Raw genomic sequence first — 57,671 nt, 5'->3', positions numbered from 1 at the left:
GGCTCGGCGGAAGCTGGACGAGTAAAGGGCCGAGATGATCGCCGAGCGGCGCGATCTGGTCGGCGAAGGCGACCAGCAGCGCCGCGCAATCGAGCAGCCGCGCGCCGTGCGTGATCGTCTTGGGCAGCTTCAGTGCGAAGCGGAAATCGGCCGGAACGCTCGCCGCCCAGCGCGCGTAGGTCGACGCGCGATGTGGCCGGTAGAAACTGCTGTTGATCTCGACTGCGCTCAGCTGCGCGGCATAACGCTCGAGTCCGCTGCCTTCGGCGGGGAAACGATCTCGCGCTGCGGCCGGAATCGACCAACCTGCCGTGCCGATCCGCAATGTCGCTGCACTCACCATGAGAGTCCGTCCGCAATAACTTGCATCATGCTGCAATAAAAAGAAAGTTCCTGTCCCGACGGGAACGAGCAAGCAAAGCCGTGGGTTGCGTGTCTCTAAGGAGGATTACGCACTTGACTCAAGGTAACGCCAGCTCGAACCCGTCGTCCTCAACCTTGCTGATCTGCTTCTCGCACCTGCGATGGGACTTCGTCTTCCAGCGCCCGCAGCACCTGATGACGCGGCTGGCGCGCAACATGGACGTGCTGTTCTGGGAAGAGCCGATCGAGGATGCAGCCGGCGAGGCATGGGTCGATCTGCACGAGGGCGCGCCGGGCGTGACGGTCGCGGTGCCACATCTACCGTGGGGGCTGGAGCCGGGCGACCGCGCCGATGCGCTCCGCCGCTTGCTCGAGTCCCGCACGGCACGCTCGGACGCGAGCATCATCCGCTGGTATTATACGCCGATGATGCTGTCGTTCTCGCGACATATCGATGCGAAGTGCACCGTCTATGATTGCATGGACGAACTCGCCAATTTCCGCTTCGCTCCACCCGAACTGATCCCGCTCGAACAGGAATTGTTCGCCGCCGCCGATCTCGTCTTCACCGGCGGCTACAGCCTCTACGAAGCCAAGCGCGCAAGCCATGCGTCGGTCCACCCGTTCCCGTCGAGCGTCGATGTTGCGCATTTCGCGCGCGCTCGCGAGGTTATGCCGGACGCGACCGATCAGGCCGGGCTGCCCCGGCCGCGTTTCGGCTTCTATGGCGTCATAGACGAGCGTATGAATCTCGGCCTGATTGCCACGCTCGCTGACGCGCGGCCGGATTGGTCGTTCGTCATGCTCGGGCCGGTGGTGAAGGTCGATCCGGCGGAACTGCCGCAACGCCCCAACATCGCTTATCTCGGCGGCAAATCCTATGACGAATTGCCCGGCTACGCCGCCGGCTGGGACGTCGCGCTGATGCCGTTCGCGATCAACGAAGCGACGCGTTTCATCAGCCCGACCAAGACGCCCGAATATCTCGCCGCCGGGCTGCCCGTCGTCTCGACGCCGATCAGGGATGTCATTCGCCATTATGGCGCGATGCCGGGCGTGTTCGTCGCGGATGGTGCGGAGGCGTTTGTCGCAGCGTGCGATCAGGCGCTCGCGCTGCGTCGCTCGGGGGACGCGTGGCGCGCCGAGGCCGATGCTCTGCTCGCCGAGCAGAGCTGGGATCAGGTCGCGGCGCGGATGCTGCGGCTGATCCTCGACATCGCCGAGCCGCGCCGCCCGGTGCTGCAAGCGCTGCCGACGACGCACTACGATTATCTCGTCGTCGGCGCGGGGTTCGCTGGCGCGGTGATGGCCGAACGGCTCGCCGCCGGGTCGGGCAAGCGCGTGCTGGTGATCGACAAGCGCCCGCATGTCGCGGGCAACGCCTATGACCATCACGATGCCGCCGGCATGATGATCCACCAATATGGTCCGCACATCTTCCACACCAACAGCGCCGAGATCGTCGAGTATCTCTCGCGCTTTACGGAGTGGCGGCCCTACGAGCATCGCGTGCTTGCGCAGGTCGGCGACAAGCAGGTGCCGATCCCGATCAACCGCACGACGCTCAACAGCCTGTACGGCCTGTCGCTCAAGGACGACGCGGATACCGCCGCCTTCCTTGCTGCGCGCGCCGAGCCGGTGGCTATGGTGCGCAGTTCGGAGGATGTGGTGGTATCGGCGGTTGGGCGCGAGCTCTACGAGACCTTCTTTCGGGGCTATACGCGCAAGCAATGGGGAATCGACCCGTCCGAGCTCGACAAGAGCGTCACCGCACGCGTGCCGACCCGCACCTCGACCGACGACCGCTACTTCACTGATACGCATCAGGTGATGCCGCGCGACGGTTATACCGCGATGTTCGAGAAGATGCTCGATCACCCCAATATTGATCTCGCGCTGGGTGTCGATTTCGCCGAGGCGAAGGCGCGGTTCGTCTATGACCGGATCGTTTACACCGGGCCGATCGACGAATATTTCGGGTTCCGCTTCGGCAAACTGCCGTACCGCTCGCTTGAATTTCGTCATGTCATCGAGGAGCGCGAATGGGCGCAGTCGGTTGCGGTGGTGAACTATCCAGACGAAGCCGTGCCGCACACGCGCATCACCGAATACAAGCACCTCACCGGCCAGACTGCGCCGCACACTAGCCTGACCTACGAATATCCAAGCGACGAAGGCGATCCTTATTACCCGATCCCGCGCGCGGAGAATCAGGCGCTCTACAAACGCTATGAGGCACTGGCGGCGGTGACGCCCGAGGTGCTGTTCGTCGGCCGGCTCGCGACCTACCGGTACTACAATATGGACCAGGTTGTCGGACAGGCACTGGCCACATATCGCCGGCATGTGGCAGAGCAGGCGATCGGCGAGGCCACATACGCGGCGGTGTCAGCCGAGTGAGCGCGCGTGCCACGTTGCCCTGGATTCAGGTCGCTCCCGATGCGCCCTACTTCATCGACGACGCGGGCGCGCCGTGGCATCCGATCGGCCAGAATGATGCGATCACCTGGCCCGAGCTGGCGCCGCTGTTCCGCAAGCGCGACATGGCGGTGGTCGAGCGGCATCTGCTCATGCTCAGGGATCATGGCGTCACCTGTCTGCGGCTGATGCTCGAATATGCGCAGGTGCGACACCGCTATATCGAGCGTCCGGCCGGGCGTTTCGTGCCGGCGATGGTGCAATATTGGGACGATCTGTTCGCGCTGTGCGAGCGCGTGGGAATGCGCATCCTGCTGACCCCGCTCGACACGTTCTGGACGTGGATCAAGTGGCAGCATCATCCGTGGAACATCGCCAATGGCGGCCCGCTCGACAGCTTCTCGCGCGCACTGCTCGCGCCCGAAGCGCGCGCGGCGCTCAAGGCGCGGCTCGATTTCGCGGTGCGCCGCTGGGGTGGATCGGGCGCGTTGTTCGCATGGGATTTGTGGAACGAGATTCACCCCGCCAATGCCGAGGACAGCGCGGATTGCTTCGACGAGGTGATCCACGATCTCTCGGTCCACGTCCGCGGGCTGGAGGAAGAGCTTTACGGGCGGTCGCACCCGCAGACCGTGTCGGTGTACGGGCCGGAACTGCGCTGGAAGCCGCACCTCAACATGCACGATCCGATCTTCCGCCACCCCGACTTGGATTTCGCGACGATCCACATATACAAGGAGCGCTCGATTGACGACCCGCGCGACACGGTCGCGCCCGCGCTCGCGATGGGAGAGATCGTCCGCGACTGTGTGGCGGAGACCCCGGCTGGGCGGCCCTTCCTCGATACCGAACATGGCCCGATCCACAGCTTCAAGGACCGGCGCATCACCTTGCCGGAGCCGTTCGACGACGAGTATTTCCGCCACATGGCCTGGGCGCATCTCGCGTCGGGCGGGGTCGGCGGCGGCATGCGCTGGCCCAACCGGTCCCCGCATGTGCTGACTCCGGGAATGCGCGTCGCGCAGCGCGGCATGGCGGCGTTCCTGCCGCTTATCGACTGGACGCGGTTCCGGCGATCGAACTGGAACCACAGCGTGAAGGCGCCGGGTTTCCACGCGTTCGCGTGCGGTGACGGCGAACAGGCGATCATCTGGCTGCTCAGGAGGGGGGGCTGCGGCGTAGACGGGCGCATCCGCGCCGATCTCGCCCCACGTCCTGCTGACGTTCGGGTACCGGATATGACGGCCGCATGCGAGGTGATCGAATTCGATACCGCGCGTGGCGAAACGGTCAGAATGCGGATGGTTCCAGCGGATGCGGAAGGGGCCCGTTTCACGTCTGCGCCGATCCACGCCGACCGTGCTTTCGTGTTGCGGCAGGCTGCCGGCTAGATCGCCGTTGCCACAAATCGGCCGTCTTTTGTTCATCTTAACGCAAGAAACCGTTGCAGAAATGTGACAAATTTCGGGGTTGCCGATTAATCGCCGTTGCAGTGCAACAACCAGCGTCGAACCTTGTTTGAGTGGACCTCGGGATACCGGACGCCTTGGCGGACAGCCCGACCTGTCAGATTAATAAGGTCATACAGATGCTGAAACTTAAACTCGCCGCCGCCGCTCTGGCCGTCTTCGCAGCCGCTCCCGCGTTCGCGCAGGATGCATCGTCGACGGCTGCGACCGAAACCGCTCCGACCGCGCCCGATGGCAGCAAGGCCTTCGGGATCGAGCCGTATGTCGGCGTGATGGGCGGCTGGGAACAGTTCGACAACGAGCCGAACCATGGTATTCCGCAGGCGCTGAACGCCAACGGGTCGCTGCGGAACAACTATCGTCTCGCCGGCGCGCTGGTGCAGGGCGTCGCAGGCATCAACGTGCCGCTGGGCCCGGTGTTCGTCGGCGTCGAAGGTAACGTCGCCAAGGGCGTCTCCGGCAACATCAACTGGGAATATGGTGCGGCTGGCCGGTTCGGCGTTCGCGCTGGCGACAGCGGCCTGTTCTACGGCAAGGTCGGCTATCAGTGGATCGATTTCGACCATTATGCGACCTACGTGAGCGGCAATCCCAACGACAAGAGCCATAGCGGCATGACCTACGGCATCGGCACCGAGGTCGGCCCGAAGGACATCGGCCTGAAGGGCATCACCGGCAATGCGGGCTTCCGCATCCGCGCCGAAGTGAACACCTTCGGCGATTTCCACAGCTTCCGTCCGATGCTGGGCGTCATTACGCACTTCTAAGCCTCCCGGTCTTAGACTGCCGTGAAGGGCGGGGAATGGCGACATTCCCCGCCCTTTTCGTGAGCAGACGCTAGAGGCCGATCTTGTCGAGCGCCGCCGCCAGCTCTTCGTCGATCGCCGCGCTGTCCTTGGGCGTAAGCCGGTTGAGCGCGGTCTGGATGCGCTTCTGCGCGACTTGCAGCGCCTTGTGCCTCACATTGCGGATCGTGTTGGTCCGCCCCGATCGGCTTTCGCCGAGAAGGGCCGCCCATTTCGCCTCTTCCGCCGCCAGAATCGCCAGGGCGAGGCGCAGGCCGTCGCGCTGGCCATGTGCGTAATCGTCGGACATCGGCACCTCCAAAAATGCGCGCTGTCATACCGCGTACCGGATCGGCCGTTCGCAGACCACCGTGCGAGGCGTGGGTTACGGCTGGGCTTGGCGTTTCGCAGACTGTAGGGGGCGGCATGACATTCCGCTTCCTCGTGCCGCTGCTGTCCGTGCTGCTGGCGATCGCTCCCGCCGCCGCGCAGGATGTCGATCCGATCCTCGTCGCCACGCGTGCCCTGGATCAGGACGGGCGCGAGTTCGATGCAGTCGATGCCGCCTTCAACGGACATACCGACGCGACCGAGGCGGAATCGCTTCAGGATCGCGCGGATGCGGTGAAGCAGGATAGTGCGCTGCAAGTCGCCACCTTGTCGGCCCAGCTCCAGCTCATCGACGCGCGGGTCGCGCAGCTCGGCCCGGTCACGCCCGGGGTTGTCGAGACCCCGGATATCCAGGCGCAGCGCAAATTGCTCGCGCGCCAGCGTTCGGTTGTCGATTCGGCGATCAAACGCGGCAAGTTGCTCGGCACCGAGGCGGATCAGCTTTCCACCGAGATCAACCGGAGTCGGGCCGAAGCCTTTTCCGAGCGCATGTCGGTGCAGGTCGCCTCTCCGCTGACGCCGGCGTTCTGGGGTTCGCTGTTCCGCTCGCTGCCGCGCGACGGGCGCCGAGTGTCCGCATTCATCGCTGCGGAGACGGACGCGGTCGAAAGCGGCGTGATGCGCGGCGGGCTACTGGCGGGGCTGCTCGGCCTCATCGTCGCGATCGTGCTGATCTGGCCAGTGCGGGTCGTGCTTAGGGCGGCGGGGCGGCGCCACGTGATCGCGCGGGTGCCCGGCAACCGCATCCGCCGGTCGAGCCTCGCGCTGTGGCTCACGCTGGTCGGCACGCTGGTGCCGTGGCTGGCCTCGGTCGCGCTGGTCAGCGGTTTGCGTGCCGGCGGCATGATCGCGCCGACCTGGGACAAGCTGGCATCGAATTTCGAGCAGAGCAGCTTCGTCGCAGCCCTGATCGCGGCGCTCGGCGGCGCGCTGCTCCAGCGCCGCCAGCCCTCGTGGCGGCTGATCGATATCACCGACGAGACTGCCAACCGGCTGCGCCCGTGGACCTTCGCGGCGGCCGCCGTGACGATGCTCAGCTTTCTGCTCACTGCGGCGCGCAGCGGCATTGGCGCGAGCGGCCCGGTGCAGGCCGTGACCGAAGTGTCCGCCGCTGTCCTCTATATCGTGCTCGTGCTCGGTGTCCTGCTGACCGGGGCACGCATGCGCGCGGTTACGGCACGGGCGACGGAAGAGGAGCGCGGCGATCAGTCGATCGTCGCCTTCCTCTCGCTCGCCACCTGGGTGGTGCTGGCGGTATCGGTGGTATCGCTCGCTACCGGCTATGTCGCGTTCGGCTACTTCCTCGCCCGGTTTACGGTCTGGATCGCGGTGGTCGCGGCCGCATTGTACCTGTTGCTGGTCGGCATCGACGACATCTGCTCGACCGTGTTTCGTCGCGACGGCAAACTCGCCGACGCCGTTCATCACGGCTTCGGCGTGCGCCGCAGCCTGATCGACCAGTTCGGCGTGGCCTTGTCCGCGCTGCTCCGCCTGTTGCTGATCCTGCTGGCGATGGGCCTCGTGCTGTTTCCGTTCGGGTCGGACATTCCGACGCTGTTCGGCCAGATCAGCCGGATCGCGCAAGGCATCACGATTGGCCAGGTGACGATCTCGCCGGGCGCGATCCTGCGGGCGCTGGCGGTGCTTGCGGTCGGGATGTTCGTGATACGCGGTATCCAGACATGGCTGACCACGCGCTACCTGCCCGCCACCGAACTCGACGCCGGCGCGCGCAACTCGATCGCGATGGTCGCGCGCTATATCGGGCTGATCCTCGTGGTGTTGTGGTCGCTGGCGTCGCTCGGCATCGGTGTCGAGCGGATCGCGCTGCTGCTCTCGGCGCTGTCGGTCGGCATCGGTTTCGGCTTGCAGGCGATTACGCAGAATTTCGTCTCGGGGCTGATCCTGCTCGCCGAGCGGCCGGTCAAGATCGGCGACTGGGTGCGGATCGGCGATCAGGAGGGCGACGTGAAACGGATCAGCGTGCGCGCCACCGAAATCCAGATCGCCGACCGCTCGACGCTGATCGTGCCGAATTCGGAGCTGATCACCAAGTCGATCGTCAACAAGACGCTGTCCGATCCGATCGGGCGCATCCAGTTGCAATTCTCCGTGCCGATGGGCACCGACATCGCACAGGTCCGCGCGATGCTGATGGCGATCTACGACGCGCAGGTCGCGGTGCTGGATGATCCCAAGCCGGTGCTGTTCATCGACTCGCTTCTCGATGGCCGGATCAATTTCAACAGCTTCGCGTATGTGAATTCGCCGCGCGCGGTCTATCCGACCCGCAGCGACATCTGGTTCGAACTGCTGACGAAGCTGCCCGGGGCCGGTATCGAGCTGGGCACCACGCCGCAGCAGGTGCAGTGGATCGGCGCGCAGCCGACCGGTGCGCAGGGCGTCGTCGGCGGCGAAGGCGGGGCGGGCGCCGCGTAAGCGTCGTCCCCACTTCATCGTTGGCACGCGGCGCGGATTGGCGCACATCCGTGCTCATGCCAAAGGGCGACGGAGCGGAGAGATAGATGCGGATGGGACCGTTGGCGCTGATCGCCGTCTTGTTCGTTGGTTTCGGTTCGGCCCGAGCCGATGACATCCACATCGCGCCGCCCTATCGGGATGCGCCCGAGATGGCGGCTCACCCGGGGCAGCCCAAGGGAACGCTGCATAGCTTCATCATGACGTCGCGCGAAAGCCGGATCTATCCCGGCATCCGTCAGCTCGACAATGAGACCACGCGGAGGCGTGACCCATCCGGCAACCGCCTCGCAGCGCCGGGGCAGCTACAGTCCGAGCCCGCGCCATACCGGCGCGAGGTGTTCGTTTATATTCCCGCCGGCTATCGGCCGCGTACGAAGGCGCCGCTGCTGGTGGTGCAGGACGGGCGCGACTATACCGCGCGCGTCGCGGCCGCGCTCGACAGCCTGATCGCGCAGCGCCGCGTGCCGGCGATGGTGGCGGTGATGATCCAGTCCGGCGGTGGCGACGCACAAGGCTCCGAGCGCGGGCTGGAATATGACACCGTCTCGGACCGGTATGCGCGCTTCGTCCAGACCGAGGTGTTGCCGCGCGTCGAGCAACTCTACGAGCTCCGCTTCACCGACGATCCCAAAGGCCGTGCGGCGATGGGCGGCAGTTCAGGCGCGGCGGCCGCTTTCACGATGGCGTGGTTTCATCCCGAATGGTTCGGCAACGTGTTGTCCTATTCGGGAACGTTCGTGAATCAGGCATCGCCTGCCGATCCCGCGACACCGCACGGCGCTTGGGACTATCACGACCAGCTCATCGCCGCGACACCGGCAAAACCGATCCGCATCTGGATGGAGGTGGGCGAGCGCGACCTCCATTGGCAAGACCCGGAAACCACCTACCACAATTGGCCGATGGCCAATGATCGCATGGCGGCGGCGCTCCGGGCCAAACATTATGACTATCGCTACGTGACCGCCGCTGGGGCGGGGCATGTCGATGGCGATGTCATCGCACAGACCTTGCCCGGCGCGCTCGAATGGCTGTGGCGCGATTACCCGCGCTGAGGATCACGCGCCACCGCCACGTCGATCGCGGCGGGTGCGACCTTCGCCACGACGGGCGTGCAGGCCAGCACTTCGCCGTCGATCGAAATGCGCTGCGGCGGCTGGGTGGTGATGCGGAAACACTTGCCACGAAAATCCCGGCTGCACGCATCCCGATCCCGCAGCTTGAAGAATTTGGCGAACCAATCCTGCGCCAGCGCCAGCTTGCTCGTCCCCACAACAGCCTGAATCAACAGGTCGCGCGACACGACGCCGCCCGTGTCCGAAAGCTCCACGCCGCCGTGGTGCGTGCCGTTGAGGATACGCACCTCGGTCGCCCACAGCCGATGCGTCTGCGATCCGTCGTCCAGTTCGAGCCGGAACGCCTTGAAACTCACCGCCGATTTGAGCGCCCAGGCAAGATAGCCGGCACGCCCGGCGTACTTCTTGAGTGTATCGGGCACCGTCTCGCCGATCATCGTCGGCAGGCCGATCGATGCGCCGTTCACGAAATAGTCCTGGTCGATCATGCCGAGATCGACACGCTTTCTGCGGCCGTTTGCGAGCACGTGTACCGCCGCTTCGAGGTCGAGCGGCAAGTCGAGCGACCGCGCAAAGCTGTTCGCAGTGCCGAGCGGCAGGATGCCGAACACACAGTCCTTGCCGACCAGTTCGTCGACCACGCCCGCCAGCGTCCCGTCACCGCCACCGACGATCGCCATCGGCGTGCCCTCCGCCACCGCCGCACGGGCGACGGCGGCGAGGTCCTTCGGATTGTCGACGGCGTGTGCCGCGAGGAGAGTGATGCCCGCCGCCGCCAGCTTGGTACGCGCGGCATCGTAGAGATCCTGCCCTTTGCGCGAATGCGTGTTGACGATCAGTGTGGCCTCGCGCGGCAGCGGTTTTGTTTCCATGCTGCAACAACTCACCAGCGGCTGGCGGGGTCCGTTATGAACCGCGCTCAGTGCGCCGCCGGGCCATGCACGTCGATGCCCGTCTCCGAACGTAACCGCTGCGCGGGGTATGCCGCCCGATCGATCGCCGCACGCGGCGAGCGGTCGAGCGTCGAAATCAGCCAGATCGCGAAGAAGCCGGCCGGCACCGAAAACAGCGCAGGCGAACTGTACGGGAAGATCGCGTGCTCGAACCCGAATACCGCGACCCAGATCACCGGCGACACCACCGTCAACCCGAACGCACTCAACAGCCCGATCGCGCCACCCCATGCCGCGCCCTTGGTGGTGCAGCCTTTCCACAGCAGCGACATCACCAGCACCGGGAAATTGCCCGACGCCGCCAGCGCGAAGGCGAGGCTGACCATGAAGGCAACGTTCTGCTTCTGGAACACCACGCCGAGAATGATCGCGGCGATACCGAGCAGCACGGTCGTGATCCGCGACACGCGCAGTTCTTTGGCCGGCTCGGCATCGCCCTTGCGGATCACGCTCGCGTAGATGTCGTGCGAGATCGCCGAGGCGGCGGAGAGCGTCAGTCCGGCGACCACGGCGAGGATCGTCGCGAACGCGACCGCCGAGATGAAGCCGAGGAACAGATTGCCGCCGATCGCATGCGCGAGGTGCATCACCGCCATGTTGTTGCCGCCGAGCAGAGCGCCCGCGCCATCGACATAGGCGGGGTTGAACGAGATCAGCACGATCGCGCCGAAACCGAGGATGAAGGTCAGCGCATAGAAATAGCCGATCCACACCGTCGCCCACAGGATCGACTTGCGCGCCTCACGCGCATCGGGAACGGTGAAGAAACGCATCAGGATATGCGGTAGCCCGGCGGTGCCGAGCATCAGCGCGAAGCCGAACGACAGCGCCGAGATCGGGTCTTTGATGAACCCGCCCGGCCCCATGATCGCGCGGCCCTTCGCGGCTGCATCGGCGGGCGACAGGCCGGTTTCGAGCGCCAGCTTCGTCTTAACCGTGACCGCGCGCGCGAACAGCGCCTCGAACGAGAAGCCGACGTGCGACATCACGCCGAAGACGAGGAAGGAGGCGCCGCACAGCAACATCACCGCCTTGATGATCTGCACCCACGAGGTCGCGCGCATGCCCCCGAACAGCACGTAGACCATCATCAGCCCGCCTACGACGATGATCGCGTAGAGATAGGGCAGGCCGAACAGCAACTGGATCAATTGTCCCGCGCCGACCATCTGCGCGATCAGGTAGAAGGACACGACCAGCAAGGTGCTCACCGCCGAGAAGCTGCGAACCGGCCCCTGCAAAAAGCGGTAGGACGCGACATCGGCGAAGGTGAAGCGACCGAGATTGCGGAGTTTCTCGGCGACGAGGAACAGCACGATCGGCCAGCCGACGAGGAAGCCGATCGCGTAGATCAGCCCGTCGAACCCGTCGTTGAAGATCTGCGAGGTGATGCCGAGGAACGACGCGGCCGAGCAATAATCGCCCGCCATCGCCAGCCCGTTCTGGAAGCCGGTGATGCCGCCGCCAGTGTAGAAATCTGACACGGTGCGCGTCCGCCGCGCGGCGGCGGCGGTGACCCAGAGCGTGATCCCGACGAAGCCGAGGAACATCAGGATCGCGGTCCAGTTGGTTGATCGCGCCGCGATGGTGCCTGAGATTGCGGCCTCCGCACCGGTAGCCCAGCCGAGCAGCGCGAGCAGCAGTGCGGATCGTGTCAGGCGGGTCGTCACGCGACGCTTTCCAGCAGCGCGGCGAGGCGCGCGTCGTACGCGCCGTTGGCGCGCCAGACGTACACCGCGCAGATCGCGACTGTCCCGGCCAGCATCGCCGCGCCGAGCACGACCGCGATGCTGGTGCTCCCGCCCACGATCGGCTGCGCCATCAACGGCTTGTCGAATGCGATCAGCGAGATGAAGCTGGTGTAGACGATCACGGTGATCGCGGTCAGCGTCCAGGAGAAGCGCTGGCGATCGCGCACCAGCGCGATGTAGCGCGGGTCGGATGCGAGCCGCGCTTCGCGGGCGATGTCGTGTGGGGGAGATGGCACCATGCCCCATCATCGACGAGCTTGCGGGCGATGGCAACGCCCGCCGACGAGCCGACAGAGTGGCATTGCGCTAAGCGTCTGAAATCTGTGGCGTCGACGTCGTCGCTGAGGCAAACTCGCTGCATAGGACAGGCGGGCGGGTGCCGCAGACCGCCGCATGGAGAGATCGATCGATGAAGCCGCGCTTTCCTACCTTGCTGATCGGCCTCGTCGGCACCTCGGCATGGGCCGCGCCGATCGTGAATGTCGCGCAAGGCAGGCTGGAGGGCGCCACGGTGCGGGGCGTGTCCGTGTTCAAGGCGATCCCCTATGCAGCGCCGCCGGTCAACGACCTGCGCTGGCGCGCTCCGCGACCGCCGCAAGGGTGGAAGGGGGTGCTGCCGGCGACCGCGTTCGGCCCCGTGTGCCCGCAGGCGCGGGTGACATGGGCCGGGCACGATCTCGACCGCACGAGCGAGGACTGCCTGACGTTGAACGTGTGGACTCCGCGCGTGACGCGCGGCGCCCGCCTGCCGGTGCTGGTGTGGTTTCACGGCGGCGCCTATACCGCCGGGGCCGGATCACAGCGGACCTATGAGGGCACCACGCTGGCGCGGCACGGTGCGGTGATCGTCACCATCAACTATCGGCTCGGCGTGCTCGGCTATCTCGCGCATCCGGCTCTGAGCAAGGAGTCGCCGCTCGGCACATCGGGCAATTACGGCCTGCTCGATCAGATCGCGGCGCTGCGCTGGGTGCGCGCGAACATCGCGAAGTTCGGTGGCGATCCGGCCAATGTAACGGTGTCGGGCCAGTCGGCCGGGGGCGGCTCGGCGATGCTGGTGACGGTCTCGCCGCTGGCGCGCGGCCTGTTCCAGAAGGCGATCTTCGAAAGCGGTGTGGCGCTCGGCCTCCCTGGCTCGGGGGATGGGGCTGGCTTGAAGCAGGCCGAGAATGCGGGCGTGGCCTATGCGCAGCGGCTTAACGCGGACACGATCGCGCAGCTTCGCGCTTTGCCGGCGGCGGCGGTGGTCGGAGCGGCCGCGCCGCGCATCATCACCGCGCCGATCCGCGACGGCAAGATCGTGCCAACGGACATCACCGCCGCCTATCGGGCTCGGCGCGACGCCGGCGTGCCGGTCCTGCTCGGCTGGAACAGCAACGAAGCGGCGCGCTTCCTCGATCATGCCACGCTCGCCAGCTATGCCGCAGATATCCGGCAAACGTTTCCGATCATCGCGCCGGACCTGTTGCGCCTGTACCCGGCGAGCAGCGACGCGACCGTGACGCGCGCGGCACTGGATCTGATCAGCGACACCGATTTCGGCTGGCGCGGCTGGAGCATCGCCGAAGCGCGCGCGACCAAGGGGTCGGCGCCGCTGTTCGTGTACCAGTTCGACAATCCCCCACCCCGCCGGGACGGATCGCGCGGCGTCGGCGCGGTGCATTCCGACGAACTCGATTATGTCTGGGGCAATCACGATCCCGCCCGGCGCTGGCCGGCAGCGGACGTGGCATTGGCCGAAACGATGCAGCGTTACTGGATCACCTTCGCGCGGACGGGCAACCCGAACGGCGCTGGACTGGCGCGATGGGAGCCTTATGCGAGCGGACGTAGCGCGCTGTGGTTGCGCGCGGCCGGCGTGACAAATGCGCCGCCATTGCGCGCTGCGACGCTACGCGCGCTCGATCATGTGCTCCACAACGAAGATACCCCGCGCAAGTGACAGCCGACGATCGGGCGTATGCGCGTCAGCGCACACGCCCGGCGCGGTTTTCCAGCACCAGATTGGACAGCGTCGCGGTCTCGGCGACGCCCGGTAGGTGCGAGGCGAAGCCGATCCCGACGTAAAACGGCGCGGTCACGTGCAGTGTGATCGGTGCGCCATATTGGTGCATCGGCTCGCCTTGCTCGCTCACCCAAAGCGTGAACTGGTCGCCCTTCTTCTCGATGCCGATGCGCTTGGCGTGCAGCGTCACCAAGCTGTCGGGGGACTTGCCACCGGGCAATCCGCCGCGGCTGCCGATGCGATATTCCATGTCGCTGATCCGCTTGCCCGGCTCGGGGCGCTGGGCGAGGTGGATCATGCCGTCGCCATGCAGCGCGACGAACGCTTCCTTGGCATCGTCCGCCAGCGATTGCCGGATCACCAGCAGCGCCTTGTGATCACCGAACCCGCCGGACGGATAGGCGATGTCGGCGGCCATCGAGACATCGCCCGACATTTTCCTGAAGAGGAATCGGAACTCGTCGCGCGTGTACCACACGTTGTAGCCGGCCGAGCGGATCGTATAAGTGCCGTTCGCGAAGCTCGCGGCGCCCGGCGCGACCGCTGCGCCCACATCGGCTTGCGCCTCGAACACGCCGATCGGAATGGTCTCGACCCGGCTTTCGCGGTGGAATCCGGGTGGTGGCCCGACCTGAGTGTGCGTGGTCGATTGCGGATAGGCCCATTCGGGCGCGATCGGCGCGCCCGGCGGGCTGTTCTGAAGCGAACTCCCCGGCACATCGGCGTGCTCCTGCGCGGAAACCGGAGCGGTGAGGGCGGCGAGGGCGATCAGCCCGACGCGGGTCGCGATGCTCACTTCTCCGGGTCCGCGGCGACGAAGGGCGAGCAACACGGTTTGCCAATGGCGTGCAATTCCATGATTTCAGCCCGTGTCCCGTCGGGATCGAGCAGGTTGAGCTGCCATTTGGCATCGCGGCCGATCTTGGGCGCCTGTTGCTGGCCTTCCAGGCGTTCGCCGTTCCACAGCAAGGTATAGGCCACGCGGATGTCGGGTACGCCGAGCGCAAAGTGGTTGAGCACCCCGAGGTTCGCCGCGCTCATGTCGGCGGGGATGCCGGTGGTGTCGGGGGTGCCGATCACCATATATTCGATCCAGTCGCGACCATCGGGAAGCTGGAGCGAGATCCAGGTCGGATGATCGTCGCGCATCCCGCCTTCCCAATAGGGTTTGAAGCCGAGGATATCCTTGTAGAATCGGTCCTCGGCGCCGCGATTGTGGATGACGAAGCCGGCATGCATGACATGGCTCGACAGCGGGTTGGCCGGCACGGTTGGCGGCGTGACCGGCGGCTGCACGAACTGGACCGGCGTCCCCTCGGGATCGACCACGGTGAACCAGCGGCTGCCGTCCGGCGCACCGGTAACCCGCGCGGGAACCTTGACGCCCTTTACCGCCAGATAGGTGCGCATGCCCTCCGCATCGGGCGTGTTGAACGCGATGTGCGCGAGCCGGCTGATCGAGCGATAGCCCGGCGGCAGCGGAAGCACCTCCACGAACTGGGTCGGCGCGAAATGATAGCGCGCGCCCGCCGGATCTTCCGGATCGGCGAACTTCACCGCGCCGAGATCATGGACGTAGAAACGCTCGCTCTTCGCGGGATCGCTAGTATAGACGGCGATATGCGACACGCTGGCGAGCGGCGGACGCGCCGGGGGCTGTGCCATGACAGACGCTGGCAATGCGAGCGCTACCAACTCGACGCACCAGCCGATCTTTGCCGCCATTTTCGCCATCTCCTGATGTCTGCTTTAGTTAGCGTTCCCGTACCGCGTTCTGGCGCTGCTGTCTCGTGAATAGGCGCTTCGGAAAGCGGTCCGCCCTTGGTGATGGGGCGCACAAATGGCCCTTCCAGGCTCGCCAAAAACTGATCCAGATAAAGTTTCTGCTGGATACTTCCCCGATGAACGGAGTTGGGCGCTGACCAGCAGGGATAGAAGATCATGACGGCGACAGATTTTCCCCGAATCGCTCTCGCCGGCACGCCCGATGCGGATCGAAAGCGCGCCACCGGAGCGCTTCAGGCACTCAATTTCTTCATGGCGGACATGCAGGCCGGGATCGGCCCGTTCCTCGGCGTGTTCCTCCAGCAGCGCGGCTGGGCGACCGGGCCGATCGGCACGGTGATGACGATCGGCGGCGTGGCCGGCATGGTGATGACCGTCCCGGCGGGCGCGTTCATCGATCATACCGAGAAGAAGCGCTGGGTCGTCGTCATCACGGGCATTTGCACGGTGCTGGCGTCGTTCCTGATCCTGTGGTCGCATTCCTGGGCGGTGGTGACGGTGAGCCAGGTGGCGACGGCGATCGCCGGGGCGGCGATAGGCCCCGCCGTCACCGGCATGACGCTGGGTGTGGTCCGGCAGAAGGGTTTCAACGCGCAGAACGGCCGCAACCAGGCCTGGAACCACGCCGGCAACATGGTCGGCGCGGGGTTGTCCGGCTGGCTCGGCTGGAAGTATGGGATGCCGGCGATCTTCTACCTCGCCGCGGCTTTCGGCGTGCTCGCGATCATCACCGTCGTGTCGATCCCGGAGCGGGCGATCGACCACCGCGCCGCGCGTGGATTGGAGAAGGAACAGGATGCTGACGATGCGGATGGTGGCCACGCCGAGGGCTTCAAGACGCTTCTCAGGAACAAGCCGATGCTGATCCTCGCCGCCGCGCTGGCCTGCTTCCATCTTGGCAACGGCGCGATGCTACCGCTCTACGGCATGGCAGTCGTCGGTGCGGGCAAGGGCAACGCGGCGATGTTCACCGCAACGACGGTGGTGGTCGCGCAGGCGGTGATGATCGTCGCAAGCCTCGTCGCGATGAAGGTCGCCGCCGGGCGCGGCTATTGGCTGGTGCTGCTGATCTCGTTCGCGGCGCTGCCGCTGCGCGGGTTCCTGGCCGGATCGTTCATCGAACATTGGGGCGTGTGGCCGGTGCAGGCGCTCGACGGGATCGGGGCAGGGCTGCAAAGCGTCGCCGTGCCCGGCCTCGTTGCCTGTCTGCTCGACGGCACGGGCCGCGTGAACGTCGGGCAGGGCGCGGTGATGACCGTGCAGGGTGTGGGCGCGAGCCTGTCGCCTGCGATCGGCGGCTGGTTGGCGCAGCTTCTCGGCTATCACGTCGCGTTCTTCGTTCTCGGCAGCTTCGCGTTCGCAAGTCTGGCTTTGTGGCTCGGCTTCGCGGGCACGTTGCGCCCCGCCTGCTCCGGCACGCGCGCGGAGCACGCGCGATGAGCGTTCGCGACACGAACGGTCACTGCTGCTGATGCTGGGAACATACGCCACCTGGGCGATCGCCGGGTTTTCCACCGCCGGGGTGATCGCCCGCCCGATGCGCTGGCCCGAGTGGATCTGGGCGGTGGCGGGGGCGCTGCTGCTGATCCTGCTCGGGCTGATGCCGCTCGCCGCCGCCGGTGGCGCCATCGCCAAGGGCCTTGATGTCTATCTGTTCCTGATCGGCATGATGCTGCTCAGCGAGGCCGCGCGCGAACATGGCGTGTTTGACTGGGTGGCGGCGACGGCGGTCAACCATGCCCGGCGCTCGCGCGCGCGGCTGTTCGCTTTGGTCTATGCGACCGGCATTGTCGTTACGACGTTCATGTCGAACGATGCGACGGCGGTGGTGCTGACCCCCGCCGTATTCGCCGCCGCCCGAAAAGCGAAGGCGGACCCGCTGCCGCTGTTGTTCGCCTGCGCGCTGATCGCGAACGCCGCGAGCTTCGTATTGCCGATATCCAACCCCGCCAATCTCGTCCTCTACGGCGGGCACATGCCGCCGCTCGGGCAATGGCTGCGATCGTTCGCGCTGCCGTCGCTCGCGTCGATCGCGGTGACGTTCGTGGTGCTGCGTCTGATCGAGCGCAAACGGCTTGCGGGCGACTGCGAGAGCGACGTGGCGCGACCGGCGCTGTCGACCGGCGGGAAAGTGGCGGCAGTCGGCATTCTGCTGACGGCGGCGCTGCTCGTGACGATCTCCGCGCTGGATCGGCAACTCGGCTTGCCCACCGCGCTTGCGGGCCTCGCCACGGCGGCGGGCGTGTCGGCGCTCGCCCGCCGATCGCCGATGATCCTCGCGCGCGGCGTGTCGTGGGGCGTGCTGCCGTTGGTCGCCGGGCTGTTCGTGCTGGTCGAGGCGCTCGATCGCACCGGCGTGATTGGGCTGGTCGCGAATGCGCTGCGCAATGCAGCGGGTGAGCCGCGCGGGGTGGCGGCGGCATCGGGCACGATCCTGGCGTTCGTCTCGAACCTGATGAACAACCTGCCGGCCGGGCTGATCGCCAGCACGGCGGTGGCGCAAGCGCATCCCCCGCGCCTCGTCACCGATGCTCTGCTGATCGGCGTCGATCTCGGTCCCAATCTTTCGGTAACGGGGTCGCTCGCGACGATCCTGTGGCTTCAGGCGATCCGGCGCGAGGGTGAGGACGTCGGGTTCCTCGCCTTCCTCAAGATCGGCGCGGTGGCGATGCCGCTGGCGCTGGTCGCGGCGCTTGGCGCGCGGCTGGCGCTCGGCTGAGGGACCGGGATGCGCCTGCCCGATCAGCCGGCGCCCCAGAGGCGCGCCGGCACCATGATCTTGCCATCGTCATACAGGCTCTCCGCGAGCGGATCGTCGGCGACGAACCAGGGGCCATCGAGATCAACGATGTCGCAAAGCTGGGCGAGGATGAAGGCGGGTGCGGCCGAGAGCGTCGCTCCGGCCATGTTGCCGACCATCACCTTGAGGCCGAGCTGCCGCGCGCGCGTCACCATCATCAGCGCCTCGGTCAGCCCGCCGCATTTATCGAGCTTGATGTTGAGTACCTGAAAGAGATGGTGGCGCGCCTCAAGTTCGGTCAAATCGAGAATGCTCTCGTCAGCTGCGACGGGAACGGGTGAGCGCCAGCCGTCGAGCAGCGCTTCGGCGCCGCGCGGCACGGGCTGTTCGAGCAGAGATACGGTTTCCGCGACGAGCATCGCCGCGAGCGCATCGAGATCACCCGCACCATAGCCCTGGTTGGCGTCCACGCCCAGCCAGACGTCCGGCCGCGCCTTGCGCACCGAGCGAACGCGCTCGGAATCCGCAGCGAGATCGCCATCGAGCTTGAGTTTGAGTGCCGTCAAGGTCGGAAAGCCGGACAGGCGGCGCAGGATTTCGGCGGGATCGTCCGCCGGCAGTGTGAAGGTGGTGATACGGGGTTGCGGCGTCTCGATGCCGGCAAGCTGCCACACGGGAACGCCGGCGCGAAGCGACTCGAGCTCCCACAGCGCACAGTCGAGTGCGTTACGGGCGCCGCCCGGCGGCAGTAGCGTGCGTAGCGCCTCGCGATCGACCCCGGCTTCCACCGCCGCCCGGCACCGTTCGAGCTCGCGTTCGATATGATCGGGATCGTCGCCCAGATAATAGACGCCCGCCGCTTCGCCGCGCCCGGTAAATGTGCCGTCCGAAACCGTCGCGATCACCGCCGGCATCGATTCGAACAGGTAGCCAGAGATCCGGAATGGCTCGCGAAACATCATGGCGTCGCGGCGATGGGTAAGGGCGAGGGCGGGGGTGGGGGCGCTGGTCATGCGCGCTACATCCCACGGAAGGAGCTGTGTTTCAATATAAGAAACAGCGTTTCAATGGTCGGCGGGATTCTCCGCCGTGTCGGAAGATGCGCTTTGCCGTGCGAGCGAGGCGAAGCGCTGCATGCCCGGTCCAGCACAGACCGACAGCACTTGGCATGGCGAATCGCCGACGCGCACGTAGCAATGCGCCATTCCGCTATCGAAATAGACCGAATCGCCCGCGTTCAGCCTGAGCGGAGCGTAAAGGTCCGAGTGCAATTCCATCGTGCCCGAGAGGACGTAGAGATATTCCTCGCCCGAGTGCCGAACGAGGCCGCCGATCTCCTCGACGCTGCGCGCCTTCACGTCGATGATGATCGGCACCATCATCTTGTCGAGCAAATCGCCCGCCGGGTAGAGATGGGCATAGCGATCGGTGGTGGCGCCCTGGCGGTCCCCGGCGCGCGAAACGCTGCGGCGGCCGAGCGCGGCAGGCGGTTTCTCCTCGGGAACGGCAGTGGCGATCAGGCTGGCGATATCGACTTCCAACCCCTGCGCGAGCCGGACGAGCTTGTCGTAGGTCATTGCCATCTTGCCGTTTTCGAGCTTCGACAGAGTCGAAAACGGCATGTCGAGACGCGCCGCGAGCGCCCTCAGCGTCAATCCTTGTTCAAGACGCGCGGCGCGCAGCACACGGCCGGGATGCGGAATGGGGGCAGGTTTCGTCATCGTTTCTCCGCCCATACCCTAGCGCAAAGTCCCGGGAGGGGGAACCGTCGTGCGTGCAGGAGAAACTTGTTGCTTTAAACGAAACATAAGGCATGATGCGGTGGAATCCAGGGGAGTATGGTGATGGCGGTCGGAGTTCGATCGAAAGCGTGCTGGCTGGCCTCGGCGGTGTTGATAGCGGTGCCGGCGGCGCACGCGCAGCAGGCAAGCGCACCCTTCAGCGTCGATGAGACAGCCGTCGATGCCGACAACATCGATGATATCGTCGTCACCGCGCAAAAAACGGGTGCAAACGCTGATCGAGATCCCGCAGTCGATTTCGGTGGTATCGGGGCAGGTGCTCGAACAGCGCCACGCGACGAGCCTGATCGATTACGCATCGCTCGTGCCGGGGCTGAGCATCCAGCAGCAGAACGCGGGCGAAAGCCGCATCATTCTGCGCGGCATCAACACCGGCGGATCGAGCCCGACCGTGGCGGTCTATATCGACGACACGCCGTTCGGATCGAGCACGGGGCAGACCAACGCCGCGCACCTCGCCGGCGATATCGATCCCTTCGACATCGAGCGGATCGAGGTGCTGCGCGGGCCGCAAGGCACGCTGTACGGCGCGAACTCGCTGGGCGGTCTTCTGAAATACGTCACGGCGGAACCCAAATTCGACAAGCTATCGGTGCGCGGGCAGGGGGGCGTCGAGAGTGTCGACGGCGGCGGCGTCGGCTGGTCGGGCAATGGCGTCGTCAACGTGCCGCTGAGCGATACGCTCGCCGTGCGCGCCAGCGGATTTTATCGCGAGATTCCCGGCTATATCGACAGCGTCGGCGTTCGCGCCTCGGACATCAACCACACCGCGAACTATGGAGGTCGCGCGTCGTTGCTGTTCAGGCCGAGCGACCGGTTTTCGGTCCGGCTGAGCGCGCTTGCGCAGAACATCCGCGCACACGGACGTGATACCGTCGATGTCGATCCGGCGACACTGAAGCCGATCACCGCCGATCCCTTCACCGGCGAACCGGGCAAGGGCCTGCTGCGCTACCAGACATTGCCTGAGGGGAACCGGGTCGACTACCGGCTCTATTCGGGGACGATCGCCTACGATTTCGGGCCGGTGAGTCTGACCTCGATCACCAGTTATGCGACGCTGCGCCAGCACGAAGACATCGACGCGACTCCGTTGCTGGGTGACATCGCCCCGTTCTACGGCGCGACGACGCCGTTTGGTACCAACCAGCCCTCCGACATCAGGCAAAAGAAGGTTTCGCAGGAGATCCGGCTCACGTCGGCCAAATCGTCGCGGTTCGAGTGGCTGATCGGCGGCTATTACACGCGCGAGCCGGGCCGGATTCACCAGCTCTATCGTCCCTTCGATCCGGCGATCGGCGCGCTCCTGCCGCAAGCGGGCACGATCCCGCCCGATCTGCTCGGGCCGGGCGTGCCGGCAGCGCCGGTGCCGTTCAACCAGTTCCTCATTGCGCAGCTCGATTCCACCTACAAGGAATATGCCGGGTTCGGCAGCGCTACCCTGCACCTGACCCACGCCTTCGATATTACCGGCGGCGTCCGCTACAGCCACAACGAGCAGGACACCACCCAGACGCTGGGCGGCGGGTTCGCGGTCTTGCAGGGCGCCGATGCGACCTCGGTAGGGCATTCGTCGGAAGGCGTATGGACCTGGTCGTTTTCACCGCGCTACGAGTTCAACCGGCGTGTCGCTGTCTACGCCCGCGTCGCCAAAGGGTATCGCCCGGGCGGACCGAACGTGGTGCCGCCGGGCGCGCCAGCCGATTACCCGGCGCGATTCCGCGCGGATACGCTCATCAGCTACGAGGCCGGCATTCGCGCCGAAACGCCCGATCGCACCTTCGGCATCGACGCGTCGATCTATTACCTCGACTGGAAGGACACGCAGGTCACCACGACCTTCCAGACATCGATCGGTCCGGTCAGCGCCGACGGCAACGGCGAGGGGGCTAAGAGCTATGGCGGCGAAGCGACCGCGACGCTGCGGCCGACACGTGGGCTCCTCGTCGTCGGTTCGGCCGCGTACAATTTTACGGCGTTGAAAGGAGACATCCTCGTCGGCGGCGCGGACGGCGATCAATTACCGTATGCGCCGCGCTGGACCGCTACGCTTTCCGCCGATTACGACTGGGCGCTGAGCGGCCAGGTGAAAGCATTCGTCGGCGGAACGATCGCGATGGTCAGCGATCGCCCCGGCGATTTCGACACCGGCTATCAGACAACGTTCGGGCACCGGCTGATCCTCGATGGCTATGAGACCATCGATCTGCGCGCCGGGCTTGAGATGAAGCCGTTCACGCTCAGCGTCTACGCCCGAAACCTCGCCAATGCCGGCGGGCAGACCTACGCCGGCTCCTACGGGACTCGCTACGCCGGTTTGAGCGATGTCGCGCTCATCCGCCCGCGAACGATCGGCCTTACAGCAGGATTTGAATTCTGATGCGCAAGCAATTGACCAAAGCCGCGACGCGCCTGCTCCGGCTGGTGCTGCCTTCCGTGCTGTTGATCGGCGCGCCGATCGCCGCCCAGGTGCCGGCGACGCTCGTCCCGGCCAAGCCGGTGGCGGCAGCGCAAAGCGTCCCGATCGTGCCTGCCGCGACAGGCGTGCCGACGCTGACCAAAACCGATGTCGACGCTTGGCTCGACGGGCTGTTCCCCTACGGTCTCGACACCGGCAACATCGCCGGCGCGGTCGTCGTAGTGGTGAAGGACGGGCAGGTCGTGACCGAGCGCGGCTATGGTTATGCAGACCGCAAGGCGGGCAAGCCGGTCGATCCCGACACCACCCTGTTCCGGCCGGGTTCGATCTCGAAGCTGTTCACCTGGACGGCAGTGATGCAGCAGGTTCAGGCGGGCAAGCTCGATCTCGACCGCGACATCAACACCTATCTCGATTTCAAGATTCCGCCGGCCTATGGCAAGCCGGTCACCTTGCGCAACCTGATGACCCATACCGGCGGGTTCGAGGAAACCGCGAAATATCTGATCGCCATCGACCCGCGCGATAACCGCCCGCTCGATGTGGCGCTCAAGCGCTCGATCCCCGCGCGCATCTACGCGCCCGGCAGCATGCCGGCCTATTCGAACTACGGTGCGTCGCTTGCGGGATATATCGTCCAGCGCGTGTCTGGCGAGGCGTTCGAGGCCTATGTCCAGCATCACATCTTCGCGCCACTCGGCATGACCCGGTCGAGCTTCGTTCAACCCTTGCCGGCCAATCTCGCACCATTGCTGTCGAAGGGCTATGTCATCGCCTCGGATGATCCCAAGCCTTATGAGATCATCCCGCTATCGCCGGCTGGCGCGTTGTCCGCGACCGGCGCCGACATGGCGAAGTTCATGATCGCACATCTCTCGGCGAGCAACCCGTTGCTCGACGCGAAGACCGCCAGACTGATGTACGCCGCCGCCAACACGCCGATCCCCGGCATGCCGGCGATGGCGCTTGGTTTCTATCATGAGGACCGGAACGGTCTGAACATCATCGGCCACGGTGGCGATACCGACTGGTTTCATTCCGACCTGCATCTCTATCTCGACAAGGGTGTCGGGCTGTACATGTCGTTCAACAGCGCGGGCAAAGACGGCGCGGCGCATGTGTTGCGCCAGCGCGTGTTCGACAGTTTTACCGATCGGTACTTCCCCGCGAAGCCGGTCGCGCAGCCGACGCTCGCCACCGCTGCCGAACATGGCCGCGCGATGGTCGGCAATTATGTCAGCAGCCGCGGTTCGACGACCAACTGGCTGCGCATCGCCAACCTGATCGGCCAGCCGACCGTGGCGCTCAACCCCGATAACACGATCACCGTTTCCTCGCTGACCGACCCCGCCGGGGTGCCGAAGCGCTGGCGCGAAGTGGCGCCGTGGCAATGGCAGGAAGTCGGCGGTTCGGATCGGCTCGGCGCCAAGGTGCAGGACGGTCGTGTCGTCGCCCTCGCGCCGCAGGGCTTCGCCCCGATCTTCCTGTTCGTGCCGGCGAGCACGGGCATGAACGCGGCGTGGATCATTCCGGTCCTGCTCGTCGCGCTGGCGGTGATGCTGGCGGTCGCACTGAGCTGGCCGATCGTCGCACTCACCCGCCGCCGTTACGGTTATCGCTCGACCGTATCGGGGCGACCGCTGCGGCTTCGCCGCGCGACCGCGCTTACTGCCTGGATCATGCTGGCTATCGCGGTCGGCTGGATGGCCATGCTCAGCGCGCTGAGCAGTGATGTCGCGTATTTCGACGGGAGGCTCGATATCTGGATGCGGCTGGTGCAACTGCTGTCACTGGCGGCAATCGTCGGGACGGCACTCGCCGTCTGGAACGCCTGGACACTCGCGCGAGCGCCGCAAAAGCACTGGGCCACGCTGCTGTGGGCCGTCGTGGTCGCAGTCGCGATGTTGTTCCTGGTGTGGCTGATATTCGACATGCGGACGCTGACGCCGAGCCTGAACTTTTGAACGATACCGCCAGCATGGTAGCGGCAGGAGCACCTCCCAGCGGGCGGACCTTGTTCGGGCACCCCCCCGGGCTGACCGTGTTGTTCATGACGCAGATGTGGGCCGAATTCTCGTATTTCGGCCTGCAGGCGCTGCTGGTCTATTACATGACACAGCATCTCGGCTTCGGTCAGGCCACATCGTCGCTGATCTACGGCGCCTACGGCGCGGCGGCGTTCTTCAGCCCGTTCTTCGGCGGGATCGTCGCCGATCGCTGGCTCGGGCGGACCCGCAGCGTGGTGGCGGGTGCGTTGCTGATGATGTGGGGCCATTTCGCGATGGCGTTCGAGGCGCTGCTGTTCCCGGCGCTCGCGCTGGTCGCAATCGGCAACGGGCTGTTCATGCCCCCGCTCGCGGTTCAGGTCGGCGATCTCTATGCCGAGGGCGATCCGCGGCAGGCACAGGCGTTCAGCGCTTATTATATGGGGATCAATCTCGGCGGCCTGCTCGCGCCGCTGGTGTGCGGCACGCTGGGGGAACTCTATGGCTGGCACTGGGGCTTCGCGGCGGCCGGTTTCGGCATGTTTGCTGGTCTCGTCATCTACCTGCGCTTCCGGCATTTGCTCCCCGACGAGCCGCGCAGCCGCGCGCGGACGCCGGTCGGCGCGCGCGCCGCGCTTTCGGCAAAGGACTGGGCCAACCTGCGGCTGCTGGTCGCGATCATCGGGGTGGTGGTGCTGTTCCGCATCGGTTACGAGCAAAGCGGCAACGTCATCGCTTTGTGGGTCGCGCAACAGACCGACCGCGCTATCGCGCCGTTCGGGATGCGCTTCGACATACCGGCGACGTGGTTCCAGTCGATCAATCCGTTGCTCATCATCGTACTGACGCCCTTCCTGATGCGCTATTGGGCGCACCGCGCGAAACGGCGCGGCCCGGCCAATCTGCTCGCGCGGATGAGCCTCGGCTGCCTGATCGCGGCGCTGTCGATGGTGGTTATGGTGATCGCCGCCGCGCTGAACGCCGAAACCGGGCAGCCGGTCTCCGCCGCATGGGTGATCGGCTATTTCGTTCTGCTGACGATCGGAGAATTGCTGGTCATTCCAGTCGGGCTGACGCTGGTCGGGGCTTTGTCGCCGCTGCAGATCGCGGCAATGGCGATGGGATCTTGGTACATCGCCAAGTTCCTGGGCAGCCTACTTGCGGGGGCGATGGGCAGCTATTGGGGAATTGTCCCGGCGACGCTGTTCTTCGGGTTCGGCGCCGGCTCAGTGCTGATCGCCGCACTCTTCCTTCTGGTGCTGAGCTGGGCAAGACCGATCCGGATCGGGTGACGTCGGGCATCGCGTGTGAGCGATGTCTCGGGCGGGGCTGCTGGTCACATCCGCGAGGATCGCAGACGATCTTTCCCTGTTTTTCGAAAAATGGTGCGCTTACAGGACTCGCAACGACTTGCCATCCAGTTGATTTTAAACGATGTTCTTTTCGGTGCACGAGCCGTGGTCCATGCAAGGTCCACCCTCAAAAAGTCGGACTCGAACCTTCGCCAAACGACCGAAAAACCTTCTGATTCGCGGGCTGCTATCGACCCAGAGCACGAACCCGCTCCGCGGGAGGGTCGCTTGGGATGACGTAGCGTAGTATTTGTGAGGCTTTCGGCGAGGCGGCGTCGCCCGCCGACTGTGGAGTTCCTTCAACGGAGAGGAACTTACCATGGATGCTATCACGACCGCTGCTCCGCCCCATTCGCTGCGTGAGCGGATGTTGCAGGACATGACGATGCGTGGCTTCGGGGCGCACACACAGAAGGACTATATCCGGCATGTTCGGAGCTTCGCCGCGTTCCTGGGCCGTCCGCCGGATACGGCCACAATGGAAGACCTGCGGCGTTATCAGGTCGACCAGCACGAGCGCGCCGTGGGGCCGGCCACGATCAATGGGGGCGTTTCGGCACTGCGGTTCCTGTTCGGGATAACCCTCAAGCGCCCGGAGATGGCGCTGGGGCTCGTCGTTGTTCGCTGCATGCCCAAGCTGCGTGTGGTCTTGAGCGTCGAGGAGACAGCGCGGCTGCTCGAGGCTGCGCCAGGCATCAAATACAAAGCGGCCCTCAGCGTGGCCTATGGCGCGGGCCTGCGGGTCTCGGAGGTTGCCCATCTCAAGGTCGATGACATCGACAGCACCCGGATGATGATCCGCGTCGAGCAGGGCAAGGGACGCAAGGACCGCAACGCCATGCTCTCACCGCATTTGCTGGACTTGCTCCGTCAATGGTGGCGCGAAGGCAAGCGGCGCGGTGTGATGTTACCCCATGGCTGGCTGTTCCCCGGTCGCAATGGCACGGATCCGATCTCGGCCCGCCAGTTGCACCGCGTCGTGCAGGAAGCGGCCGAGCGCGCCGAGATCCACAAGCGGGTAAGCCCGCACACATTGCGGCATTCGTTTGCCACTCACCTGCTCGAGCAGGGTGTCGATATCCGGGTCATCCAAGTCCTGCTGGGACACGTGAACATCAACACGACCGGCATCTACACCCAGGTCTCGAGCAAGACGATGCGGGCGGTGGCCAGCCCGCTCGACCAGATCGTGGCCGTGATGGAAGGCAGGGCCCCTCCCGGTTGAACCGGTGCGCGCCTCAATCGAGGTCGCCGATATCTTCCGCAGCGCCGGGCCCGCCTATCGGGCGGCCCATGCCGGGCATCTCAGCCTCGGCCAGCTCAAGGTCATGACGGCCATCGAGAACTGCCGCACCGCCGCGCTGGGCGGTCACGTCGAGGCCTGCGACGACTGTGGGCACTGGCGTATCGCCTACAACTCCTGCCGCAACCGGCATTGTCCCAAATGTCAGGGCGCCGCCGCGCGCACCTGGCTGGCCGCGCGCGAGGCCGATCTATTACCGGTTGGCTACTTCCATGTCGTCTTCACGCTGCCCGCCGAGATCGCCGACATCGCGTGGCAGAACAAGGCGGTGGTCTATGACCTGCTCTTCCGCGCTGCTGCGGATACGATGCTGACCATCGCCGCCGATCCCAAGCACCTTGGTGCGCGGATCGGCATCACTGCTGTCTTGCACACCTGGGGATCGGCGCTGACTCACCACCCACATGTGCACATGATCGTGCCCGGCGGCGGCATCGCGCTCGATGGCACGCGCTGGATCTCGTCGCGCCCGGCCTTCCTGTTACCAGTGCGCGTGCTGGGTGCGTTGTTCCGCCGGCTGTTCCTCACACGCTTGCTGGCGTTGTTCGACGCCGGCAAGCTGGCCTTCTTCAACGCCTTGGCAGGCCTGGCCTCGCGTAAGACCTTCCTGCGGCATCTGTCGCCCATCCGTAAGAAGCGCTGGGTGGTCTATGCCAAACCACCCTTCGCCGGGCCGCAGGCGGTGCTGGCCTATCTCTCGCGCTACACGCACCGCGTTGCCATCTCGAACCGGCGGCTCATCGGCTTCGACGAGGCCGGCGTGACGTTCCGCTACAAGGACTATCGCCGCCCTGCTGCTGAACGCCAGCAGGTCATGACGCTGGCGAGCGGCGAGTTCGTCCGCCGCTTCCTGATCCACGTTCTGCCGCGCGGCTTCCACCGCATCCGGCATTACGGCCTGCTCGCCAGTTCGACCCACAAGGACACCGTGGCGCTGGCCCGCAGGCTGCTGGGCGTTGCTGTACCGGTCGAGGAGCCCGAACCCGACGAACCTCCCGACCATCGCCCGCCATGCCCATGTTGCGGCGGGCACATGACCATCATCGAGGCCTTCGCCCGCTGGTGCCAGCCCCGCGCGCCGCCATCATCGGCATCGCCAATCCGGGGGAATGCGCCATGATCCGGCATGGCTCAGGCTGCACGACGGTCGCGCCCACGGCGTCCTGGCCGATGACCCAGTGCATGCCCATTCCGCAATCCAGCCCAGCGCAGCACGCACCGACCAGCAAAACCACCACCGTCCGCACTCTGACGCCGCACAAAGTCACGTTGATCCGGCCAGAACCGACACTTCCGGATCGGCATCGCTTACCCGTCAGAACCACCCAAAAGCCGCTTTACCCATAGACCAGCGCGTGGGGCCCGCGGGTTCCTGCACTGGAGGCTTTCGTACGCAAGCGCCCGAAACCCTTCACACCTCACGCCATTTAACGACATGGGGGTGAACGGCGGCTTCTACCAAGACCTGCCGCTCACCGTACGCTAGACTTAAGCCGACGGTGCAACCGTCGGAACCGCCTTTCTGCGCGCAGTGGCTGATAAAAAATGCACAATCTGCTATGGCGCGCCCATGACCGGCACCGCCGCCCAGACTGACGACAAGATCCCCGCGATGCGCTTTGCGAAGATCATCGCGAGTACGACCTATCCGATCGTGTCGGCCTATGAGTTCGACGTTCTCCAGGAGGAGAAGGTCGTCCGCGAGCGGTGGACCAAATCGACCATCTATCTTATCGTCCAGCGCCCGCTGACCTATTTCGACAATGTCGTCATCGACGACAGTTACATCCGCTTCGAGATCGCCGATGGCGAGAAGCCGCCGCTGCCCTGCCGGATCAACCTCGTCGCCAACGGCATCAGCACGGTGGGCGAGGTCGTCGATATCGAGGTCGGCTTTCAATCCCATGAGCCAAATACTGTGCAGCCGCTGCGAAATGTCGGCGGCTTCAAGCTCTTCCGCAAGAATGGCGATTTCATCCTCTGGTGGAGCCCACAAAAGCTGCTCTACGAGATGCTGGTAAATGACCTGATCGTGGAGATTGCCGAGGGTTCAGATCCTTTCGCCTTCCTGGACTTCAAGATCCACTACATCGGCCAGAGCTTTTCGCAGAAGGTCTGGGATCGGCTGACCCGCCATAAGAAGATGCAGCGAATCCTGACCCGTGAGCGCGAGGTCAGCAACGCGCCGGAGGCGCGCGCGCCCTTTGAGATCTCGCTCATCATCCTGCAGGTGACCGGGCTCGACGATATGCCGATGGTCTTCGGCGACGCCGACCATCCCATGGCCGGCCCTGATCCGATCGTCTTCGCCCTAGACCCGGAGGACGGCGAGGCGCTGGAACGCTTCGGGAAATCGCCTGTGGAACTCGGCGACGAAGCGCTAACGCGCGAGGTCGAGGCGTATCTGATCCACCTGTTCAAGCCCGCGTATAACGAAGTTCTCTTCGACAATTACCCCCGGATCGCAGGCGGCATGCGCGACAAGGGCTATAGCTGGACCACACTCTCCCTCGACCGCTTCCCGGCTTTCCTGCACACGGATCATCATGTGATGGAGCCGTGGCGCGTGCCTGACGAGGATCAGCCGGAGCAGCCAGATCAATCCTCGTAGAATCGACCCTCGTTGATATCGCTGAACGCGCCGAGCTTCTTAAGATGCGGCCGGATCTTTGTGATCCACGCCCCCGTCGAGCGATCGACTCTAGTCTGCGAAAAGCCGAGCGCATCGAAGAATCGCGGCGCGTCGACCAAGGTGACGGGTCTGCCGAGACTGGTATAGCGGTCAGCCGTCTTGAAGGCGCCGGACCGGAACGAGGAGGTTGTGACGAACATTCCTCTGGTGAGGCCAGCCTGAACCATCGCCCCCATCAGGGACCGGATCTGCTCGGCCTCTATCCGGTTTTTCCACCGCTTGATCTGAACGCCGATCCGCGTCTCATCGTCGGCGAGAATGACGTCGATCCCACCATCGTGCGAATAGGCGGTCACCTGCGGCTCATAGCCATGGTCGCCGAAAACGCTGCCGACCGTCCGCTCGAAAAGCTGCGGATCCATCTGCAGCCGATCGTCATATTTGACCGTCAGATAGTCGCGAACCTCCTGCAAAGGCGTCTCAATATTCTTGAGGTCCAGATTCTTGAGCACGCCAAATGAGCCGAGTTCGTAGACGGCCTCGGTATGGGCATCGACCCGCTCCCGGGCTTCGCCGCGCGCGTTCCACCATCCGCAAAGCTGGCAGATGCCGACCCAGACTTCCGTGAAATAGCCGAACCGTCCATCGTCCATGTCCGGATCGAGCTGGTTGAGCGAAGCGCGGCAATAGGGGCAGGTGTCTAGAAGATAGGCGCACTCGATTTCCCCATAGGCGCATTGCGCATAATCCCAGGCTGACATTGCAGTCCCCCCCAATCGCCCAGGCACTGGTGCGCGGCTCCTATTGCGGACGACAACCATACCCGGCCTACGTCGCCGCTGCGACACCGATTCCGAAACCGATGATATGGTGGGTTGGAATTGTTGAATGATGAGGCAGCCTCAAACATCCGTTAGGGAGCCGTGACGAATAGGGTTATCGTGCCGGTGAGGATGCCGGTGAGGATGCCGGTGAGGATGCCGGTGAGGATGCCGGTGAGGATGCCGGTGAGGATGCCGGTGAGGATGCCGGTGAGGATGCCGGTGAGGATGCCGGTGAGGATGCCGGTGAGAATGCCGGTGAGGATGCCGGAGCATACAGCAACCGGAGTCGCAGCCGTGAAACTTTTTTCAGTTATTGAAATGCATGATTGGCGATCATCACCGCGACGGCAGACGCGTGCGCAGCGAGGGAAATATCGACTACTCCCGCTGCACAGGATGTCGGCGGCCCATGATGCGCGACAAAGGCCTTTGGCGTCTCGAAAGGCGCGCCGACCGGCTGAAGCGCGAGGGGTAAGTTTGCGCCAGCCGTCTATTCGGCCATCGCCGCATCTTCGACCGGCGCGGCGACATGAAGTTTACGCCGTGCCTTCGGCACTGGCGCCGCCTCGACCGCCTTCGGCTTGCGCTCAAGCCCGATCTTGACCGCCAGTGCGCTGCGCTGCGCCGCGTAGTTGGGCGCAACCATCGCGTAATCGGCGGGTAGATGGTAATGCTTGCGATATTCCTCCGGCGTCAGCCCGTGCCTGGTACGATGCCGTCGCAGCATCCGATAGAGCTTGCCGTCGATCATCGAAATGATGTTATCGGGGTTGGCGAGGCTTTTACGCGTCGTCACGGCAGGGACAAACGTCGGTGTCGAGGCTTCTGCGTTCGATGCATCGAGCGATGCCAGTGCCGAATAAATCGAGGTAATGACGCCGCCAATGTCGCCGTTGCCGACATGGTTGTTCGACACGAGTTCGCCGCAATCATTGCCGTCAACTCGGTGAGCTTCGCCGTATCTGCCATCAACGATCTCCTATGCCCCGCGCTATTGATCCATTGCGGAGCGATTTCAAGGACGGCTCTGTTGCTCGTTAGGTGAACTGAATTCGTCTCCGGGGGTGTCTCGCCGCCGGACCATTCCGCTGCTTCTGGATGGATGAGCGTTTAAGTCAAGCCCGCCGAGGGTAAACCCAGCCTCGCGTCCGCGCGTGCCGCTTGTGCAGCTTCGCTCCCTTCGGGCGCAGGCGCGGGGTGTGGCCCTCTGGCTCGTGGCCTTCCTTCGTTGCTCCCCATGAAGCCGCAGGATGGTTTGGCGGCGGACACATAAGGAGCAGATCATGACAAACGAGAAAACACTATCGGGCACCAAACCGACCCACCGCATCTACAGCAATCTAAGTATCAACCCTTAATTTAACCCCAGTGGCAGTGATATAGTTTTAGCCAAGAGCTCAATACTGAAGGCTATGACGTCATGTTCGCGAAATTTGAGCAAGCCCGAATCGCGACCCTGGACAGTCTTGGTTTGCTTGACACGCCGCCTGAGCGCGAATTCGACGCCATCGTCCAGTTGGCGCAACGCCTGACTGGTTCGAAAATCGCGTTGGTGTCGCTGATCGACAAAGATCGGCAGTGGTTCAAGGCCAAGATCGGCCTCAAGGTCAACCAGACTCCGCGCGAACTGGCATTTTGCGCGCACGCCGTCGCGGCGGACGACGTTCTGATCGTTCCCGACGCACGGCTGGACGACCGATTCCGTGATAATCCGCTGGTTACCGGCGCGCCGCATATCCGCTTCTACGCTGGCGTGCCGATTCGTGCCGGAATGCTCGAGTGTCCGTCGAAACGGCTCCCCTTAGGCACGTTGTGCGTCATCGACGATACGCCGCGCGACGTGGCGCCGGGTGACCTGAATCTTCTGATCGAATTGGCCAATCTGGTCGAAGCGCTCATCACCGCACGATCAGCCACAGCTGCGGCGGTGCGCTTCGCCGAAGAGCGCGGCAGCAATCTGCGGAAACTCGATCAGAAACATCGCCAGCTTCGCCAAGCTGAGCGGATGGCCAATATCGGATCGTGGCGGCTGACGCTCTCCGACAACAGCACCGAATGGTCCGAGCAGACCTATGCGATCCACGGCGTGCCTGCCGGCGACGGCACCGCGCTCAAGACCGCACTCGACTTCTACCCGCCGAAGGCGCGCGCCACCATTACCGACGCCCTCGAGCGCACGATCCGGACCGGGGAGCCGTTCGATGTCGAAACCGATTTCAAGACAGCCCAGGGTGAGTATCGTCGCGTCAGGAGCATCGGCGAACTCGAAGTCAACGAGGGGTGTCCTGTGGCGCTGATCGGCGTATTCCAGGACATCACGAGTCGATACCTGATGGAACAGGCGCTGCGCGACGCTGCGCACACCGACGACCTGACGCGGATCGCGAGCCGGGGACGATTCAATGAATACGTCGATGAGCGGATCGCGATCGCGATCCAGGCCGGGGAACGCTGCGCGCTACTGCTGATCGATCTCGATCATTTCAAGGCGGTGAACGACCGTCTCGGCCATCATGCCGGTGACGACGTGTTGCGCGTGATGGCATCGCGGTTGCAGGCTTCCTATCTGTCCAATTGCTTCGCGGCGCGGCTCGGCGGCGACGAGTTCGTCCTGCTCATCCCCGATCAGGCGATCCTGCGGGATCTGCCCGCGCTGCTGCGCCGCCTGCTGGCGGAACTGCAATATTCGGTCAGCGTCAAGGGACTGACTCTGCGCGTATCTGCAACGATTGGTGCATGCTGGGTTGGGGGTAATATCACGTGCCGGGGGGATGTCCTACGCAATGCCGATGTGGCGCTCTACGAAGCCAAACGCCGGCAGCGCGGTTCCGCAGTGATCGCGGGGGAGCCTGACCTCATCGTGGAAGACGAATCCGGCACCGCCGCGCTCAGACTGGTCTCGCTTTGAGGGAACCGGCGTGCGAGCGGCGCGCCGCGGGCGCGGCTGGATCTTCTCCGCGGTCTAGACGAACTCCACGTATTGGCACGGGGATCGCCACCGCGATCGACCACCGTCTGTATCACCGCTCGCAAACTTCCGGCGCAACGTGTTTGTTGCGTTGCGCATACAGGCTCGACCTTTTCAGGAGGTAGAGCCTCCGGCAAAGCCGGGATGGTTCACTTCACGATGAGGTGAATTTGGCGGGTTTTCATTTGACAAGCCTTCCACGCAAAACCCGAGCAGTAAACGCTGTTGGTACCAGTCTAGCGGCAAAGTGCTATAAATCAGCTTATGAGCCGTGAGGTCGGAGGGATGATTGCCGTCGATGATCGCGGCTTGAATATCGGGCGCGAGGTACGTCAGGCGGATCAGTCGCGCGAATTTGCTCGGTCCGAGCTTGAAGGTCTTCGCAAGCTCTGCGATCGGTTTGTCTCTGTTTGCCATTACGGCTGCTCGTGCCGCAAACGCTCGACTGATGAGATTTACGAGCTTCTTGTCGGGCGTGCCGCAAAGCGGCGGAGATGCAATTGGGAGGGTGAAGTCCCGGTGAGCGCAGATTAGATTGGCATTGACTGACAGGAGGTGTACTCGCGCTTCTATCCCGTCCGATGCGATAACGGGGTCGTTTAAAAGGTGTGTGGAAGTTAGAAGCTGTGCAATTTCTCTGCACCTCAGCAGCAGTCGAAGTTCTGTCTTCGCGACCTCAACGCGAACGAACACCGCTTCATATAGACGGCGTAGCTCATCGTTGCCCATCTGTGTCAGCCGCTTTACGACAGATTGCGACTGCGCGTTGATCTGTTGCGATTTGATATCGAAGTTGCCGAGCGTCAGGAGGGCTTTCCTGACTTGTGCGTGATCCTCAAAGAACGCGCACACTGATGTGAATGTGAGTTCTTCTACCATATCGGCGCGAACTCGTACCTTGAAAAGATACTTTTTCCGCCCGGGGGCTTTGGGCTCCGAGTCATAGTATCGATATCGCCTTTTCCCCGTTCCGCCGGTGTTGGTATACAGTGGCCGCCCAGAGTCATCCCAGATCAGGCCGTGAAGCAGATTGCGCGACACGTCCCAGGCAATACGGGGTTGCGCGCGGGCAGCGCGAAGATCCTGCGCACGATCCCATAATTCCCGATCGACGATTGGCTCGTGCTGACCTTCGTGCCACTCTTCGCCGTCCTTGATGAAGCCGATGTATAGCGGGTTCCTGAGCAGTCCGTAGATCGATCCCGCATGCATGGGGGTGCCGCCGATCCGTCGACCGCGTTTGCTGATGAAGGCTTTCGTGCAGACACCCTCCGCCTGCAGATGTTTCATGAGCTGGAAAACGCTGGGGTATTCAGCAACGCGGCGAAAGATGTCGCGCACAATCTCGGCTTCTGCGTCGTTGACGACGAGATGGCCATTGACCTTGTCGTATCCAATTGGCGGGTGCCCGTTCACGAATAGACCCTTGCGGCGCATCATTGCGAGCTTGTCTTTTATCCGGTCACTCAGCATCTCGCGCTCGAACTGCGCAAAGGTGATGAGCACGTTCAGCACCATCCGACCCATGCTCTCCGACGTGTCGAATGACTGAGTAACACTGACGAAGGAGATGCTGAATCTATTCATCGCTTCCATTAGACGCACGAAATCTGCGAGCGAGCGGGTGAGTCGGTCGATCTTGTAAAAGACAATCACGTCGATCTGGCCGGCCTCGACGTCGGCGAGCAGGCGACGGAGCGCGGGCCGATCAAGCGTTCCACCTGAATAACCTCCGTCGTCGTAACGCGTCGGCAACTCGCACCAACCCTTATGTTCGTTGCATTTGACGTATGCGGCGCAAATCTCCCGTTGTGCATCGAGAGAGTTTACATCGCGCTCGAGCCCGGCATCACTGCTCTTGCGCGTATAGATCGCGCATCGGACCCGCGGGGTTGGGCTCTGGATTGCGATTTCGATCACGGTCGCCCTCATTCTGCGGCAACCATTCTAACATAAACGTGGGGTTGAGCAAAATAGCACGCCTGTGAGAACTGCAACCTAATTCACTTCTATAAAGCGTTGTTCGGCGCTTTGGCACGTTGAAGAAGCCACCTGAAAATTGTCGTTGATTCCCGTTTGTAAGTATAGACGTAGACTCACGACAATGGTCTCTTGACGAGAGGTGGCGGACCGATTTGGGCGACGGCGGTCACCGTTTTTCGCAGGGCTTTTCATATAACGCGACTGACACCGGGCGGGTCGGCTTCCGTCGGAAGCCGACGTAAACTGGTGGAGCGGGATGGCTGCAAAGTTCCACGAAATTCCGGTAGCCGTCGACCAGATGACGTCGTCCATTTCATCTCCGGTGAATGTCCGGTCTGGGCGGAAGCTGCCGATCGCGGCGGTCAAAGCTGCCCTTCCGCAGTCGCCCCAGAGCACGAACCCGCTCCGCGGGAGGGTCGCTTGGGGTGATGTAGTGTAGTATTTGTGAGGCTTTCGGCGGGGGCGGCGTCGCCCGCCGACTGTGGAGTTCCTTCAACGGAGAGGAACTTACCATGGATGCTATTACGACCGCTGCGCCGACCCATTCGCTGCGTGAGCGGATGCTGCAGGACATGACGATGCGTGGCTTCGGGGCGCACACGCAGAACGACTATATCCGACATGTCCGGAACTTCGCCGCGTTTCTCGGCCGCCCCCCGGACACGGCCACGGTGGAAGACCTCCGGCGTTTTCAGGTTGACCAGCACGAGCGCGCCGTAGGGCCGGCCACGATCAATGGGGCCGTTTCGGCACTGCGGTTCCTCTTCGGGATAACCCTCAGGCGGCCGGAGATGGCGCTAGCGCTGGTCGTCGTTCGCTTCACACCCAAGCTGCGGGTGGTTTTGAGCGTCGAGGAGACAGCGCGGCTGATCGAGGCTGCGCCAGGCATCAAGTACAAGGCGGCCCTCAGCGTGGCCTATGGTGCGGGCCTGCGGGTTTCGGAGGTTGCCCACCTCAAGGTCGATGACATCGACAGCACCCGGATGATGATCCGCGTCGAGCAGGGCAAGGGACGCAAGGACCGCAACGCCATGCTCTCACCGCACCTGCTGGACTTGCTCCGTCAATGGTGGCGCGAAGGCAAGCGGCGCGGAGTGATGCTACCTCATGGCTGGCTGTTCCCCGGCCGCAGCGGCACGGATCCGATCTCGGCTCGCCAGTTGCACCGCGTCGTGAAGGAAGCGGCCGAGCGCGCCGACATCCACAAGCGGGTAAGCCCGCATACACTGCGCCATTCGTTTGCCACTCACCTGCTCGAGCAGGGCGTCGATATCCGGGTCATCCAGGTCTTGCTGGGACACGTGAACATCAACACGACCGGCATTTATACCCAGGTCTCGAGCAAGACGATGCGGGCGGTGGCCAGCCCGCTCGACCAGATCGTGGCCGTGATGGAAGGCAGGGCACCTCCCGGCTGAGCCCTTGCGTACCTCGCTCGAGGTCGCCGATATCTTCCGCAGCGCCGGGCCCGCCTATCGGGCTGCCCATGCCGGGCACCTGAGCCTCGGCCAGCTCAAGGTCATGACGGCGATCGAGAACTGCCGCACCGCCGCACTGGGTGGTCACGTCGAGGCCTGCGACGACTGCGGGCACTGGCGGATCGCCTACAACTCGTGCCGCAACCGGCATTGCCCCAAGTGCCAGGGCGCCGCCGCGCGCACCTGGCTGGCCGCGCGCGAGGCCGACCTGTTGCCGATCGGCTACTTCCACGTCGTGTTTACCGTGCCCGCTGAGATCGCGGATATCGCGTGGCAGAACAAGGCGGTGGTCTATGATCTGCTGTTCCGCGCGGCGGCGGACACGATGCTAGCCATCGCTGCCGATCCCAAGCACCTCGGCGCGCGGGTCGGCATCACCGCCGTGCTGCATACCTGGGGATCGGCATTGACCCACCATCCGCACGTGCACATGATCGTGCCTGGCGGTGGCATCGCGCTCGACGGCACGCGCTGGATTTCGTCGCGCCCCGCATTCCTGCTGCCGGTGCGTGTGCTGGGCGCCTTGTTCCGCCGTCTGTTCCTCACTCGCCTGTTGGCATTGTTCGATGCCGGCAAGCTGGCCTTCTTCAGCACCTTGGCTGGCCTCGCGACACGCAAGGCCTTCCTGCGGCATCTCTCGCCGATCCGGAAGAAGCGCTGGGTGGTCTATGCCAAGCCGCCCTTCGCCGGGCCGCAGGCGGTGCTGGCCTATCTCTCACGCTATACGCACCGGGTTGCCATCTCGAACCGGAGGCTCCTCGGCTTCGACGAGAACGGCGTGACGTTCCGCTATAAGGATTACCGTCGCGACGGGGCCGAACGCCAGCAGGTCATGACGCTGGCGACCGACGAGTTCATTCGCCGCTTCCTGATCCACGTCCTGCCGAGCGGCTTCCACCGCATCCGGCATTACGGCCTGCTCGCCAGTTCGACCCACAAGGACACCATGGCGCTGGCCCGCAGGCTGTTGGGCGTCGCCGCACCGGTCGAGGAGCCCGAACCCGACGAGCCGCCCGATCATCGTCCGCCATGCCCATGTTGCGGCGGGCACATGACCATCATCGACGCCTTCGCCCGCTGGTGCCAGCCCCGCGCGCCGCCATCATCGCCATCGCCAATCCGGGAGAATGCGCCATGATCCGGCATGGCTCAGCCTGCACAACGGTCGCACCCATAGTGTCCTGGCCGACGACGCAGCACATGCCTATCCCAGAAGCGAGCCGGGCAAAGGGCACATCGACCAGCAAAACCACCACCGTCCGCACTCTGACGCCGCACAAAGTCACGTTGATCCGGCCAGAACCGACACTTCCGGATCGGCATCGCTTACCCGTCCGAACCACCCAAAAGCCGCTTTACCCATAGACCAGCGCGTGGGGCCCGCGGGTTCCTGCACTGGAGGCTTTCGTACGCAAGCGCCCGAAACCCTTCACAAACTAAGACACTCGGCCTAGCTTGCCCCAACGACCGGTGCCGACAGGAGCAGCCGTTCAAGTCTTATGACCCTGCCGGAAAGGAGGCGACCACTCCCGGCCATTCAGCAGATCGCAACAGCATATTGAAAATGGCCATCTCAACGAGGCGCAGCAGTCCTGTTTCTCCATCTCGGACTGGTCGTTTCGGGAAAACTCGATCGGGAACAGGTTTCGGGAAAGCGGCTCGACCGGAGGTGCCGGGAGACCCAATCCGACGCCGGTTGTCCCGTTGAACTTTCCTTATCGGGATCATACCCGCAGCGGGCCAATTGTTGAAGGCGGCGCAATTTTGCAGCCGCTAGCCAACTTGTCGAACCCGCGGCCCGCTGCTTAGCTCTGTGGCATGAGAAGCTTGATAATAGCGGCGCCAGCCGCAGCGATGATGCTCACGCTCACAGGGGCAGCGGACGCCCCTGATTGGGCTTCTGCGCTCAGGCAGGACGCTCAGGCTTTCCATGACGACATAGCGACGAACCACCCGGGGATGGTTGATACGGCAAACCCCCGGTTCGCCAGCAAAAACGATCGGCAACTCGCGCTGGCGGTGCAACGCGCTCGACGAACGCGCGAATACGCAGGGTACTGGTTCGCCCTGCGCGCCTATGCCGCCGCATTCGATGATGGACACCTTGAGTTTGGGGCAGGGCGAGACCAGGTGCAGCCGCAGCTTCCGACCCGCTGGCCCGGCTTCCTTACAGCGATTGACGACGACGGGCGACAGCGCGTGGCCACGCACGTCGATTGGTCGAGACTTCCTATCGGTGCGGAGCTGATCGAATGCGACGGGCGATCGGCCGATGCTCTCGCTAAAACAAATGTCGGGGCATTCAGCGGCCGATGGTTTTTACGGGCCGTTCGCATGGAGGAAGGAGGCAGGCTGTTCCTCGACCAAGGGAATCCTTGGGTAACCCGCCCGTCCATCTGTACTTTCCTTGTGGAAACCCGCCGACGATCAGTGAAGCTGGACTGGAGAATTATCGACCCTGCCGAGCGCGATCGACATCTGGCGAGAACCTTCAGCCGAGCCGCTGAACCGATCGGCATGCGGACGCTCCCTGATAACTCGCTGTGGATCACGCTCAGCGATTTCAAAGGCGATCCGGAAGGCCCTGCGGCAAAGGCGCTTGTGCCCTTGATCGCCCGTCTAACAGCATCTCCTGAAAGCTTGCGTAATGCCCGAGCGATCGTGCTCGACTTGCGTGGCAACCATGGCGGATCTTCAGACTGGAGCCGGCAGATCGCGCGTCTCATCTGGGGCAAACCGGCAGTCGATGCTGTCAATTTGGGATCGGATGCCGTCGAGTGGCGAGCTTCATCCTCAAATATCGCTACGCTCAAGCAGTTTGCCGCTTCGCTCGATGCCTCCAGCAACAGCTCGCCGGAAGTGCGCGGCTGGCTGGGGGAAACAATAGCGGGAATGGAGCTGGCTCGAATGTCAGGCAAGCCGGTATGGGCGAACGTCAGCGCGGCTAAGCGGAATTCTGTCTCGGATAGATCTATCCCTACGCTCGGGCGTCCCGTACTCATGATTACCGACCCCGGCTGTGGCTCCGCTTGCCTCGACGCGGCCGACCTCTGGCTTGCGCTTGGTGCCATCCATGTTGGGCAACAGACATCCGCAGACACGGTCTATATGGACGCTCGTAAAGACACTCTGCCGAGCGGCTTTGGTCGCGTTGTGCTGCCAATGAAAGTCTATCGAGGACGAAAGCGCGGCAGCAATGTGCCACTCACGCCTTCCTATGTGTTCCGGGGGTCGCTTGCCGACACTCAAAGCCTTGAGCGATGGGTGTCTGAGATCATTAATCGACTCTCCTCTACCCGCTCAGCCAATATGCTGTCACGTTAAATGGCAAAGCGCGATGACCAGCGAAGCCGCTACATAACGCTGGAAAGCGCCTCGTCATTGAGCGACGATCCCTCGATCTGGTTGGCGTGCATCACGGCTTGGTCGTCCCGGTCCTGGCGGGATCAAGGTAGTTACGCTCTGGAGCTACACCGGACGTGCAACACAGCGCTCAGCGATTACGGCGTGATCTTCCGGAAGGTCACGCTCCTCCTATAGGCTGTTCGACCGGAGGGTTCGATCGCGCTATTGAGTGGCAACCGACAGAGGAGGGCGCATATGAGGTATCCCGCAATGTCAGCGTGGCTTCTGCTGGTCTCGGGCGTGGCGTTGGCAAATGCTCCGCCTACGCATGCACAAGATCGCACGTCGTCGAGCCCGAGCTTCGCTTGCAGACCGCAGCAGAGTGTTGTCGCATCGACGGTTTGTCGAAGTCGTTCACTCGCGGCGGCAGACCGGGAGATGGCGGCTCTCTATGCCGCCAATCGCGTCAGCGCCTTTGGCGAGGGCGAATCGAACCAACGGGACGGCCAGCGCCGGACGCTCAGGGCCATGGAAGATTGCGCGACACCGTCTGGTAAGGCGACGATCGACGAATGCCTGCGAGCGACTTACGACACCCGTAACTACGCACTGGCGATCGGCGCCGTGATGCGCGCGCCCGAGCTTGCGCTTCCTGTGGTCCGGCGCCTCGATCCGGCGTTCGCGCCAGTGCTGGAAGCCATCGTCCTGTGGGCGTCCGAACCTGAAGACACCGACTGGTCCTCTCCGTCCCACACCGGACGACGATCTCGCATCCTCACCCTACTCAGGCCGGTTTTGAGTAATCTGCTGAACGGGGAAAATTCGGCGTTCGGCCGCGATATGCTCGATGATGCTACCGGCGCGGGTGTCGTAACGGAGGTGGAGGATTTGCTGGTATCGCCTGACAGGCTGGTGGGCTTTCTCGACGTGCTCGGACCGCTGCTGCCGGATGGCGGCGGCGTAGGCGTCCGCCAGATTCCCTGCGCAGCGATCGTAGGTCATCCAAAACTGCTAGGCGCGACCGCCTCCATTTATGGCGATCAGGGAGACAATCGGGTATTTAATACCGATTGCGAAGCGGGCCTGCCGCCGCTGCCGGCGTTTTCAGCACTGGTTAAAAAGCTGAGCGCAGCTTGGCCGGGTTGCGAAGGAACCATCCGCTACGCCGCTTATCGCAAATACGAGGTGAGCATCGATACTGCCCGATTTGGAAGAACCCCGCATGACGCGAAGCTCGAGCTACCTGCGCGTGATGGCGTTTCGACCAAGAATGTCGCGGCCGCACGGGCTGAGTTGGTGGTTTATTACACCCGCTATCTTCGCAAGGCACGGCCTCAAGCTCTACAAATGGCAGTCGATGCGCTCGGCGCGATCCTTACCACGGCCGGTCAATGCGAATGAGTGCATTCAAGCCCACGCCTTGTAACATCTGGACCGAACGAGCGCAGCGCTGTTGAACGTCTCTACCATGAGGAAACAAGCCGAAATGACTGCTATCTAGGGTTAGGATGGTAGCCTCGCGCGACCGGTTCGTGCCAGATGCGGATTCCGACGATCGCGCGCAGGCATTCCGATTTGATGCCGCGCAGCGTTCCGATCTGATGGCGCGCAGTTGAAGCGGCTGATCGTTGGTCGTGGATGTCACCTAATGTTGGCGTCTTGGTCAAGCGGCTGCAGCTGCGGGCCGACGCATGGATTCACCCTCGAGTTCGATTCGGTGTGCATTGTGAACGAGGCGGTCCAGAATCGCGTCGGCGTAGGTCGGATCACCGAACGTTTCATGATGCCGTTCTCCTTGAAGGGGTCGTCCGTCGCACCTGCGCCTTGAGCGGGCCGATCTCCTCATCGACCAAGTCGATCTGCCACGGCTGACCTTTTGCCAACTGGCGGCCGTGAAGTCGGCCTTTGTTGAGCCATTTGAACACGGTTTGCGCAGTGACGCCAAGCATATCCGCCGCACCCTGGATCGAGTAGCTGCCATCTGGCCATCGTGGCGGATTGCATTCGACGCCATTGATCTTGGCTGTCGGGATATCCCACCGTTTTCGCAAAAGATGAATCGTGCCGTTATCGAATGCACCACCACGACTGTTTCGCAATCCCTCGTTATTGAGGACGGCAGCGATTTGGGCATCCATGCAGCCCTGGGCGTTGAGTTCACGGACACGCTTCTCGATCTGTTCGGACTGCGCGGCGTCGGCATAGGATTGCGTGCGCCGCATCAGCCAATGCTCGGTCGCGGCGCCGGTTTGCCAGAGGATGCGGATCCAGACCATGCCTTTGGCGCGGCGCTGGTCGACGATCACCTCGTCGATTACCAGGCGCAGCATTGCCTTACGGTCGGCGTTGCCGAGTGTCTCCCACAGCCGAGGCAGGTCGATACCGAACGCCGCAATGCGGGCGCGTTCCTCGGTGCTGAGCGTGCTTGCCTGTTCGGTCTTCCATCGTTGATAGTCCTGCTCGATCCGCTCGGCATCGCGCAGCTTGTCCTCCCAGATGCTTTCGAGTGAGCGCGCCACCAGGCGGTTTTCGGGCTCGACCGCGTCATACTGCCGACGAGCCCGCTCTGTCTCATATGTCGCCCGCTCACGCTTCAGCGCCCATTGCCGATCGAGCGCGTGCGCATCGGTATTGATCTCGTCCAGCGCCGCCAGCGTCACGGCGAGTTGGTCCGGCGCCAGCGCGGCGAGGAACAGGCGCTCGACTTCGGCCTCTACCCTTGGGGCGCGAACCTCCTGGCAATATTCGCCAGCTCCCAGGTCGCGGTCCCCGCGACAGCGATAGACCGGGAAGTCGCTTTCGGGACCGGAGTAGTTGAGCGCCATGCGCCGAGCGCAACTGCCGCATATCACGATGCCCTGGAGGAGGGCTCGACCCCGACGGGGGGCGCCGCGATGACCGACCCGGAAGTTGCCGACATTGTCCGCCAGGCGATCGTTGATGGTCATATACTCCTCCCAGCCGATATAACCCGGGTGCGCGTCCTTGATGCAGACCTCCCATTGCTCGCGCGGAACCGCTTTGGTGGGATGCGCCGTTCCCAGGCTGCGTCGTTCCGGCGCCGCGCATCTGCGGCCATAGACATATGCTCCGGCATAAGCCGGGTTCTTGAGGATGGTACGCACGCGTGCGTCATTGGCGTCGCGCCAGACCACCGCGTGCGGAGCCGGTCCGCGAAGCGGACGAACAGGGAGTGCCAGATCCGCTTTGCGCAGGTAACGCACGACGGCTTTTGCGCTTCCCAACCCGCAGAAGCTGTCGAACACCAGCCGGATCCGTTCCTGTACCTCAGCGTCAGGATTGAGCATGATACCTCCGCCGGCTGCCTGCGCCAGCCCGGCCGGCAAGGGCATGCGCAGCTCGCCGCGTGCCGCCTTTTGGCGTTCGCCCTGATGCAACCGCATGCGGATTTGATGAAGCTCGGCCTCGCTCATGATCCCAGACAAGCCCAGCAGCAGCCGGTCGTGGTAGACGGCGGGATCGTAAAGCCGTTCGCTGTCGGCGATCAGGACACTGAACATCGAGCACAACTGGAGCAACTGATGCCAATCGCTATTGTTGCGCGCCAGGCGTGAAGCATCATAGCTGAGTACGAGCCCAGCATGACCCAACCCAACTTCGGCTATCAGCCGCTGGAACCCATGACGATGCTGCGCCTCGGCACCGGATTTGCCGAGATCGTCATCAATGACTTCGACGCGTTCACGCGGCCAGCCCAGACCCAGTGCACGGTCGACCAACCGATACTGCAGCGCCGTGCTCTCCTGGTGATACCGGATCTGGCCGACGCTCGATTGGCGGACATAGACATATGCCAGCTTCGCGCGATGGACCGCGTTGATCGGGTCACCTGACGAAAGGGATCTCAGCATTGTCGTCACCGGCGCGGCGGTCGTGCAGTGTCTGGCGCAGCGCACGGGCAATCTGCGTAGCCAGTCGTCGTCGGATCTGCTCCGGCAGATGGGTCCAAAGCTGCGGCGGGATCGATAATGCCGTCCGCGACGTCATCTTCGCCATTACGCTTTTCCTCCTCAAGGCGCCGCGACAACGCCTCGGCATGATTGACGACTCGCAGAAGGATGCGGCCTGAGATCAGCGGAGGCGATTTCGAGTCAGTCAGAGGCTGCGCCAGATCGGTCAGAGCACGACGAATGTTGCGGCGACTGCCGTTCGGCACCCGCACCGTCACCCAGGTCGGCCCTCGATCGGAGTCGAACTGGAGGAGCTCAAGCCGTTGTCCAAACAGTGCGTGGCGGCGCGACGTGACGGTCACATAAGAGATAGGCCGATCGATATCAGGGGTATTGCCCGATGTTGGGCTCGTTTATGGTCTGATGCCAGCGGGCCACGGGAAGCTGGCTGGTGACGAGCGTGGAACGCTGACCGTAACGGTCCTCGAGGATTTCGAGGAGATGATGCCGGGCGTTGCCGTCGAGTGGTTGAAGACCCCAGTCGTCCAGGATCAGTAGCTCCACCCGAGCAAGGCTCTTCATCCGGGCGGCGATACGGCCGTCTCCCTTGGCCAGCGTCAGTTCGTCGATCAGGCGCGGCAACCGGGTGTACAGAGCCGAACGGTTATCGCGGCAAGCCTTGTGGCCGATCGCACAGGCCAACCAACTTTTGCCGATGCCGGTCGGGCCGATGATGGCCAGGTTTTCGTGCTTGGAGATCCATTCCCCGGCCAGCAGCGTTTCGAAGAGCCGGCGATCAAGGCTGCGGCGCGTTCGATAATCAACATCCTCAGGCACGGCGCGATGCCGCAGTTTCGCGTGACGCAGGCGCAGAGCGAGGCGTGCGGATTCCGACGATGCCGCCCGTCTATTCCGAGATGATCGCGCCCAGCGTTCCGGGATGATCGCGCCCACCTGAAGGGTCGTTTGGTCGACAGTGTGTGGTTGGCATTTTTGGCGGTGGAACGTCAACCTGCGGCGGTCGGCTTTGACCGGCGCAAGGAGTCGCCGGTGAGTTCGATACGGTGGGCATTGTGAAGGAGCCGATCCAGGATCGCGTCGGCGTAGGTGGCGTCACCGATGGCGCGGTGCCAGGACGCGATGTCGAGCTGGCTGGTGACGATGGTGGATTTACGTCCGTAGCGGTCCTCGAGGATTTCGAGGAGATCGTGGCGGGCCTGAGCGTCGAGCGGCTGAAGTCCCCAGTCGTCCAGGATCAGGAGCTCGACCTGGCCAAGGCTCTTGAGCTTGCGCGCGATGCGACCATCGCCGCGCGACAGCGCCAGGTCGTCAAGCAGGCGCGGGAACCGGGTATAGAGGACCGAACGATTGTCGCGGCAGGCCTTGTGGCCGATCGCACAGGCAAGCCAGCTCTTGCCGATCCCGGTCGGGCCGCACAGCGCTAGATTGTCGTGTGCGTCGATCCAGTCGCCCTTCAGCAGCTTTTCAACGAGCCGGCGGTCCAGCCCACGCGCGCTACGATAATCGATGTCCTCGGGGGCGGCATTGTGCCGGAGCCTGGCGTGGCGCAGCCGCGCGCCGAGCCGCTTGTCGTGGCGATGGACGATCTCTCGGTCGAGCAGCAGACCGAGCCATTCGGCGTGCGCGAGTTGCGGCGTATCGCCGTGCTTGCCGAGTTCGCCGAACGCTTTGGCCATTCCGTACAGGCCAAGGGCATGGAGTTGGTCGAGAGTAGGATGGGTCAGCACGACAGGTCTCCTCAGTGGTAGTAGCTGGAACCGCGGATGTTGGGATGGTCGATGCCCGCTTCGTCCGGCGCGCGGGGCTCGTGCAGCGGCTGGCCGTCGAGCTTCTTCTCGAGGATGGATTTCACCGATCCGTAATTGCGCACGCCGATCTCGAGTGCGCGTAGCGCCGCGGCATCGAGGCGGGCGGCGCCGTAGGCTCGTGCCAGCCGCAAGATCCCCAGGCACGACCGATACCCCTGTTCGGGATGCGGGCGATCCTGGAGGATCATCTCGCACAGCAGTTTCACCGAAGGGCCAAGCCCCGCCGCCTCCGCGACGATCCGCTCGATCGTCCAGTCCGCGTAGCGCCGGTGGCTTGAGGGCATGTGATCGTTGATCGTGGTGTGGCGGCCATTGCCGGAGCCGCGCATGTGCGCCGCGATCCGTTCGCCAGCAGCGAAGATCTCGATGGTTCGTGCCGTCAGCCGCACCTCGACCGCCGCACGGACGTGGCGATAGGGCACCGAGTAGAAGTGCTTCTCGACCTCGACATGATAATCGAGCCCGACCCGGGCTCGGCGCCACTGCGCCAGAACATAGGCCGTCGCCGGCAGCGACTTCAGGTGTGGTGCGTCGATCTCTTCGAACAGCTGGCGGCGCGTCCGCCCGAACCGCCGCAACACACGCTCGTCATTGAGGCGCGCGAGCAGGTCGGCGATCGCGGCATTCAATTCGCCCAGCCCATACCAGACCCGGTGGCGAAGCCGCCCCAGCAGCCACCGCTCGATGATGCCGACGCAGGCCTCGACCTTCGCTTTATCGCGCGGGCGATACGGCCGCGCCGGCAGCACAGCGGTGTCGTAATGCGCCGCGAGTTCGGCATAGCTGCGGTTGACCTGCGGATCGTACAGGCACGCCTTGATCACCGCGACTTTGGCGTTGTCAGGCACCAGCAGGCGAGCGGCACCGCCAAAGAACGCGAACGCCCGCACGTGCGCGTCGCTCCAGTCCTGCAGCGTCTCGCTCCACGTCGCGAACGCGAACGACAGGCTTGATGCCGCCATCACCGCCACGAAGATGTGCGCGTCGCGGATTTCCCCGGTCAGCCGGTCCACCACCACCGGCACCGTGTCGCCGGCATAATCGACGAACATCCGGTCGCCGCCGATGTGGTTCTGCCGCATCGTCACCGGCAGTCGAGCTTCCCAGCCGCGATACAGTTCGCAGAACCGACTGTAGCGATAGCCGTCGGGATGAAGCTCGATATACTCGTCCCAAAGCACCTGCAGCGTCACGTGCTTGCGCTTGAGCTCTCGGTTCACTGCCGCCCAGTCAGGCTCCGCGCGCCGTCGATGACCCTGCTTCGACCCCGCCGGACCATACAGACGGCTCTCCAGCGCCGTATCGTTCAACCCCGGTGGCAGCGGCCATTCCATGCCCGACGCATCGAACCGACGCACCGTCTCCCGCACCGTCGAGGCCGCCACGCCGAGCTGGCGGGCAACCGCACGGGCCGGCATGTCCGCGTCACGGATCAGCCTCAATATCTCGCGTACACGACGCATGCTCAGTCTCTCCGTCGGCATCGGACCTCCCCAAAAGGAGCGATCCTCGACGACCGAAACTGACCTTCCAAACACCGCACCGGGTGGGCGGCATCATTCCGGAATGATGGGCGGCATCATCTCGGAACGGTGGGCGGCATCAAATCGGAATGCCGGGCGACATCATCTCGGAATGATGGGCGCGATCACCCCGGAATCCGCAAGGCGCCTGTCATTTCGGTATGTGGCCTCCTGGTCGAGTAGCAGCGCCAGCCATTCGGCATGGCTGAGGCTCGCCGCGTCATCGTTGCCTTCCATCTCGGCAAAGGCCTTGGCCATGCCGGCGAGGCCGAGGTGGCCCAGAAGGTCCAGAGTGGGATTCTTCAGCATTCTTGCTCCTTCAGTTGTAATAGCTTGAGCCGCGGATGTTGGAGTGGATGATCGGCTCTTGCTCAGGGGATTGGGGAACGGGCACCTGGTCGAGGCCCTTCTCGAGGATCGATTTGACCGATGGATAATTGCGCGCCTGGATTTCCAGCGCGCGCAGCGCCGCGGCTTCGAGCCGCTGGGCACCGAAGCGTTTCTCGAGCCCGATAATGCCCAAGCATGACCGGTAGCCCTGTTCGGGATGGGGTTTTGCCTCGATGACCTTCTCCACCAGCAAGGACAGCATCGGCCCGATCCGGCTTGCCTCTTCGCGGATCTTGGCCGGCGTCCATTCGCCGTAGCGCCGATGGCTGGAGGGCATGTGCTCGGGGACGGTGGTGTGTCTGCCATTCCCGCTTCCGCGCATGTGCACGGCGATACGCTCGCCTCCCAGGAAGATCTCGACGGGTGCAGAATTCGCGGTACCACCAAAAAGCACCGAATCCCGTCGATTCTGGCTTGACGATGGTGACCCCTACGGGAATCGAACTGAGGAAACGAAACCAGTCGCTGAACAGGCGGTTTCAATGACGCCTTAGCGATGGGCACGCAACGTACATGCAGCCGGCCCAACATACCTACTGCGGTGAACAAATTGCTCGTGATTCGATTGCAAGCTACGCTCGGTTCTGAAACTTCCCGTTAATCACTTTGCCGCCGGCGCGAAGCTGATCAAGATAGTCCGACCACCACTGCGCCATCTTCACGCGCTCAGCCCAGTGCGCTCCCCGATGATAAGCGGCCCTCACTTTGTCGTTCTCGCCGTGCGCAAGAGCGCGCTCGATCGCGTCCGGGTGCCAGAGGCCGGATTCGTTAAGCAGCGTGCTGGCAGTAGCGCGGAAACCGTGGCTGGTCATCTGGTCGTGCTCGTAACCTAGCCGACGCAGCGCGATGTTGAGGGTGTTCTCGCAGATTGAGCGCTTCGTTGTGTGCAGTGCCGGAAACAAGAATTCCCCCGGCCGACTGAGCGACCGCAGTTCCTGCAGAAGATAGAGCGATTGGCGCGAGAGCGGCACAGCATGAGCCTGCTTCATCTTCATGCGTTCGGCGGGAATGCGCCAGACCTTGTCGGCGAAATCGATCTCGCTCCACTTGCCCTGTCGCAGTTCTCCGGGCCGCAGGAAGACGTGCGGTGCAAGGCGCAACGCGAATCGCGTTTCGGGCCGACCGTTGTAATCCTCGATCGCGCGCAGAAGCTCGCCGACCTTCAGCGGCTCGACGATCGCTGCATGATGCTTGACGCGCGGCACGGTCAGGGCGCCTCGCAGAATATCGGCGGGATTGCGATCGACGCGCAGCGTTGCAAAGCCGTAGCGGAACACGCGACCGGTAAACGAACGCAAGCGCAGCGCTGTTTCGTGATGGCCCCGACGCTCAACGCGCTTCAGTACGTCCAGCAATTCGTGGGGCGTGATCGCAGCGATCGGGCGCTTGGCGATCCCGTCGAGCAGTTCGAGAAACCAGCGGGCCTTCTTGATGGTGGCAGGGGATTTCCCCTCCCGCTCCATCTTCTGGATGAACTCCTCGGCGACCAGCGTGAACGTGGTTGCGGCGGCGAGTTCGTCCTTGAGTCGACGCTGCCGCTTCTCCTCGACCGGATCGACCCCGTCGACGATCTCGGCGCGTAGTTCGTCCCGCTTCTTGCGAGCGTCCTTGAGCGAAACCTCCGGGAACGTGCCAAGTGACATTTTGCGCTCGACGCCGAGCATCTTGTAGCGAAACCGCCAGAGGAGGGCGCCGGTCGGCTGGACCAAAAGAAACAGCCCGTCGGAGTCGGGAACCTTGAACGGACGCGCTGCGGGTTTGAGCGCACGGATCTGAACGGTCGTCAGCACGGTGGACCACGCCTCCTCAAAATCTCGTGGTCCACCGATTCGTGGTCCACTTTGAGTGATCCTTAGCGGAACAAAGTGAGATTTCGCGGGATCAACAGGAGGCAATATACCGCAGGTTTCTGCGGTTTTCTACAATGTTCTCAATGTGTTCTGGTGCCGCTTACAGGACTCGAACCTGTGACCCCCGCATTACGAATGCGATGCTCTACCAACTGAGCTAAAGCGGCATCTTCGCGGCCGGCGATATCGATCGTCGGTCGTGAGGGCGGGCGCTTATCAGGCGGAATGTGGCGTGGCAAGCGCAGGATTGCGCAAATTGCCCGCCACGCCGATTTACGCGGCGTTTACCAAGGCGGATGCACAACCACTTGGGAAACGGGATTCGAGGGCGAATCGCACGAAGGGTCAAATGGCGCATGGATGATGTTCGCGGGCTCGAGGCCGACCGGAACGAAGCGGGGGATGTCGACGCGCGCGCTGGCGCTGTCGATGGGCCGCGACTCGATATTGGTACCGACGAACGGCGCATGCATGTGCGTGCCTACAACCATTGGGTCTCGCTGTTGCGCGGGCGTGCGTATCCGGCGATCGATGATCTCGATCTTGCCGATATGACCGATTTCGGGCCGAACGGCGTGTTGCTCGATTTCTCGACGGGCGTCGAAAACCCCGCGATCTCGTTCGTCGGCCGGGCCTTGCGCGAGGAATGCGCGATCGACACGTCCATCACGCACATCTCGCAGGTCCCGAGCCGTTCCTTGCTGTCGCGGTTGACTGACCATTATCTCCAGATCATCGCCAATACCGCGCCGATCGGTTTTGAGGCCGAGTTCGTCAATGCGCGAGGGCACAACACATTGTATCGCGGCATCCTGATGCCGTTTTCCTCGCATGGCGAATCGATCGACTACATCTACGGCGTCATCAACTGGAAGGAACTGGTCGACGACGTGACTCAGGCTAGGCTCGATGACGAACTCGCGGTTGCGGTTCGCTGCGGGCCGACGCGTGGCGCGGCGATCGCATGGGCGGATGGACCGCGCGGCGGGCTCGACGCGGATTTGCTTCCCTCGACGGAGTCTGTCGGTGCGACAGTGTTCGACCGCCTCGCGCGTGCGCGCAAGAGCGCCGAAGCGGTGCGGGCTGCCGAGGCGAATGCACGCGACGCGCTCTACCGGGTGCTTGATCGTGCCTATGCACTCGCGGCGGCGGCCAATGCCGATCCGCACGGTTATGAGGCTTTGCTGGAAAACGCGGGCGTCCCACTCCATCTGCGGGCGCCGATGTTGCCGGTGGTCGAACTCGTCTTCGGCACCGGCTACGACAAGAGCCGGCTGACCGACTATGCGGCGGTGCTCGCCTACGCACATCGCAGCGGTATCGCGAGCGATGGGCTGCGGGCTTTTCTCGAACAGGCCGAGGGCGGTATCGACGGCATCGTCAGCGCGGAGCGCGGTGCGCGCGCCGATCCGGCCTGACTCACGCGCGGCGTTGCACCGGGTCGCCCTATTATTCCGGATGTTCCCCGACGATCCTGTGCTGCTTAATCAGGCAGACCGCCAGAGAAGTGCCTAATTTTTCTGCATGAGGGGCGCCGCTATAGGGTGCCGCAATCCAATCCGCGCCCTATAGAGTTTGGAAACGAACACGCATGGGACGAGGCATGGCAAAGACGACGCAGAAACCGCTGGCGGAGGCGCTCGCCGCCCGATTGACCAAGAGCGCGCTGCCCGGCGAGTTGCAGGGATTCGACAAGACTGCCTGCAAGGAGGCGGCGGCGTTCGTCGCGGCAACGGGCGCGAAGCGGCGTTCCGGTACGCCGGTGCTCGCGCTGGAGCCGCTCGCCGCGACCGATCCGCGCCGCCGCATGCGCCTTGCCATCGTCAACGACGACATGCCCTTCTTGGTCGATTCGATCGCGGCAGTGATCGGCGCGCATGACGTCGCGATCGATCGCATCATCCATCCCGTGATCGGCGCGACGCGCGATGCCGAGGGCAATCTCATCGCGATCGGCGATGCCGGGGCGGGCGGCACGTCCGAATCGATGATCTATCTCGAACTGGAACGCGCCGATGCGCGCGACCGGCGCGAGCTGATCGCGGCGCTCGAACACAGCCTCGCCGACGTGCGCGCGGCAGTACACGATTGGGATGCGTTGCAGGCGGCGATGGCCGCCGATGCGGACATGCTCGGCGACAGCGAGGGCGGGGCGCTGCTGCGCTGGTTCCTTGATCGCAACTTCACCTTGCTCGCGCATGAGTTGTGGCACGATGGCCTGGTCTCCGCGCTCGGCATTGCGCGCAATGGCCATGCCGTGCCGATTCTCGCGGAGACCTCGCGCGATCTGGCGATGGCGTGGTTCGTCAAGGGTGGCGAAGCGCCGCTCCTGCTCAAATCCAACCAGATTTCGGCGGTGCATCGTCAGGTGCCGCTCGATCTCGCGCTGGTGCCGGTGCTGAGCGATGGCAAGGTGGTGGGCCTCTCGATCCACGCCGGGCTGTGGACGAGCGGCGCGGTCGCCTCGCCCCCGCAGGAGGTGCCGGTGCTGCGCACGCGGCTTGCGGCGCTGGAGAAGAAATTCGGCTTCGATCCCAAGGGCCACGCCGGCAAGGCGCTGACGCACGCGCTCGCTTCGCTGCCGCACGACCTCGCGACCGGATTCGCGCCCGAGGCGCTTGAAGAACTCGCGCTCACGGCCATGTCGCTTGCCGATCGGCCGCGCCCCAAGCTGGTGCTGGTGCGCAGCATCCTTGGCCGGCATCTGTTCGCGTTCGTGTGGCTGCCCCGTGACGACCTCACCACCGGACGGCGAGTCGCGATCGGCGAATTGCTGGTCGAGGCGGCGAACGGCAGCCTGCTCAACTGGGCGATCGCGATGGACGGCGTGACCGCGCTGATGCGCTACACGCTCGATCTGCGCGGGGCGGGCGTGATGCCCGACGCGGCCGCGCTCGACGCGCGGATCGCGCGGATGGTGCGCGGCTGGGCGCCGGCGGTTGAGGCGGCGCTGGGCGAACAGGTCGAGCCGGCGCGCGCGACGCGGCTGGCGCTGCGCTACGCGGCGAGCTTCCCACAGGGGTATCGCAACGCCAAGCCGCCCGAGGACGCGGCGAGCGATATCGTTCGCCTCGCGCGCCTCGAAACGCCCGACGCGCGATCCGTGCGGCTGTACCGGGATGCCGCCGGCGCGCTTCGGCTCAACATCTACCGGCAGGGCGGCGCGCTGGCCTTGTCTGATGCGGTGCCAGTGCTGGAGAATTTCGGCTTCCGAGTGATCGAGGAACAGCCGACCGCGCTCAGCGACGAGAGCCGGAGCTTCGTCCACGAGTTCCTCGTTGAGGCGGCGGGCGATCCGCTGGCCGGCGACGTAGCGGTGCTGGAAGAGGCGATCCGCGCCGTGCTGGAGGGCGCGGCGGAGAACGACGCATTCAACCGGCTGATCGTCGAGGCCGGCGTCGCGCCGCGTTCGGTGGTGCTGCTGCGCGCCTGGTTCCGCTATCTGCGCCAGGCGGGGCTCACTTACGGCCTCGCCACCGTGTCGGATGCGCTGCGGCGCGCGCCCAGGGTAGCGGCGGCGCTGATCGAACGCTTCGACGCCGCGCATGACCCCGCGCGCAAGCGCCGCGACGTGGCCGCGGCCGATGCGGCGATCGAGCGCGGCCTCGATGCGGTCTCCGCGATCGACGACGATCGCATCCTGCGCGCGCTGCGCAGCGTGATCGCCGCGACGTTGCGCACCAACGCCTTTGCCCCAGCCGGGCAGGCGGCGCTTGCGTTCAAGCTCGACAGCCACGCCATTCCCGGTTTGCCAGCGCCGCTGCCGTGGCGCGAGATCTGGGTCTATTCTCCGCGTATCGAAGGCATTCACCTCCGCGCCGGCCCGGTCGCGCGGGGCGGCTTGCGCTGGTCGGACCGGCGTGACGACTTCCGCACGGAAATCCTCGGGCTGATGAAGGCGCAGCGCGTCAAGAACGCGGTGATCGTGCCGACCGGGGCCAAGGGCGGCTTCTACCCCAAACAACTGCCCGCGCCATCGAACCGCGACGCGTGGCTGGCCGAGGGCACCGAGAGCTACCGCGTGTTCATCCGCGCGCTGCTCTCCATCACCGACAACATCGTCGAGGGGGCGGTGACTCATCCCGTCGACGTCGTCGTGCATGACGGTGATGATCCCTATTTCGTCGTCGCCGCCGACAAGGGCACCGCGACCTTCTCGGACGTCGCAAATGCAATCGCGATCGAACATGGCTTCTGGCTCGGCGATGCCTTCGCCAGCGGTGGTTCGGTTGGATACGATCACAAGGCGATGGCGATCACCGCGCGCGGCGCGTGGCTCTCGGTGCAGCGCCACTTTGCCGAAAAGGGTGTCGATGTGCAGACCCAGCCGATCCGGGTGGTCGGCTGTGGCGATATGTCGGGCGACGTGTTCGGCAACGGTATGCTGTTGTCCAAAACGCTCAAGATCGTCGCGGCGTTCGACCACCGCCATATCTTCCTCGATCCCGATCCCGATCCGGCGGCAAGCTGGGACGAGCGCGCGCGCATGTTCACGCTGCCGCGCTCGTCCTGGGCTGACTATGATGCGAGCCTGATCTCCAAGGGCGGCGGCGTGTTCCCGCGCACCGACAAGGTCATCAAGCTTTCCAAGCAGATTCGCGCGGTGCTCGGTGTCGACGCGGCGGAGATGGAGCCGGGTGCGTTGATCTCGGCGATCCTGAAAGCGCCGGTCGATCTGCTGTGGTTCGGTGGCATCGGCACGTATGTGAAAGCGGCCGCCGAAAACAACATCCAGGTCGGCGATCCCGCCAACGACCGGCTGCGCGTCGATGCCGAACAGGTTCGCGCGACGGCGATCGGCGAGGGCGCCAATCTCGGCGTGACGCAAGCGGGCCGCATCGCCTTCGCGCTCAGGGGCGGACGGATCAACACCGACTTCATCGACAATTCGGCAGGAGTCGATTGCTCGGACAACGAGGTCAACATCAAGATAGCGCTCAACCGCGAGATGATCGCAGGGCGGCTCGCCTATGAGAAGCGCAACACGTTGCTCGCGTCGATGACCGACGACGTCGCGCATATCGTGCTTGAGGATAACCGCCTTCAGACGCTGGCGCTGTCGATTGCCGAGGGCGCGGGGCCGCGCGACGTGCCGAGCTATGTGCGGCTGATCGAGATTTTCGAGGCCAGCGGCAGCCTCGATCGTGCGGTCGAGGGGCTTGCGGCGAACGACATCCTCCTGCGCCGTGCGCAGGAGGGGCTGGGGCTGGCCCGCCCTGAACTGGCGGTGCTGTTGGCGACCGCCAAGCTCGCGCTGCAAGCAGCGATCGAACACGGCACGCTCGGGCAGGATGCCGACCTTGCGCCCTATCTGCATGCCGCCTTCCCGCCGGCGATGCGCAAGAAATACAAGACCGCGATCGACCAGCACCGCCTGCGCGGCGAAATCGTCGCGACCAAGCTCGCCAACCGCATCATCAACCGGCTTGGCATGCTCCACCCGTTCGAACTGGCCGAGGAGGAGGGCGCGGCGCTCTCCGATATCGCCGCGATGTTCGTGGTGGCCGAGCGGCTATTCGACCTGCCGACGTTGTGGGCGGAGATCGAGACGGCGGCGATGCCCGAGGCGGCCCGCATCGCCCTGTTCGACGAGGTCGCGGTGGCGACGCGTTCGCACATCGCCGATCTGCTCCGCGTGACGAAGAACGGCACCGGACCCGGCGCGGTGATGGCGCGGATCGGCGCGGGGATCGGCCAGCTCGATCGCCAGACCAAGGCGCTGCTGCTCGAGGAAGCGAGCAGCCAGAGCGCGCGCATCGCCGCCAATCTCGAAGCGGTCGGTGCGCCGCGCGCGCTCGCGCAGAAGGTGGTGCGGCTGTTCGAGCTGGATGGGGCGGTTGGCCTCGCCGATCTCGGCCAACGCGTCGGGCTGGACGAGGTGGTGTTGACTCGCGCTTTCACCCGGCTCGGCCAGGCGCTCGGGCTCGACTGGGCACAGGCCAACGCCGCGCGCATCGCCTCCAGCGATCCGTGGGAGCGGTTGCTGATCGCCGGCCTCGCGCGCGATTTCCAGCAATTGCGGCTGGAGTTCCTTGCGCGCGGTGCCGAAGGCAGCAAAGCCGGCGATCCGCAAGCGCGCGTCGAAAGCTGGCTGGCCGGCAACGCCAGCCGCGTCGCGCAATTCCGCGCCGGCATCGACCGCGCGCGCAGCACCCCGGCGCCGAGCGCGGCGATGCTCGCGCAGATCGCCGGGCAGGCGCGCGTGTTGCTGGGACGGTAGAGCGAGGTGGGGGCCGCTGGATGCGGCTCGCAACCGTTCGTGTCGGGCGAAGTCGAGACGCCGGCGCACGGCGCTGGTCCCTCGACTTCGCTCGGGACGAACGGTGGGGTATTGCGTTCAGCCTGATCCGTTCGCCCTGAGCGCAGTCGAAGGGCGTGCCAGGCGCGGTAACCTTTACGGAACGCGCTGCTACAGGCTCAACACAAACGCGAGGTGGGTAATTTCGCCTCGACCCGATCGCATGAAAAAGGGCGCCCGGATCGCGCCGGACGCCCTTTTCTTTTCTCAGGCGCGCCGCGGGCGAAGCCCGCGTCGTCGGCCGACAGCGCCTGTGCTTGCGCACCGACGCGGCCTTGGCCGCGCCTCAGGCGCTGTAGTACATGTCGAACTCGACCGGGCTGGGCTGCATTTCCCAGCGATACACTTCGGCCCACTTGAGCTCGATGTATGCGTCGATCTGGTCCTGGGTGAAAACGCCGCCCTTGAGCAGGAACTCGTGGTCGGCGATCAGGCTCTCGAGCGCTTCGCGCAGCGAGCCGCAGACCGTCGGAACGAGCGACAGCTCGGCCGGCGGCAGATCGTACAGGTTCTTGTCCATCGCCTCGCCGGGATGGATCTTGTTCTGAATGCCGTCGATGCCCGCCATCAGCAGCGCCGAGGTGCCGAGATAGGCGTTGGCGAGCGGATCGGGAAAGCGGAACTCGACGCGCTTCGCCTTGGTGCCGGCGCCGTAAGGGATGCGGCACGAAGCCGAGCGGTTGCGCGCCGAATAGGCGAGCAGAACCGGCGCCTCGAAGCCCGGCACCAGCCGCTTGTAGCTGTTGGTGGTCGGGTTGGTGAAGGCGTTGATCGCCTTTGCATGCTTGATGACGCCGCCGATGAAGTACAGGCAGGTGTCCGACAGGCCAGCATAGCCGTTGCCGGCGAAGGTGTTCTCGCCCTTGTTCCAGATCGACATGTGCGTGTGCATGCCCGAACCATTGTCCATCTTGATCGGCTTGGGCATGAACGTTGCGGTCTTGCCGTACGCCTGCGCAACCATCTTCACGACATATTTGTAGATCTGGATACGGTCGCACGTCTCGACCAGCTTGCCGAAGGTGAGGCCCAGTTCGTGCTGGCCGCCGGCGACCTCGTGATGATGCTTGTCCATCGGCAGGCCCATCTCGATCAGCGTCGAGACCATTTCGGCACGGATGTCGGTGGTGACGTCGACCGGGCCGACCGGGAAATAGCCACCCTTGGCGCGCGGACGGTGGCCGAGGTTGCCGCTCTCATACTTGGTGCCGGTGTTGGTCGGCAGTTCGACGTCATCGACCTTGAAGAAGCTGCCGTTGTAGGTCGTGTCGAACTCGACGCTGTCGAACATGAAAAATTCGGGCTCGGGGCCGACATAGACGGTGTCGCCGAGGCCGGTTTCCTTGAGATACGCCTCGGCGCGCTTTGCGGTCGAGCGCGGATCGCGCGTGTAGAGCGAACCATCCGAAGGCTCGACGATGTCGCAGACGATGATGAGCATCGGGGTCGCCGAGAACGGATCGACATAGACCGCGTCGAGATCCGGCTTGAGGATCATGTCCGACTCGTTGATTTCCTTCCAGCCCTCGATCGAGGAGCCGTCGAACATCAGACCGTCGGTCA

The 57,671-nt window shown here is 64.2% G+C and carries 42 protein-coding genes, 1 tRNA gene and 1 pseudogene (2 of these 44 running past the window's edge); 21 read left to right on the top strand and 23 right to left on the bottom strand.

The genetic code is table 11. The features are described 5' to 3' along the window. Nucleotides 1-340: the 5' end (the start) of a DUF72 domain-containing protein gene (locus tag J0A91_RS23135; RefSeq protein ID WP_240502135.1), read on the bottom strand. Its footprint begins 398 nt before the window's first position; 340 of the gene's 738 nt are visible here — the first part of the coding sequence; the start codon lies at nucleotides 338-340; its stop codon lies off the left edge, out of view. 116 nt (nucleotides 341-456) lie between these two features. Here J0A91_RS23135 and glf point away from each other — a divergent pair, with 116 nt between their 5' ends. The 3 genes from glf to J0A91_RS23120 all read left to right on the top strand — a co-directional run bounded on the left by glf (nucleotide 457) and on the right by J0A91_RS23120 (nucleotide 5,017). Next, complete coding sequence (glf, locus tag J0A91_RS23130; RefSeq protein WP_069206860.1) at nucleotides 457-2,763, top strand: UDP-galactopyranose mutase; 2,307 nt, start codon at nucleotides 457-459, stop codon at nucleotides 2,761-2,763. Next, the gene (locus J0A91_RS23125; RefSeq protein ID WP_069206859.1) at nucleotides 2,760-4,172 is read left to right on the top strand and encodes a glycoside hydrolase 5 family protein; all 1,413 of its coding nucleotides are present in this window, start codon (nucleotides 2,760-2,762) and stop codon (nucleotides 4,170-4,172) included. Before glf ends, J0A91_RS23125 begins: the two co-directional genes overlap by 4 nt. 197 nt (nucleotides 4,173-4,369) lie before the next feature. Continuing rightward, entirely contained in the window at nucleotides 4,370-5,017 is a 648-nt protein-coding gene (locus J0A91_RS23120) for an outer membrane protein (RefSeq protein ID WP_069206858.1), read from the top strand. 70 nt (nucleotides 5,018-5,087) lie between these two features. Here J0A91_RS23120 and J0A91_RS23115 read toward each other — a convergent pair whose 3' ends face one another. After that, nucleotides 5,088-5,345, bottom strand: coding sequence for a hypothetical protein (locus J0A91_RS23115; protein WP_069206857.1), 258 nt, complete (start codon nucleotides 5,343-5,345; stop codon nucleotides 5,088-5,090). Between the two features lie 116 nt (nucleotides 5,346-5,461). Here J0A91_RS23115 and J0A91_RS23110 point away from each other — a divergent pair, with 116 nt between their 5' ends. After that, nucleotides 5,462-7,864: a DUF3772 domain-containing protein gene (locus J0A91_RS23110; protein ID WP_069206856.1), complete on the top strand. Its 2,403-nt coding sequence runs from the start codon at nucleotides 5,462-5,464 to the stop codon at nucleotides 7,862-7,864. A gap of 86 nt (nucleotides 7,865-7,950) precedes the next feature. Then, the gene (locus tag J0A91_RS23105) at nucleotides 7,951-8,961 is read left to right on the top strand and encodes an alpha/beta hydrolase (RefSeq protein ID WP_083224876.1); all 1,011 of its coding nucleotides are present in this window, start codon (nucleotides 7,951-7,953) and stop codon (nucleotides 8,959-8,961) included. Here J0A91_RS23105 and J0A91_RS23100 read toward each other — a convergent pair. Genes J0A91_RS23100 through J0A91_RS23090 form a run of 3 tightly spaced genes read right to left on the bottom strand, consistent with a single transcriptional unit; the run spans nucleotide 8,949 to nucleotide 11,925 of the window. Continuing rightward, a complete protein-coding gene (locus tag J0A91_RS23100; protein WP_069206854.1) occupies nucleotides 8,949-9,854 on the bottom strand; it encodes a diacylglycerol/lipid kinase family protein in 906 nt (301 codons plus the stop codon). The two genes, J0A91_RS23105 and J0A91_RS23100, sit on opposite strands and share 13 nt — an antisense overlap. A 47-nt stretch (nucleotides 9,855-9,901) precedes the next feature. Next, entirely contained in the window at nucleotides 9,902-11,605 is a 1,704-nt protein-coding gene (locus tag J0A91_RS23095) for a cation acetate symporter (protein ID WP_083224875.1), read from the bottom strand. After that, nucleotides 11,602-11,925 (bottom strand): DUF485 domain-containing protein, encoded by a 324-nt coding sequence (locus J0A91_RS23090; protein ID WP_069206853.1) that lies wholly within the window; start codon nucleotides 11,923-11,925, stop codon nucleotides 11,602-11,604. Before J0A91_RS23090 ends, J0A91_RS23095 begins: the two co-directional genes overlap by 4 nt. Nucleotides 11,926-12,095: 170 nt before the next feature. On the opposite strand from J0A91_RS23090, the gene J0A91_RS23085 reads away from it, so the two are divergent. Beyond that, on the top strand, nucleotides 12,096-13,628 hold the full coding sequence (locus J0A91_RS23085; RefSeq protein ID WP_069206852.1) for a carboxylesterase/lipase family protein: 1,533 nt from the start codon (nucleotides 12,096-12,098) through the stop codon (nucleotides 13,626-13,628). A 25-nt stretch (nucleotides 13,629-13,653) separates the two neighbouring features. On the opposite strand, the gene J0A91_RS23080 is transcribed toward J0A91_RS23085, so the two are convergent. Together J0A91_RS23080 and J0A91_RS23075 are read right to left on the bottom strand one after the other, a co-directional pair. Further along, complete coding sequence (locus J0A91_RS23080) at nucleotides 13,654-14,487, bottom strand: hypothetical protein (RefSeq protein WP_206364956.1); 834 nt, start codon at nucleotides 14,485-14,487, stop codon at nucleotides 13,654-13,656. Continuing rightward, a complete protein-coding gene (locus J0A91_RS23075) occupies nucleotides 14,484-15,416 on the bottom strand; it encodes a VOC family protein (RefSeq protein WP_069207601.1) in 933 nt (310 codons plus the stop codon). The genes J0A91_RS23080 and J0A91_RS23075 overlap by 4 nt, the downstream gene beginning before the upstream one ends. A gap of 216 nt (nucleotides 15,417-15,632) precedes the next feature. Here J0A91_RS23075 and J0A91_RS23070 point away from each other — a divergent pair, with 216 nt between their 5' ends. Continuing rightward, the gene (locus J0A91_RS23070; protein WP_069206851.1) at nucleotides 15,633-16,916 is read left to right on the top strand and encodes an MFS transporter; all 1,284 of its coding nucleotides are present in this window, start codon (nucleotides 15,633-15,635) and stop codon (nucleotides 16,914-16,916) included. A 31-nt stretch (nucleotides 16,917-16,947) separates the two neighbouring features. Further along, entirely contained in the window at nucleotides 16,948-18,195 is a 1,248-nt protein-coding gene (locus tag J0A91_RS23065) for an arsenic transporter (RefSeq protein WP_069206850.1), read from the top strand. 23 nt (nucleotides 18,196-18,218) lie between these two features. On the opposite strand, the gene J0A91_RS23060 is transcribed toward J0A91_RS23065, so the two are convergent. Both J0A91_RS23060 and J0A91_RS23055 read right to left on the bottom strand, forming a co-directional pair. After that, entirely contained in the window at nucleotides 18,219-19,229 is a 1,011-nt protein-coding gene (locus tag J0A91_RS23060; RefSeq protein ID WP_069206849.1) for a dipeptide epimerase, read from the bottom strand. Between the two features lie 51 nt (nucleotides 19,230-19,280). After that, on the bottom strand, nucleotides 19,281-19,937 hold the full coding sequence (locus tag J0A91_RS23055) for a helix-turn-helix domain-containing protein (RefSeq protein ID WP_069207600.1): 657 nt from the start codon (nucleotides 19,935-19,937) through the stop codon (nucleotides 19,281-19,283). Nucleotides 19,938-20,223: 286 nt separating this feature from the next. Between J0A91_RS23055 and J0A91_RS23050 the strand changes: the two genes are divergently transcribed. The 6 genes from J0A91_RS23050 to J0A91_RS23025 all read left to right on the top strand — a co-directional run bounded on the left by J0A91_RS23050 (nucleotide 20,224) and on the right by J0A91_RS23025 (nucleotide 29,688). Continuing rightward, nucleotides 20,224-22,398 carry a TonB-dependent receptor gene (locus tag J0A91_RS23050; RefSeq protein WP_240502134.1) on the top strand — a complete coding sequence of 725 codons (2,175 nt, stop codon included), beginning with the start codon at nucleotides 20,224-20,226 and terminating at the stop codon, nucleotides 22,396-22,398. After that, complete coding sequence (locus J0A91_RS23045) at nucleotides 22,398-24,401, top strand: serine hydrolase domain-containing protein (RefSeq protein ID WP_069206848.1); 2,004 nt, start codon at nucleotides 22,398-22,400, stop codon at nucleotides 24,399-24,401. Before J0A91_RS23050 ends, J0A91_RS23045 begins: the two co-directional genes overlap by 1 nt. A 14-nt stretch (nucleotides 24,402-24,415) precedes the next feature. Continuing rightward, on the top strand, nucleotides 24,416-25,714 hold the full coding sequence (locus tag J0A91_RS23040; RefSeq protein WP_069207599.1) for a peptide MFS transporter: 1,299 nt from the start codon (nucleotides 24,416-24,418) through the stop codon (nucleotides 25,712-25,714). 379 nt (nucleotides 25,715-26,093) lie between these two features. Then, entirely contained in the window at nucleotides 26,094-26,999 is a 906-nt protein-coding gene (locus tag J0A91_RS23035) for a tyrosine-type recombinase/integrase (protein ID WP_069204866.1), read from the top strand. A 4-nt stretch (nucleotides 27,000-27,003) separates the two neighbouring features. Next, complete coding sequence (locus J0A91_RS23030) at nucleotides 27,004-28,197, top strand: IS91 family transposase (protein ID WP_069204867.1); 1,194 nt, start codon at nucleotides 27,004-27,006, stop codon at nucleotides 28,195-28,197. 450 nt (nucleotides 28,198-28,647) lie between these two features. Next, nucleotides 28,648-29,688 (top strand): hypothetical protein, encoded by a 1,041-nt coding sequence (locus J0A91_RS23025; RefSeq protein ID WP_069206847.1) that lies wholly within the window; start codon nucleotides 28,648-28,650, stop codon nucleotides 29,686-29,688. On the opposite strand, the gene J0A91_RS23020 is transcribed toward J0A91_RS23025, so the two are convergent. Next, on the bottom strand, nucleotides 29,676-30,470 hold the full coding sequence (locus tag J0A91_RS23020) for a restriction endonuclease (protein ID WP_069206846.1): 795 nt from the start codon (nucleotides 30,468-30,470) through the stop codon (nucleotides 29,676-29,678). The genes J0A91_RS23025 and J0A91_RS23020 overlap by 13 nt on opposite strands. A gap of 553 nt (nucleotides 30,471-31,023) precedes the next feature. Beyond that, complete coding sequence (locus J0A91_RS23015) at nucleotides 31,024-31,449, bottom strand: Ros/MucR family transcriptional regulator (RefSeq protein ID WP_069206845.1); 426 nt, start codon at nucleotides 31,447-31,449, stop codon at nucleotides 31,024-31,026. A 504-nt stretch (nucleotides 31,450-31,953) separates the two neighbouring features. Between J0A91_RS23015 and J0A91_RS23010 the strand changes: the two genes are divergently transcribed. After that, a complete protein-coding gene (locus J0A91_RS23010) occupies nucleotides 31,954-33,441 on the top strand; it encodes a sensor domain-containing diguanylate cyclase (protein ID WP_069206844.1) in 1,488 nt (495 codons plus the stop codon). Nucleotides 33,442-33,615: 174 nt separating this feature from the next. Here the strand turns inward: J0A91_RS23010 and J0A91_RS23005 are convergent, their stop codons facing one another. After that, entirely contained in the window at nucleotides 33,616-35,421 is a 1,806-nt protein-coding gene (locus J0A91_RS23005; RefSeq protein ID WP_169833211.1) for a recombinase family protein, read from the bottom strand. Nucleotides 35,422-35,996: 575 nt separating this feature from the next. On the opposite strand from J0A91_RS23005, the gene J0A91_RS23000 reads away from it, so the two are divergent. The 4 genes from J0A91_RS23000 (at nucleotide 35,997) to J0A91_RS22985 (ending at nucleotide 41,708) form a co-directional block, all read left to right on the top strand. Continuing rightward, nucleotides 35,997-36,902: a tyrosine-type recombinase/integrase gene (locus J0A91_RS23000; protein ID WP_069206842.1), complete on the top strand. Its 906-nt coding sequence runs from the start codon at nucleotides 35,997-35,999 to the stop codon at nucleotides 36,900-36,902. A 4-nt stretch (nucleotides 36,903-36,906) separates the two neighbouring features. After that, nucleotides 36,907-38,100, top strand: a complete 1,194-nt coding sequence (locus tag J0A91_RS22995; protein ID WP_069206841.1) for an IS91 family transposase — start codon at nucleotides 36,907-36,909, stop codon at nucleotides 38,098-38,100. 716 nt (nucleotides 38,101-38,816) lie between these two features. Then, nucleotides 38,817-40,286 (top strand): S41 family peptidase, encoded by a 1,470-nt coding sequence (locus tag J0A91_RS22990; protein WP_069207598.1) that lies wholly within the window; start codon nucleotides 38,817-38,819, stop codon nucleotides 40,284-40,286. Between the two features lie 459 nt (nucleotides 40,287-40,745). Continuing rightward, nucleotides 40,746-41,708 (top strand): hypothetical protein, encoded by a 963-nt coding sequence (locus J0A91_RS22985; RefSeq protein ID WP_069206839.1) that lies wholly within the window; start codon nucleotides 40,746-40,748, stop codon nucleotides 41,706-41,708. A gap of 262 nt (nucleotides 41,709-41,970) precedes the next feature. On the opposite strand, the pseudogene J0A91_RS22980 reads toward J0A91_RS22985, so the two are convergent. The 10 genes and pseudogenes from J0A91_RS22980 to J0A91_RS22935 form a co-directional block, all read right to left on the bottom strand. Continuing rightward, nucleotides 41,971-42,090 (bottom strand): annotated as a pseudogene (locus tag J0A91_RS22980) (ATP-binding protein); the annotation flags it as partial. Continuing rightward, nucleotides 42,086-44,179: a recombinase family protein gene (locus J0A91_RS22975; protein WP_069207225.1), complete on the bottom strand. Its 2,094-nt coding sequence runs from the start codon at nucleotides 44,177-44,179 to the stop codon at nucleotides 42,086-42,088. The pseudogene J0A91_RS22980 and the gene J0A91_RS22975, both read right to left, overlap by 5 nt. After that, nucleotides 44,154-44,324 (bottom strand): hypothetical protein, encoded by a 171-nt coding sequence (locus tag J0A91_RS22970; RefSeq protein WP_165388486.1) that lies wholly within the window; start codon nucleotides 44,322-44,324, stop codon nucleotides 44,154-44,156. Before J0A91_RS22970 ends, J0A91_RS22975 begins: the two co-directional genes overlap by 26 nt. A 278-nt stretch (nucleotides 44,325-44,602) precedes the next feature. Beyond that, on the bottom strand, nucleotides 44,603-45,172 hold the full coding sequence (locus J0A91_RS22965; RefSeq protein WP_206364955.1) for an ATP-binding protein: 570 nt from the start codon (nucleotides 45,170-45,172) through the stop codon (nucleotides 44,603-44,605). A gap of 53 nt (nucleotides 45,173-45,225) precedes the next feature. Beyond that, nucleotides 45,226-45,966 (bottom strand): IS21-like element helper ATPase IstB, encoded by a 741-nt coding sequence (gene istB, locus J0A91_RS22960; RefSeq protein ID WP_069206440.1) that lies wholly within the window; start codon nucleotides 45,964-45,966, stop codon nucleotides 45,226-45,228. A gap of 11 nt (nucleotides 45,967-45,977) precedes the next feature. Next, complete coding sequence (gene istA, locus J0A91_RS22955; RefSeq protein ID WP_083224994.1) at nucleotides 45,978-47,510, bottom strand: IS21 family transposase; 1,533 nt, start codon at nucleotides 47,508-47,510, stop codon at nucleotides 45,978-45,980. Between the two features lie 162 nt (nucleotides 47,511-47,672). Continuing rightward, on the bottom strand, nucleotides 47,673-47,879 hold the full coding sequence (locus tag J0A91_RS22950; protein ID WP_069206838.1) for an ATP-binding protein: 207 nt from the start codon (nucleotides 47,877-47,879) through the stop codon (nucleotides 47,673-47,675). Between the two features lie 10 nt (nucleotides 47,880-47,889). After that, nucleotides 47,890-48,354: a transposase gene (locus J0A91_RS22945; RefSeq protein WP_150127036.1), complete on the bottom strand. Its 465-nt coding sequence runs from the start codon at nucleotides 48,352-48,354 to the stop codon at nucleotides 47,890-47,892. Nucleotides 48,355-48,532: 178 nt separating this feature from the next. Continuing rightward, the gene (locus J0A91_RS22940) at nucleotides 48,533-49,750 is read right to left on the bottom strand and encodes a tyrosine-type recombinase/integrase (RefSeq protein ID WP_069206836.1); all 1,218 of its coding nucleotides are present in this window, start codon (nucleotides 49,748-49,750) and stop codon (nucleotides 48,533-48,535) included. A gap of 151 nt (nucleotides 49,751-49,901) precedes the next feature. Continuing rightward, a tRNA-Thr gene (locus J0A91_RS22935) sits at nucleotides 49,902-49,977 on the bottom strand. A gap of 189 nt (nucleotides 49,978-50,166) precedes the next feature. On the opposite strand from J0A91_RS22935, the gene J0A91_RS22930 reads away from it, so the two are divergent. After that, a complete protein-coding gene (locus J0A91_RS22930) occupies nucleotides 50,167-51,228 on the top strand; it encodes a PAS domain-containing protein (RefSeq protein WP_069206835.1) in 1,062 nt (353 codons plus the stop codon). 185 nt (nucleotides 51,229-51,413) lie between these two features. Then, nucleotides 51,414-56,030 carry an NAD-glutamate dehydrogenase gene (locus tag J0A91_RS22925; protein WP_069206834.1) on the top strand — a complete coding sequence of 1,539 codons (4,617 nt, stop codon included), beginning with the start codon at nucleotides 51,414-51,416 and terminating at the stop codon, nucleotides 56,028-56,030. A gap of 364 nt (nucleotides 56,031-56,394) precedes the next feature. Here J0A91_RS22925 and glnA read toward each other — a convergent pair whose 3' ends face one another. Beyond that, nucleotides 56,395-57,671 carry the 3' portion of a type I glutamate--ammonia ligase gene (gene glnA / locus J0A91_RS22920; RefSeq protein ID WP_069206833.1) on the bottom strand. The gene runs 136 nt beyond the window's last position, so 1,277 of the gene's 1,413 nt are visible here — the last part of the coding sequence; its start codon lies off the right edge, out of view — the gene reads right to left on this strand; the stop codon is at nucleotides 56,395-56,397.

The sequence above is a fragment of the Sphingomonas panacis genome (assembly GCF_001717955.1).
Lineage (GTDB): Bacteria > Pseudomonadota > Alphaproteobacteria > Sphingomonadales > Sphingomonadaceae > Sphingomonas > Sphingomonas panacis.
Note: the sequence above shows the minus strand (reverse complement) of the source record. Positions and strands in the feature narration are given on the sequence as shown.

Coding starts and splice junctions, on each gene's coding strand:
- J0A91_RS22975 (WP_069207225.1), bottom strand. CDS start 44,179: ATGCTGAGATCCCTTTCGTCAGGTGACCCGATCAACGCGGTCCATCGC.
- J0A91_RS23025 (WP_069206847.1), top strand. CDS start 28,648: ATGACCGGCACCGCCGCCCAGACTGACGACAAGATCCCCGCGATGCGC.
- J0A91_RS23035 (WP_069204866.1), top strand. CDS start 26,094: ATGGATGCTATCACGACCGCTGCTCCGCCCCATTCGCTGCGTGAGCGG.
- J0A91_RS23105 (WP_083224876.1), top strand. CDS start 7,951: ATGCGGATGGGACCGTTGGCGCTGATCGCCGTCTTGTTCGTTGGTTTC.
- J0A91_RS22925 (WP_069206834.1), top strand. CDS start 51,414: ATGGCAAAGACGACGCAGAAACCGCTGGCGGAGGCGCTCGCCGCCCGA.
- J0A91_RS22990 (WP_069207598.1), top strand. CDS start 38,817: ATGATGCTCACGCTCACAGGGGCAGCGGACGCCCCTGATTGGGCTTCT.
- J0A91_RS23120 (WP_069206858.1), top strand. CDS start 4,370: ATGCTGAAACTTAAACTCGCCGCCGCCGCTCTGGCCGTCTTCGCAGCC.
- J0A91_RS23010 (WP_069206844.1), top strand. CDS start 31,954: ATGTTCGCGAAATTTGAGCAAGCCCGAATCGCGACCCTGGACAGTCTT.
- J0A91_RS23110 (WP_069206856.1), top strand. CDS start 5,462: ATGACATTCCGCTTCCTCGTGCCGCTGCTGTCCGTGCTGCTGGCGATC.
- J0A91_RS23055 (WP_069207600.1), bottom strand. CDS start 19,937: ATGACGAAACCTGCCCCCATTCCGCATCCCGGCCGTGTGCTGCGCGCC.
- J0A91_RS23085 (WP_069206852.1), top strand. CDS start 12,096: ATGAAGCCGCGCTTTCCTACCTTGCTGATCGGCCTCGTCGGCACCTCG.
- istA (WP_083224994.1), bottom strand. CDS start 47,510: ATGCGTCGTGTACGCGAGATATTGAGGCTGATCCGTGACGCGGACATG.
- J0A91_RS22985 (WP_069206839.1), top strand. CDS start 40,746: ATGGCGGCTCTCTATGCCGCCAATCGCGTCAGCGCCTTTGGCGAGGGC.
- J0A91_RS22930 (WP_069206835.1), top strand. CDS start 50,167: ATGGATGATGTTCGCGGGCTCGAGGCCGACCGGAACGAAGCGGGGGAT.
- J0A91_RS23000 (WP_069206842.1), top strand. CDS start 35,997: ATGGATGCTATTACGACCGCTGCGCCGACCCATTCGCTGCGTGAGCGG.
- J0A91_RS22970 (WP_165388486.1), bottom strand. CDS start 44,324: ATGGCGAAGATGACGTCGCGGACGGCATTATCGATCCCGCCGCAGCTT.
- J0A91_RS23115 (WP_069206857.1), bottom strand. CDS start 5,345: ATGTCCGACGATTACGCACATGGCCAGCGCGACGGCCTGCGCCTCGCC.
- J0A91_RS23060 (WP_069206849.1), bottom strand. CDS start 19,229: ATGACCAGCGCCCCCACCCCCGCCCTCGCCCTTACCCATCGCCGCGAC.
- J0A91_RS23100 (WP_069206854.1), bottom strand. CDS start 9,854: ATGGAAACAAAACCGCTGCCGCGCGAGGCCACACTGATCGTCAACACG.
- J0A91_RS23065 (WP_069206850.1), top strand. CDS start 16,948: ATGCTGGGAACATACGCCACCTGGGCGATCGCCGGGTTTTCCACCGCC.
- J0A91_RS23020 (WP_069206846.1), bottom strand. CDS start 30,470: ATGTCAGCCTGGGATTATGCGCAATGCGCCTATGGGGAAATCGAGTGC.
- J0A91_RS23045 (WP_069206848.1), top strand. CDS start 22,398: ATGCGCAAGCAATTGACCAAAGCCGCGACGCGCCTGCTCCGGCTGGTG.
- J0A91_RS23090 (WP_069206853.1), bottom strand. CDS start 11,925: ATGGTGCCATCTCCCCCACACGACATCGCCCGCGAAGCGCGGCTCGCA.
- J0A91_RS23040 (WP_069207599.1), top strand. CDS start 24,416: ATGGTAGCGGCAGGAGCACCTCCCAGCGGGCGGACCTTGTTCGGGCAC.
- J0A91_RS23075 (WP_069207601.1), bottom strand. CDS start 15,416: ATGGCGGCAAAGATCGGCTGGTGCGTCGAGTTGGTAGCGCTCGCATTG.
- J0A91_RS22950 (WP_069206838.1), bottom strand. CDS start 47,879: ATGCTGAAGAATCCCACTCTGGACCTTCTGGGCCACCTCGGCCTCGCC.
- J0A91_RS23070 (WP_069206851.1), top strand. CDS start 15,633: ATGACGGCGACAGATTTTCCCCGAATCGCTCTCGCCGGCACGCCCGAT.